51 protein-coding genes are annotated in these 57,671 nt (G+C 26.5%); 8 read left to right on the top strand and 43 right to left on the bottom strand.

The window, feature by feature from the left end:
- Positions 1 to 62: 62 nt before the first annotated feature.
- On the bottom strand, positions 63 to 1,721 hold the full coding sequence (gene hcp / locus RYM86_RS11180; protein WP_315080518.1) for a hydroxylamine reductase: 1,659 nt from the start codon (positions 1,719 to 1,721) through the stop codon (positions 63 to 65).
- Positions 1,722 to 1,901: 180 nt separating this feature from the next.
- Complete coding sequence (locus RYM86_RS11175) at positions 1,902 to 2,636, bottom strand: tetratricopeptide repeat protein (RefSeq protein WP_315080517.1); 735 nt, start codon at positions 2,634 to 2,636, stop codon at positions 1,902 to 1,904.
- Positions 2,637 to 2,773: 137 nt separating this feature from the next.
- On the opposite strand from RYM86_RS11175, the gene RYM86_RS11170 reads away from it, so the two are divergent.
- A complete protein-coding gene (locus RYM86_RS11170; RefSeq protein WP_315080515.1) occupies positions 2,774 to 3,286 on the top strand; it encodes a spore coat protein in 513 nt (170 codons plus the stop codon).
- 61 nt (positions 3,287 to 3,347) lie between these two features.
- Here RYM86_RS11170 and RYM86_RS11165 read toward each other — a convergent pair whose 3' ends face one another.
- The 7 genes from RYM86_RS11165 to RYM86_RS11135 all read right to left on the bottom strand — a co-directional run bounded on the left by RYM86_RS11165 (position 3,348) and on the right by RYM86_RS11135 (position 9,368).
- Complete coding sequence (locus RYM86_RS11165; RefSeq protein ID WP_315080513.1) at positions 3,348 to 3,812, bottom strand: hypothetical protein; 465 nt, start codon at positions 3,810 to 3,812, stop codon at positions 3,348 to 3,350.
- A 99-nt stretch (positions 3,813 to 3,911) separates the two neighbouring features.
- Complete coding sequence (locus RYM86_RS11160; RefSeq protein WP_399547659.1) at positions 3,912 to 5,063, bottom strand: deaminase domain-containing protein; 1,152 nt, start codon at positions 5,061 to 5,063, stop codon at positions 3,912 to 3,914.
- Positions 5,064 to 5,359: 296 nt separating this feature from the next.
- The gene (locus tag RYM86_RS11155; RefSeq protein WP_315080511.1) at positions 5,360 to 5,740 is read right to left on the bottom strand and encodes a hypothetical protein; all 381 of its coding nucleotides are present in this window, start codon (positions 5,738 to 5,740) and stop codon (positions 5,360 to 5,362) included.
- Positions 5,741 to 5,938: 198 nt separating this feature from the next.
- Positions 5,939 to 6,577 (bottom strand): hypothetical protein, encoded by a 639-nt coding sequence (locus tag RYM86_RS11150; RefSeq protein ID WP_315080509.1) that lies wholly within the window; start codon positions 6,575 to 6,577, stop codon positions 5,939 to 5,941.
- A gap of 383 nt (positions 6,578 to 6,960) precedes the next feature.
- A complete protein-coding gene (locus RYM86_RS11145) occupies positions 6,961 to 7,323 on the bottom strand; it encodes a phage holin family protein (protein ID WP_315080508.1) in 363 nt (120 codons plus the stop codon).
- A 363-nt stretch (positions 7,324 to 7,686) separates the two neighbouring features.
- Positions 7,687 to 8,421: a DUF434 domain-containing protein gene (locus RYM86_RS11140; RefSeq protein WP_315080507.1), complete on the bottom strand. Its 735-nt coding sequence runs from the start codon at positions 8,419 to 8,421 to the stop codon at positions 7,687 to 7,689.
- 296 nt (positions 8,422 to 8,717) lie between these two features.
- A complete protein-coding gene (locus tag RYM86_RS11135) occupies positions 8,718 to 9,368 on the bottom strand; it encodes a hypothetical protein (protein WP_315080505.1) in 651 nt (216 codons plus the stop codon).
- Between the two features lie 206 nt (positions 9,369 to 9,574).
- On the opposite strand from RYM86_RS11135, the gene RYM86_RS11130 reads away from it, so the two are divergent.
- Positions 9,575 to 10,447, top strand: coding sequence for a DMT family transporter (locus RYM86_RS11130; protein WP_315080504.1), 873 nt, complete (start codon positions 9,575 to 9,577; stop codon positions 10,445 to 10,447).
- A gap of 50 nt (positions 10,448 to 10,497) precedes the next feature.
- On the opposite strand, the gene RYM86_RS11125 is transcribed toward RYM86_RS11130, so the two are convergent.
- The 31 genes from RYM86_RS11125 to RYM86_RS10975 all read right to left on the bottom strand — a co-directional run bounded on the left by RYM86_RS11125 (position 10,498) and on the right by RYM86_RS10975 (position 48,561).
- Positions 10,498 to 11,274 carry an endonuclease/exonuclease/phosphatase family protein gene (locus tag RYM86_RS11125; RefSeq protein WP_315080503.1) on the bottom strand — a complete coding sequence of 259 codons (777 nt, stop codon included), beginning with the start codon at positions 11,272 to 11,274 and terminating at the stop codon, positions 10,498 to 10,500.
- A 531-nt stretch (positions 11,275 to 11,805) separates the two neighbouring features.
- The gene (locus tag RYM86_RS11120) at positions 11,806 to 13,284 is read right to left on the bottom strand and encodes a reverse transcriptase family protein (protein ID WP_315080502.1); all 1,479 of its coding nucleotides are present in this window, start codon (positions 13,282 to 13,284) and stop codon (positions 11,806 to 11,808) included.
- Complete coding sequence (locus tag RYM86_RS11115; protein WP_315080500.1) at positions 13,281 to 15,089, bottom strand: SWIM zinc finger family protein; 1,809 nt, start codon at positions 15,087 to 15,089, stop codon at positions 13,281 to 13,283. The genes RYM86_RS11120 and RYM86_RS11115 overlap by 4 nt, the downstream gene beginning before the upstream one ends.
- Positions 15,079 to 18,096 carry a hypothetical protein gene (locus RYM86_RS11110; protein WP_315080499.1) on the bottom strand — a complete coding sequence of 1,006 codons (3,018 nt, stop codon included), beginning with the start codon at positions 18,094 to 18,096 and terminating at the stop codon, positions 15,079 to 15,081. Before RYM86_RS11110 ends, RYM86_RS11115 begins: the two co-directional genes overlap by 11 nt.
- Positions 18,097 to 18,340: 244 nt before the next feature.
- Positions 18,341 to 18,568: a hypothetical protein gene (locus RYM86_RS11105; protein WP_315080498.1), complete on the bottom strand. Its 228-nt coding sequence runs from the start codon at positions 18,566 to 18,568 to the stop codon at positions 18,341 to 18,343.
- Between the two features lie 604 nt (positions 18,569 to 19,172).
- A complete protein-coding gene (locus tag RYM86_RS11100; protein WP_315080496.1) occupies positions 19,173 to 20,495 on the bottom strand; it encodes an NCS2 family permease in 1,323 nt (440 codons plus the stop codon).
- A 464-nt stretch (positions 20,496 to 20,959) separates the two neighbouring features.
- On the bottom strand, positions 20,960 to 21,160 hold the full coding sequence (locus tag RYM86_RS11095) for a hypothetical protein (protein WP_315080528.1): 201 nt from the start codon (positions 21,158 to 21,160) through the stop codon (positions 20,960 to 20,962).
- 210 nt (positions 21,161 to 21,370) lie between these two features.
- Positions 21,371 to 21,814: a hypothetical protein gene (locus RYM86_RS11090; protein WP_315080494.1), complete on the bottom strand. Its 444-nt coding sequence runs from the start codon at positions 21,812 to 21,814 to the stop codon at positions 21,371 to 21,373.
- 392 nt (positions 21,815 to 22,206) lie between these two features.
- A complete protein-coding gene (locus RYM86_RS11085) occupies positions 22,207 to 24,438 on the bottom strand; it encodes a M56 family metallopeptidase (RefSeq protein ID WP_315080493.1) in 2,232 nt (743 codons plus the stop codon).
- A 27-nt stretch (positions 24,439 to 24,465) separates the two neighbouring features.
- On the bottom strand, positions 24,466 to 24,861 hold the full coding sequence (locus tag RYM86_RS11080; RefSeq protein ID WP_315080492.1) for a BlaI/MecI/CopY family transcriptional regulator: 396 nt from the start codon (positions 24,859 to 24,861) through the stop codon (positions 24,466 to 24,468).
- Positions 24,862 to 25,457: 596 nt separating this feature from the next.
- On the bottom strand, positions 25,458 to 27,140 hold the full coding sequence (locus tag RYM86_RS11075; RefSeq protein WP_315080490.1) for a methyl-accepting chemotaxis protein: 1,683 nt from the start codon (positions 27,138 to 27,140) through the stop codon (positions 25,458 to 25,460).
- 259 nt (positions 27,141 to 27,399) lie between these two features.
- Entirely contained in the window at positions 27,400 to 28,617 is a 1,218-nt protein-coding gene (gene trpB, locus RYM86_RS11070) for a tryptophan synthase subunit beta (RefSeq protein WP_315080488.1), read from the bottom strand.
- Between the two features lie 80 nt (positions 28,618 to 28,697).
- Entirely contained in the window at positions 28,698 to 30,239 is a 1,542-nt protein-coding gene (locus tag RYM86_RS11065) for a 3'-5' exonuclease (protein WP_315080487.1), read from the bottom strand.
- A 239-nt stretch (positions 30,240 to 30,478) separates the two neighbouring features.
- Positions 30,479 to 30,817: a zinc ribbon domain-containing protein YjdM gene (locus RYM86_RS11060; RefSeq protein WP_315080486.1), complete on the bottom strand. Its 339-nt coding sequence runs from the start codon at positions 30,815 to 30,817 to the stop codon at positions 30,479 to 30,481.
- Positions 30,818 to 31,175: 358 nt separating this feature from the next.
- Positions 31,176 to 31,859 carry a Crp/Fnr family transcriptional regulator gene (locus tag RYM86_RS11055; protein ID WP_315080485.1) on the bottom strand — a complete coding sequence of 228 codons (684 nt, stop codon included), beginning with the start codon at positions 31,857 to 31,859 and terminating at the stop codon, positions 31,176 to 31,178.
- Positions 31,860 to 32,363: 504 nt separating this feature from the next.
- The gene (locus RYM86_RS11050; RefSeq protein WP_315080483.1) at positions 32,364 to 34,064 is read right to left on the bottom strand and encodes an FAD-dependent oxidoreductase; all 1,701 of its coding nucleotides are present in this window, start codon (positions 34,062 to 34,064) and stop codon (positions 32,364 to 32,366) included.
- Positions 34,065 to 34,152: 88 nt separating this feature from the next.
- Positions 34,153 to 34,473 (bottom strand): rhodanese-like domain-containing protein, encoded by a 321-nt coding sequence (locus RYM86_RS11045; protein WP_315080481.1) that lies wholly within the window; start codon positions 34,471 to 34,473, stop codon positions 34,153 to 34,155.
- A 582-nt stretch (positions 34,474 to 35,055) separates the two neighbouring features.
- Positions 35,056 to 36,339, bottom strand: coding sequence for a serine hydrolase (locus RYM86_RS11040; RefSeq protein WP_315080478.1), 1,284 nt, complete (start codon positions 36,337 to 36,339; stop codon positions 35,056 to 35,058).
- 236 nt (positions 36,340 to 36,575) lie between these two features.
- A complete protein-coding gene (locus tag RYM86_RS11035; protein ID WP_315080527.1) occupies positions 36,576 to 36,998 on the bottom strand; it encodes a MarR family transcriptional regulator in 423 nt (140 codons plus the stop codon).
- Between the two features lie 331 nt (positions 36,999 to 37,329).
- A complete protein-coding gene (locus tag RYM86_RS11030) occupies positions 37,330 to 38,469 on the bottom strand; it encodes an acyl-CoA dehydrogenase family protein (protein ID WP_315080476.1) in 1,140 nt (379 codons plus the stop codon).
- 24 nt (positions 38,470 to 38,493) lie between these two features.
- Positions 38,494 to 40,047: an acyl CoA:acetate/3-ketoacid CoA transferase gene (locus RYM86_RS11025; protein ID WP_315080475.1), complete on the bottom strand. Its 1,554-nt coding sequence runs from the start codon at positions 40,045 to 40,047 to the stop codon at positions 38,494 to 38,496.
- A 72-nt stretch (positions 40,048 to 40,119) separates the two neighbouring features.
- Positions 40,120 to 40,896, bottom strand: coding sequence for a short-chain-enoyl-CoA hydratase (locus tag RYM86_RS11020; RefSeq protein ID WP_315080474.1), 777 nt, complete (start codon positions 40,894 to 40,896; stop codon positions 40,120 to 40,122).
- 441 nt (positions 40,897 to 41,337) lie between these two features.
- Positions 41,338 to 42,165 (bottom strand): methyl-accepting chemotaxis protein, encoded by an 828-nt coding sequence (locus tag RYM86_RS11015; protein WP_315080473.1) that lies wholly within the window; start codon positions 42,163 to 42,165, stop codon positions 41,338 to 41,340.
- Between the two features lie 412 nt (positions 42,166 to 42,577).
- Positions 42,578 to 43,237, bottom strand: coding sequence for a 7-cyano-7-deazaguanine synthase QueC (gene queC, locus RYM86_RS11010; RefSeq protein ID WP_315080472.1), 660 nt, complete (start codon positions 43,235 to 43,237; stop codon positions 42,578 to 42,580).
- A 36-nt stretch (positions 43,238 to 43,273) separates the two neighbouring features.
- Complete coding sequence (folE, locus tag RYM86_RS11005; RefSeq protein WP_315080471.1) at positions 43,274 to 43,864, bottom strand: GTP cyclohydrolase I FolE; 591 nt, start codon at positions 43,862 to 43,864, stop codon at positions 43,274 to 43,276.
- A gap of 1 nt (position 43,865) precedes the next feature.
- Entirely contained in the window at positions 43,866 to 44,531 is a 666-nt protein-coding gene (gene queE / locus RYM86_RS11000) for a putative 7-carboxy-7-deazaguanine synthase QueE (RefSeq protein WP_315080526.1), read from the bottom strand.
- Position 44,532: 1 nt separating this feature from the next.
- Positions 44,533 to 44,964: a 6-carboxytetrahydropterin synthase QueD gene (gene queD / locus RYM86_RS10995; protein WP_315080470.1), complete on the bottom strand. Its 432-nt coding sequence runs from the start codon at positions 44,962 to 44,964 to the stop codon at positions 44,533 to 44,535.
- A gap of 262 nt (positions 44,965 to 45,226) precedes the next feature.
- On the bottom strand, positions 45,227 to 45,988 hold the full coding sequence (locus RYM86_RS10990; protein ID WP_315080469.1) for an acyl-CoA dehydratase activase: 762 nt from the start codon (positions 45,986 to 45,988) through the stop codon (positions 45,227 to 45,229).
- Entirely contained in the window at positions 45,985 to 46,986 is a 1,002-nt protein-coding gene (locus RYM86_RS10985) for a 2-hydroxyacyl-CoA dehydratase (RefSeq protein WP_315080468.1), read from the bottom strand. The genes RYM86_RS10990 and RYM86_RS10985 overlap by 4 nt, the downstream gene beginning before the upstream one ends.
- A 308-nt stretch (positions 46,987 to 47,294) precedes the next feature.
- Positions 47,295 to 47,804 (bottom strand): ferritin family protein, encoded by a 510-nt coding sequence (locus RYM86_RS10980; RefSeq protein WP_315080466.1) that lies wholly within the window; start codon positions 47,802 to 47,804, stop codon positions 47,295 to 47,297.
- Positions 47,805 to 48,000: 196 nt separating this feature from the next.
- Positions 48,001 to 48,561 carry a sugar O-acetyltransferase gene (locus RYM86_RS10975; RefSeq protein WP_315080465.1) on the bottom strand — a complete coding sequence of 187 codons (561 nt, stop codon included), beginning with the start codon at positions 48,559 to 48,561 and terminating at the stop codon, positions 48,001 to 48,003.
- 167 nt (positions 48,562 to 48,728) lie between these two features.
- Between RYM86_RS10975 and RYM86_RS10970 the strand changes: the two genes are divergently transcribed.
- Positions 48,729 to 49,610: an AraC family transcriptional regulator gene (locus RYM86_RS10970; protein ID WP_315080463.1), complete on the top strand. Its 882-nt coding sequence runs from the start codon at positions 48,729 to 48,731 to the stop codon at positions 49,608 to 49,610.
- Positions 49,611 to 49,733: 123 nt separating this feature from the next.
- On the opposite strand, the gene RYM86_RS10965 is transcribed toward RYM86_RS10970, so the two are convergent.
- Positions 49,734 to 49,943 carry a zinc ribbon domain-containing protein gene (locus tag RYM86_RS10965; protein ID WP_315080461.1) on the bottom strand — a complete coding sequence of 70 codons (210 nt, stop codon included), beginning with the start codon at positions 49,941 to 49,943 and terminating at the stop codon, positions 49,734 to 49,736.
- Between the two features lie 582 nt (positions 49,944 to 50,525).
- Between RYM86_RS10965 and RYM86_RS10960 the strand changes: the two genes are divergently transcribed.
- Together RYM86_RS10960 and hydG are read left to right on the top strand one after the other, a co-directional pair.
- Positions 50,526 to 50,774, top strand: coding sequence for a TM1266 family iron-only hydrogenase system putative regulator (locus RYM86_RS10960; protein WP_315080460.1), 249 nt, complete (start codon positions 50,526 to 50,528; stop codon positions 50,772 to 50,774).
- Between the two features lie 66 nt (positions 50,775 to 50,840).
- Complete coding sequence (gene hydG / locus RYM86_RS10955; RefSeq protein ID WP_315080459.1) at positions 50,841 to 52,259, top strand: [FeFe] hydrogenase H-cluster radical SAM maturase HydG; 1,419 nt, start codon at positions 50,841 to 50,843, stop codon at positions 52,257 to 52,259.
- Positions 52,260 to 52,393: 134 nt separating this feature from the next.
- On the opposite strand, the gene RYM86_RS10950 is transcribed toward hydG, so the two are convergent.
- Positions 52,394 to 54,334, bottom strand: a complete 1,941-nt coding sequence (locus tag RYM86_RS10950; RefSeq protein ID WP_315080458.1) for a [FeFe] hydrogenase, group A — start codon at positions 54,332 to 54,334, stop codon at positions 52,394 to 52,396.
- A gap of 427 nt (positions 54,335 to 54,761) precedes the next feature.
- Between RYM86_RS10950 and RYM86_RS10945 the strand changes: the two genes are divergently transcribed.
- From RYM86_RS10945 to RYM86_RS10935, 3 genes are all read left to right on the top strand, one after another.
- Positions 54,762 to 55,391: a phosphoribosyltransferase family protein gene (locus RYM86_RS10945; protein ID WP_315080457.1), complete on the top strand. Its 630-nt coding sequence runs from the start codon at positions 54,762 to 54,764 to the stop codon at positions 55,389 to 55,391.
- A 445-nt stretch (positions 55,392 to 55,836) separates the two neighbouring features.
- A complete protein-coding gene (locus tag RYM86_RS10940) occupies positions 55,837 to 56,565 on the top strand; it encodes a DUF421 domain-containing protein (RefSeq protein WP_315080456.1) in 729 nt (242 codons plus the stop codon).
- Positions 56,566 to 56,579: 14 nt separating this feature from the next.
- Positions 56,580 to 56,945: a DUF4363 family protein gene (locus RYM86_RS10935; protein ID WP_315080453.1), complete on the top strand. Its 366-nt coding sequence runs from the start codon at positions 56,580 to 56,582 to the stop codon at positions 56,943 to 56,945.
- Between the two features lie 360 nt (positions 56,946 to 57,305).
- On the opposite strand, the gene RYM86_RS10930 is transcribed toward RYM86_RS10935, so the two are convergent.
- Positions 57,306 to 57,509, bottom strand: coding sequence for a DUF1657 domain-containing protein (locus tag RYM86_RS10930; protein ID WP_252214356.1), 204 nt, complete (start codon positions 57,507 to 57,509; stop codon positions 57,306 to 57,308).
- Positions 57,510 to 57,671 lie beyond the last annotated feature (162 nt).

The following is a 57,671-nucleotide window of genomic DNA, read 5'->3' as shown; positions in this document are numbered from 1 at the left end:
TTTTTCATTATTATACATTCTTAAAAACTCATACTATACTTTCATAATTAAATACCTTGCAATTATATTCCTTGTTGCAAACAAGTCTTTAAATCATCATCTGGTTCACTTATTAATTGTAAATTGAATGTATCAACTAAATATTGAATTACATTAGGACTAAAGAACGCTGGCAATGTTGGACCAACAAATATTCCTTTTATACCTAATGAAAGTAATGCTAAAAGGTCAGCAACTGCTTTTTGTTCATACCAAGATAAAATTATTGAAAGTGGTAATCCATTTACCTCTGTATCAAAAGCATCTGCAAGTGCTGTTGCAATTCTAACTGCTGAATATGCATCGTTACATTGACCAACATCCAATAATCTTGGAAGTCCTGCGACTTCTCCAAAATCCAGCTTATTAAATCTATATTTTCCACATGCAAGAGTAAGAATTATACAATCTTTTGGAACCTTCTCTGCAAATTCCGTATAATAATTTCTTCCTGGTCTTGCCCCATCACATCCTCCAATTAAGAAGAAGTGTCTAACTTTCCCCTCCTTAACTGCATTTACTATTGTTTCTGCATTACTTAAAGCTGCATGATGACCAAAACCTACTAATATTTCATGTGGTTCTTCTGACTCTTTAAATCCTCCAAGTTCTAATGCCTTTTCTATTATCTCTGTAAAATCTTTGTAGCCATCCTTCTCTGCCTTTATATACTTTACTCCATCCCATCCAACTACACTTGTAGTAAATATTCTATCCTTATATGTTTCCCTAGGTCTCATAAGACAATTTGTAGTCATAAGAATACATCCTGGAATGCCATCGAATTCCTTTTGTTGATCTTGCCAAGCTCCACCATAATTACCAACAAGATGTTTATATTTCTTAAGTCCTGGATATCCATGACTAGGTATCATTTCCCCATGAGTATATATATTAATTCCTTTTCCCTCTGTTTGTTTAAGTAGCATCTCCAAATCTCTTAAATCGTGACCAGAAACAATGATAAATGGGCCTTTCTTAATATGTACATTAACCTTATGTGGAGTTGGATTTTTATAAGTTTCAGTATTAGCTTCATCTAATTTCTTCATAACTGCTACACTCATATCACCAGTTCTCATAGTCATTCTAATTAGTTCTTCAACACTTAAATTATCATTTGTTGTACACTCTAGTCCTCTAAAATAAAAATTATCCACTTGATCATCATAATATCCTAAAAATCTAGCTTGATGACCATAAGCACTTATACCTTTTAATCCATAAATAATTGTTTGTCTAAGTGATCTTACATCTGCATCTATAGTTTGATCAAACATAATTCCAGCTTTCTTAGAATCTTTCAGCATTTCTTCTTTAGTATCACTTAAATTATAAGTTGCTTGTTCTGGATATTCTTTGTTATCTTCAGCTTTTTCTCTCAAATTTTCTTTAATTTTTTGAGATTCTCTAAGCATTTCAACATGGACTTCTGCATCAAAGTTAACATTAGTAAGAGTTGTAAACAATGAATTTTCTACAAAACTAACAATACTCTTATCTATGGTTTCACCTTTTTCTATAAGCTCATTAGCATAAATACTTATTCCTTTACATTGATATATAAGTAAGTCTTGAAGATTAGCCACTTCAGGCGTTTTACCACATACACCTAATTTAGTACAACCCCTTCCCCCTGCTGTTTGTTCACATTGATAGCAAAACATTGGATTTTCTTCCATAAATATCACTCCTATTAAAATTAATATATCTTAATTGTTTCACTTAATATGAATTAATATGCACTATTTCTATTTATAAAAAAATCTTCAACAATACTTAAATAAGCATCATTGAAGATTTTATAATCTTTATATCTTAAATTTTCTTTATAAAAATATAGCTCCTAACACTAAAATTACTTAGAACTCTATTACATCAGCTATTATACCTTGTTCTTTCATCTCTTCTATTGCACCTTTATATTCTTGTATTTCTGGTGCAACTTTAGCTGCTTCTTCATAACAATATAAAGCTTTTTTCTCATCATCAAAATGATGATAACAAGCTGCTAATTTATTAAGTAATAGATGATTATTTTTATTTATGCTAAGTGACATCTTATAATACTTAATAGCTAATTTATAGTTTAAGCTAAATTTATCGTTTTCGTTAAACTCTAAAATATTTTCTCTATTCATGTATATGTTTCCTATACATTCATAAACAGTATACATTAATGAACTGTATTTATTCTTTTCATCCTCTGTGAATTCTTGTTCTCCTTTTCTAAAGAACTCTAACGCCTTGTCACTATCATTTAATTCTGCATAACAAAATCCTATATGAATAAGGCTTAATGAATCTTTGCTAAGGTCGTAATACTCTTCAAAAGTTTTAATAGCTTTATTAAAGTTTTTTGAGTATCTATAAATAAGACCTTTTATAAATAAAGCATAGTAATTTTTAGAATCAAATTCTAATGCTTTAGTTACAAAATATAATGATTTTTGAAACTTTCCTTTTTTCAAATCACTCATAGCAATATTATTTAGAACTAATGAAAGCTCCGCTTCTGTTTTTATAGTTCCGCCTGTTATATTTATATTGTTTTCTTTTAAAAAATTATCTATTTTATCCTTTAAGTTTTCTTTCATTTCATCTACACCTACTTTGGTATTTAATTTTTAATTACATTTTAACATAAAAGTGAAATTTTTAGTAAATATATTATAAATAAAAGAAAATGAATAATGTTTTACTTTTTAGTAAAACTATACTTGGAGGTGTTCTTATGGTAAATCTAAGTATGAAAGAACGAATATTATTGCAAGATGAAAAAAGTCATGAAGAATTATGTGTGGAAAAATACAATAAATATTCTGATAAAGCTTGTGATGTAGAATTAAAAAACTTATTTGCAACATTAGCTCAAAATGAGCAACAACATCTAAACTCTATTAATCAAATGTTAAGTGGAAGTGTTCCAAGTGTTGGTCAAGGTCAACAAGCTAATCAAAGTCAAAGCAGCCAACAAAATCAATCTACTAGTCAAAATCAAAATTCTATGCAAAATATGAATAGTGCTACTACTTCTCAATTAACTCAAAATGATCTTAATAGCGATAAAATGTTATGTCAAGATTCATTATCTACTGAAAAATATGTATCTTCTACCTATAATACAACTATATTTGAATTTAAAGATAAAAATATGAGGCAAGTATTAAATCATATTCAAAAAGAAGAACAAGAACATGGTGAACAAATATATAACTATATGAGTCAACATGGAATGTACAATTAATTAAAAGCAAGGCATAAATAAAATCATAAAAAAATGGATTCAAGTAATTTGAATCCATTTTTTAATTTATCTTTTCTACTTCCATTATACTATTTTGTTCATGTTCAATTTCTTTTAAAGCCTCAATACATATAATATAATACTTATGTTCATATTTCTCTTTATTAATCATTATTTTTGTATGTATATTTGAAAAGGACTTTACTACTGAAAAAATAAATGCAAGCAATATGGCTAATGTCATAATCGGTCTGTTAGAGTACTGTGTAGAAATTCCTCCTAAAAAAGCAGCTAAAGCCATTATAAGTGCATTTAAATAATAATTTCCTATGTCACTCCTATAAGATATAAATCTCTCATTTAAATATGCTTTCTCTAAATCTATGTCCAAATTTTCATTTTTTAAATAATCACTCTTTACTCTTTCATACATTCGCCTAATATCTTTATCACTATCTTTATATTTAATATAATCTAAATGTATGTTACCAAATGGTCTATTTCCAATTGCATGTTTTCCTCTCATCTCATCACCTCCTATATATAACACTTTTACTATATTATGTATTATTTTTGCAAAAAAATAAAGAGTAAATTTAAAAATCACCCTTTATTAAGTATAAAACTATTCTCCATATTTTTCACTATATTTAACCTGTACTTTTATGTTAGGATGTTTCTCACAAAACTGATTTATTACATAATAACAACTTGGACACGGTTCAAATTTAGTATATAAAATAAGCTTACCTTCATTCTTCAGAACCTTTGACTCTATTTTTCTATGTATATCTTCTAATATTTTCTTTTCACTATCATTAACTCTGTTATAACCTATACCTAAATTGCCTAACTTATTAACCTTACTGCTTCTAAAAATCGCCTTTTCTACTGGAATTACCTTGCAATAACCATCTATATCATTGCTTCCACTTATTGCTCTAAACTCTTTATTGTCGTATGTTGCTACTGCTATATTTATTGAATCTTGCAAAGCCTCACTTTGATTTATTTTAAAAATTGATTTTTCCTCTTCATCAACTTTTACATATTTATGTACATTATTTATTAGACGTTGAATTCTTGGTATGTTATTATTTAAATAATCATGGTATTCTACAGACCCATTTTTTGCAGAAATATATCCATGATTTATATTTTTAGGAACATCTATAGATATTGTTTTTATTTTAGATTTAACATTATATATTTCTTCAACATTTTGATTTTTAATAACGATCATTTTTTTTAGCAGCTCAATATCCTTGGCATAAAGATACTTCTTACTTATTTCTTTTTCTAAATTTTCTAATTTCTCTTTATCCTCTTCGTTTATTATTCCGCATATATTTTCTTTTAATTCTTCTATTACTTTTACAATATGTTCAACATCATCCTGCACACTAGGATTTCTTTCATATTCAATTCTATGTATATTTATCTTTTTCATTTTACTTATTTTTCTGCATAACTTATTATGTTCATTTTCAAATAACATAGTTTTCTTTATATAATCAATTAAGTCCTTAATATCATATACTTTATATGTAATTTCAGGATCATTAAGATTTTCATATAATTTTTCTATTATAATTTTATTTACTGCAAAAACACTTGCAAATTCGTTTTTAAAGCGTTCCTCATTAAAACCATTTATCTTATATCCTTCTCTTTTTAATGCTTCTTTAAATTCAGTTAAATCATTTATTTTAATACGATTTCTTTTTGTCTTCTTTAATAAAGTATTTTCTTGTATTTCTTCTTCAATACTTCTCATATTACATCTTAAAGAATTAAAAGGTTCTTTTCTCCGCACAATAGTTCCTCCAAATTAACATTTTTAATCCATAATCCTCATCTTATTGCTAAGTTTATAGAGAACATGCTAACTTCTATTATACATTTTATTTTATAGTATGCAATTTTTATAAATTAATAATGTATAATATAAATTTACATATTATATTCTTTTATAAAATTAAAAGATTTAGAAATTCATATCTAAAAATAAAAAAAATAATCAATCTAAGTTGATATTATTTGTTTATCAACTTAGATTGATATTTTATATCCTTAATAAGGATAATATGGATATGGTGGTTGAATAATGTATGGATACTGTAATAAAGATATTGCTGCTAAAGCTGAAAATGGAAATGATCGATGTCTGAAACGTCTAAATCTCATTGGACGTCTATGACCATGAAATTGTCTTTCTTGTGAGCATTTTTCTGTATCTTCCTTTTCTATTACATCTTCTCCAATCAGTACGCTAATTCCATCAACATCCACTTTTACTATAATTCCGTCAAGCATACTTTCGTCTGTCATTGTTATCATGATATGATAGTTTAAGTACTCTTTGCATTTATCCTGTAAGCTTCGAAAGCTTTCAAAATTTCTATAACAATCCTCTTTTTCAAAATCTTTATAATACTCTTTTTCAAAATTCATATTTAACATCTCCCTTCAGATATTATAATATTCATTTAAGAATTATTGGTGCAATAATATCTAATATTAAGATAATTAATTTATAATGTATAATATATTTGTAGATATAAATTTTATTTTTGTAAATTTAAATTTTTATTAATTAATTAGCATCTTTATTCCCTTGTTTATAGCCTGTATATTTTTTTATAAAAATCGTTATTTTCTTATTATAGATTTTATACCATTATTCCCTTCTACGTGCTCAAATTCAGGATTTACTTCATTTACAAAAGCTTTAATCCATAAATCTCTTAAATAGTAAAAATAATTTACATCACCTTTTTCGTTATCCCATATATTCTTATGTACACAAATTCTTCTAGTCCATTCCACGCAATTTTCATTACTATTTATAATTTCATTTACTCTATCGCATGGCATTCCGTCTAAAATATAATCATTAACTTTATTAAATATATCTTCTGCACTATTTAAGATAATTTCCTCTTCTTTCACTTCATGAGCTGCCTTAACTCCTTGATTTATATAAACTTGTTCTAACTTTTCTTTTACTTCATCATTATTATCTATTAATATAGTGGTCCAAGCCGCTATTTTTCCTTCTGATGAATGTATTTTTTCTTGCAACCAAACATGAATATTGCTTGTATCTATGATTTCTTCAAGAGGTTTATTAGGTATTTTAGTTCCATACTTACCTTCAATTTCTTTTTTTAATTGTAAAACATCTAAGCCCTCATCTTTAGCAATTTTAATTATTTCATCCTCTAATCCTTCAAACCATAAAATTTTATTAAATAACCAAAAATGAATTTTCCCTAAAAATAAACTCATATATCTCTTCCTCCAATATTAAATAATTTATTATATTCAGTATAATATCCCATTTAGTACTTTCAATATGTAACTTTACTTTATATAGCATATTGTTTTTTATTTCAACAGATATCATATTTCTTAGATTCAATATATCATTTATAAATAACACTGTACGTAACAATTGTTACTCATATAAAAACAATTTTATAAAATTAATATTTTTTATTATTTATATATAAATTGCTCTGCTTGATTTAAAACCATTTGCTCTATATAGGTTAAACCTAGTTTTCACATTAAAACTTAATTATATATATAAAACATTACTGATATATAAATATAATAAAAAGGACTCTATTTCTAGAGTCCTAATTAATTTTATAAATTAATATTTATTTTTACATTACCCTTCCAGGCAATACTGCATCTAAAATTCCAATAACTACAGATGCTAATAATGCTCCAACCATAGATACTCTCATATTTGGAACTACAAATTGTGCTAAATATATTATTAATGCAGCAATTATAAATCCCTTTACACCTTTTCCAATAGGTGATGCATCAACTCCCATAAACATTTCTACTACATAGTCTGATACAGTTATTACAACTGCAGCTAATAAAAATGACCATAGTCCATTGATAGTAAATCCTGGTGTTAAAAATGATGTTATTGCTAAAATTATTGCAACTAATGCTAATCTTGTTAACCAATTCAAAGCACTATTACTACTTGAAGTTTTTCTTTTATGTTCCATAAATATTCCTCCTTATAATCATAATTTGCTTCACATATATTATGCCCATGTAATAAAAATAATATTAAGATAAAAATATTCCATCTTAACAATATAATGTCTAAAGTATAATCTTAAGATTTCAGTTATACAGAGTATTTATGATATAAAAGAGTATTGAGAATTTATGATAGGTAAAAGTTAATGGCATGCTTAAATTGAGATTAATGAGTTCTGCATTAAAACTTATTGGCAAAAATTAAATGTATTTTTTAATTAAACCATTAATTAATGAATGATTCAAAAGAAACTCAATATAAAATATTATAAGAAAAAAATACTCTATAGATATGTTTTAATATCTATAGGGTAACACTTATAATTTTACATCTCTTTATTACAATCATTCAATAAAGAAAAATCAATATATGTATAGTCATTGATGTTATTATCCATAATTTTTTTATTTAAATTAATCCAACTTTTGCATTTATCAAGAATAATTGCATCACTTGTTATGACATTATCTAAAGTTTCCAATATTGAATCAACATTGTTAATATTTTCAACTTGCAAATCAAAATTAAATTTACTCAATAATTCTAATATCTTCTCCTTTAGTTTTCCGGAGTTAGATACTGGTGCATCTAAATAAAAAATAACTTTTCTCACTTTATTTTTTTCTAACATTTCTCCAATTAGCGTAATTGCTGTTTCAGTTTTATCTATTATACGATATGTGCCTCTCAATCCTGCTAAATCTCTAATTGTTTCATCCATGCATTTCAATAAAGATGAATTAGATAAAGCAACTTCTAATGTGATTATGCTATTAAATCCATCTATATTTACAATTTTACCATCTAAATTATCTTTAATTTCTTTAGCTTTTCTGATTAAAATTCTATTTTTTGAAGAAACAGATCTTACTAATGCTAATCTTTGTCGTTCAGATAATAAATAATGATTTCCTATAAACACAGAGGCGCTTTTTATATTATATCCTTGATTTAAAAGATAATATAAATCCTGTCCAGCCTTATGTAATTTTAAAAGTGATTTTTCATTAAATTCTTTTTCATCAGTATCTACATATCCTCTTTTAACAACTTTACTCATATATTAATATCCCCTTATTCTTATATCTTTTAATTAAATGTTCTATTTCTTAATTAAATATATTATTAGTTTTTAATCTATGTAATTATACTTTTTAATATGACTATCTAAATTTTTTCACCTCATTATATTAATGTTTTTTGTTTGAATATTTCCTTAAAATTATCATTCTTAATAGCTCAATCTACTTATAATGTATTTATCGTAAATATTATACATCTCTTTACATTCATTTTCCAAAACAAGTGAAATAGCAGAAAAAGACTACTCGATTTAATCTAATAGTCTTTTAAAAGCTAATATTTACTATAAAAATACTCCATTCCAATTTTACTTATTTTAAATGACGGCATTTTCCTAAATTCCTCTTTATAATATGATGTATTGTGTATTTTTATATAAGTGTTATATATATTCTTAACTTCTATTTCACCCTCCTGAATTATTTTATTGAAAAATGATTCAATAAATATTATATTTAGCTCTCTCATAAATTTTCTTTCATAATTACAAATAACATTATCTATAATTTTAACTAACAACGGATTTTCTTTACATTCAACAACGCTACGCCTTATATCGTTTTTTGATCTAGTATAAGTATAATCAGCTATAAAGTTATATTTTCTTATTTGTGCTTCTTCAGATGCTTTCTTCATATCGCTCATTGATATTTTTTGCACTGAATTTTCATAATTTTCTTCTGAATCTTTTTCTAATATTATATATGGTTTGTAGTAGTAGTCTATTTTCTTTCCATTTTCTAAAATATATGTCCCAATAAATACTGTATAATTAAGATTTATTTTCTTAATGCTATAATTACTTTTTATAAAATTCTCTATAAAGTCTGTTGGTTTAAAGTTAACATTTATGTCTCCTATATTTACTGTCTCGCAATACTCTTCAAATCTATTTTCATTTTTAAAGACATAAGCATCATTCATAAATTTTCCTCCTCAGATTTTATATTATATAATATGAAGTAAAAACTCCTTTTAGTACTACATAATTCAATATATAAAGTAATAGTGTTAATATTGTTGTTGCTTATAAAAATAAAATTAATTATAATCTATAAAGTATGGTGTTAACATTTACTTTAAAAAGCAATCTTCAATTAATTTTATCAAAATCAAGAGGGGGACTTTTTTTGAATACATATAGAGGACTATTATATGCTATTTTATCATCTGTAGCATTTGGACTTATGCCTATATTTGCTTCAATAGCTTATAAAAATGGATCTAATCCAACAACAGTCATAATATTTAGATTTTTATTATCATCAATAATTCTATTTATATATTTTTTATATAAAAAAGTTAAAATTAAAATTAAAAGAAAACCTATGTTAATCTTATTAGCAATTGGGATTATTGCATACACTATTACAACACAAACTTTATTTATGTCTTATAATTATTTAGGTGCTGGACTAGCTACTACTCTTCATTTTATATATCCAGCGATTGTATGTATTATTGGCTTTGTCTTTCTTAAAGAGAAGATTAGTAAAAGAAAAATAATATCATTATTGCTTTCAGGAATAGGCGTTTATTCTCTTGTTGCTTTTGAAAGTAAATCATTAAGTACACTAGGAATATTTTTAGCATTATTTTCTGGAGTAGCTTATGCAATTAATTTAATTATATTAGGACTTGACTGTATAAAATCAGTAGATAATAAAATATCGACTTTATATATGTGTATAGGAGCTACTCTAGGCATGGTTACGTATGGTCTATTTACAAAATCAATAGTATTGAGTTTTAATACTAAAATAGTAGGATCATACATAGGAATATCATTAATTTCCACCATAGTATCTATAATTTTATTACTTAAAGCTATTGAATTAATTGGAACTTCATCAACATCTATTTTAGGAACTTTTGAACCAATAGTTAGCATAATTTTTGGTGTATTGCTTTTGGGTGAAAATTTATCTTTTGAATTAGTAATTGGAGCTGCATTAATATTAACTGCAACTATTGTACTAGTTAAAGATACAAAAAGTGAATAAAAATAACAGTAGGTAAATTTGTATTTTTACAAAACTATCTACTGTTATTTTTATTTAATATTTATCTCAGCCATTAATGGATAATGATCTGATGGATATTTACCATTAACATTGTACTTTACTATTTCTACATCAATTATTTCAAATTCTTCTGATACAAATATATAATCAATGTGTGCTCCTTTTTCTTTATTTTTAAAGTGACCCATAGTAGCTTTAGTATATAATTCCTTATTCATATCTTGAACCGCTACAAGTCTTTTATTAAAGATATCTCCATTTGTAAAATCCTTAATTAATTTACTATTAGGATTAGAGTTAAAATCTCCCATAATTATTAATGGAAGTTCTTCTTTTTCTTGTTCTTTCTTTATAAACTCTGCAAGTTTTTTAAGTTCATATGCTCTTGCTTGTGATAAAAGAAAGTCTAGGTGAGAATTACAAACTCTAATTTTTTTCCCACTATCTAATTCAATTACAGCTGTTGTACAAATTCTAGGAAACATAGAATACCACTTTGATCTGCCTATCTTATCATAATTATCACGTAACCAAAATGTCTTGTAATTATCTATTTTATGCTTTTTAGAAACTAAAATGTCATTTCTCTCTGAAAATAATTTTTTACTTCTCGGATTTCCTATAATATTAAAAGCATTAGTGTTATTTGATATATCATTAAACATCTTCTCTGTTGCTTCTTGAGTCCCAACAACATCACAATCATATTTGTTTACTATATCAAAGACTAAATTTTTTCTTTCATCCCATCTATTATTAAAGTCTAAGAAAAAATCACATCTTAAATTAAAAGTCATTACTTTCATAGCAACATCCTCTTTTCAACTTGTTAAAAAATTTATTTTATAATTCTTCAATATATAGTATCTTCACTTTAAAACAAAAAAGACCATCTTTATTGTAACAACAAAAGATAGCCTCTTTACAACTACATAGATTTCTTGCTAACAATTCTTATATTCGGTTGTGACACTTCAGCGTAGCACCAATACTGTCACATAACCGAAGGATCGATTTTTAATGTGCACAGTATTGGTAGCGTAGCGAATTGCGCGCAACCTAATGATGTGTGTATGACAAATCTCCACCATGGCGCAACACCACAGTATAAAGGCCAAGAAATCTATGTGTTTCATTCAATTTTTATATTAATAGAATTGTATCATATATCTAACTAAAATTCAATATTTTATATTTATTACTATATATTTTAAATGTTACTTCTATTAACCTAATTCACTCTAAACAAGTTATTCATATTACCTTTATATGAATCTATAATTAATCCAATACATTATAAGCTAATTATATATACCCTTTTTAACACAACTATCTAACTACCTATTAATTAACTCCATTGCAGAATCAATAATAGATTTGTATCTTTTTTCATTAACACTCTTTATCCAAGATGTCATTCCTGATATTTGATTTATAACTTTATTTGATAATACTTCTCCACTGTTTTTAGCTTTATTAGCATTATAAATAGCAGCTCTTAATCTTTTAATCCATTTTTTAGGAACTCCAATTTCTTCGTTGTTTATTACAATACCAGTTATACATTGACAATTATTTTTTCTTAAGAATTTTGTTTTATCCTTATTTATGTTAAAACCCTCTTCTTTAACAATCTTTGAAACTAATCCTATAAATCTTCCAATATTTAATTCATCACCATCTTCATTAAAGCTAAAGCTCATATCATCTGCATATCTTGTGTAAGTAAAATTATAATTAGAAGAAAGACCCTTTAATCTTTTGTCTAATTTCATACAAATTATATTTGTAATCATTGGACTTGCTGGTGAACCTTGTGGAAGAATTCTATTTGATGTCTTTATATATTTTTCTTCTCCTCTAACCTCTATTTTCATACGTTCGCAATATGTACAAATCATTGCTAACATAGATGCAATATATCCAGAATATCCAAAAGATTTAAACATTCCTCTTACTCTTTCAAATGTAATTGTTGGAAAGAAGTCTTCAAGATCTATATTAATAAGCAATTCAGGCTGTTTAAAATGACTTTGTGCTGATGAAACTACAGATTTTCCCTTTAAAAATCCATGAGCTTCATCACTAGTAGGAATTTTCATTAGAATTTCATCTAAAATTTTTCTTTGTGAATTTTTTAATACGGATTTTGGAGCTGCAATATTACGAACTCCTCCTCTTTTTTTAGGAATAGTGTATCTATAATAATGATCAACAGATACAACATCTCTATGATAAACTAAAAACCTCAACTTCTTATATTCTATTCCTAGAAAACTAGCTAGTTCTTTGTCATCATTTATAATAGGTAAATCTTGTACTAATAGCTTTTCTTTATCAATTTCTCTATCTTTAAGTAAACTAGAATATCCTTTTCCTATAAATACAATTTTATTTTCTTTTTCTTTCTTCCATTCCTCTGAGCGTTGTCTTTTTTCAAGTTCTCTTTGTTTTTTTCTCTCAGCACGTCTTGCAATAGATTCCTCCATAATAGTCTTAGATACATCTAATCTTATTTTCTCATAATCCCATGTTTCATCATATTTTTTTTGAAATTCTATTAGCTTTGAATTTATCTTATCTTTTTCTTCATACAAATTAGCAATTTCATCAATTACTTTTTCATATTTTTCTAATAGGTTTTTTCTATTTTCATACTGTTCACTTGTTTCATTTTCTTGTCTTTCATAAGGGGTAGGTAGATTCTGTGGCCAAAATCCATATTCCTGCATCTTTATAAGAGTAAATTCTTTTTTACCAATTGCATTTACAGCTTCTCTATAATCTTTTCTATTATTTTCTTGGTTCTCCATCATAGTACCGTCTCCATAATATCATTAATTTTATATTCTTTATTTTGTTCTAATTTCAGCTTCAAAAATTTTGTAGAAATTAAATATAAGGCTAAAATATGTGAACACGGAGCTGAAATATTTCTAGGTCCTTTGTTAAAATCTCTACAGTCACATTTGACTTTTGAAATTTGGCCTTCTTCATCTATTTTTATTAAAGTTTCTGTAAAATCAAATTCTCTATTAAAATCATCTGTCCTATAATATTTCCACTTTTTATATTTAGGATTTGGTGTTTTTAGTGAATGTGTAAAAATAAACTCATTATCTTCTGTTACTGTTACTCTAAAATTATCCATGCCTTCATCTATATGTTCTTGGACCTTTAGTTCCATAGGTGTTGTTTCATATAATTCTTTTGGAATTTCTTCATTGCATAATCTTCTAAATCTTACAGAGTCTTTTATTGCATCATAATAACCCTCTCCACGCCTTAAAACCATACCTATTCCTGCTTTATTTTCACTCTTTGAGCTTTCAGTTAAATCTTCATAAATTTTATCTATTGACACAAAACGTTTTTCTTTTAATAATTCATAAACTTTATGGTAATTTCCTTCTCCAATAAATCCACCTAATATATTAAATGCTGTTCCTTTTACCCAATCGTTAGAAGACCATGATGAAAAACCTATAGTCATCTTCATCGCTCCCATGTCTCCTATAATAAATTGTGGCATTCCAAATCCAAGAAGTCTTACTTTAAAAGACTTAACTAAAGGAATTATCTTTTCTAACACAAGCCAACGTCTTCTTCCCCATATTTTTTCTTCTCTTTTCTTTTCTCCATTATAAATTGAATTAAGAGTAAGAGTCTTCCCAAAAGGTTCAAAAGTAATTTTAATTGGCTTACCAGGTTCTAATATCCATTTCATATATCTTGGACTTTCCTTCGCCTTATGTCTTCTTAAAAATGAACATATATCATACATATCTATTGGTGATAACTCAACATCTACTCCATCTAAACTAGCTGCTGAAGAGACTTGATTAAAACCCTTTATCCATGTTTCTGGAAGATCTATTTTCTTTTCCATATGTTCAGGCATTACTCCACTCTCTACTCCAAAACCTTCTGGATTAACGGATAGATTCACCTCACTATAAGTCCTAAATCTCTCAATTTCTTTAGCTAGCTTAGCTGAAAAATCTATATTAGTTGTCCCTAAAGATGGTTTTTGTAGCAATTCAAACTCTTCCATATCAATTGATAGGCACCCATAAGTAGACTCATCTACAGAAAATGCTTCAAAAGATACTTGATCAGGATGAACTGTTATTACAGGATCTAAAACAAACCAAAGATCAAGATCTCTATCTTTTATAAATTTCCAAAAATCTTTTTCAATTTTATAATAATCTCTCCATATATCTTGTTTATCAATTTCTTTTTTTAGATTGTTCTTAATATCAATTAAATTAAATATTTCTTTATTTTTATCCTCAATGGAATTTAATAATGTGTTCATATCCTTGTTAAGACTATTTCTTATTTCTGGCAAATATTCATCATGTTTTAATATTCTTCTCTCAATTTCTTTGTCAAGCCACTCAAAGAATTCAACTCTTTCTTTCTTTTTTTGACTCATATCAGAAATAACAATTTCACGAAGCATAAGCATTGCATCTCTAAAAATAAGTGGGTGCTTTAATTTACCTAAAAAAGATACTTTCTCATCTCTAGAAATATCTGGACTAAGCCCTAGAACTGTTTCATTTCCTTTATTTAAACACATAGATGGGCTTGCATATTCATAATTAACCTTCAAGAGACATGGCCTCCTTTCTTATTTTAGCTAATGCCATAAGTGCACGTTCTGAATCTACTATAATATTTGAACCTCCAATATCTAGTAACATATCTTTAATTTCATTTAATTTATTTTTATATTTAGTTGCAAATTTAGGTATAGAATCATATATGCTATCTTTGCTCTTAGAAATTCTATTAGGAAGAAATATCAGTGTTTTTACATAATACATAAAAAGTTCCTCATCTCCATCACCTAAGTTTGCAAGTATCTCATTTGTTTTATTAGAAATATATGATTTTACTTCACTTGAAGTATGCTCTAACATTTGAATTATAAATTCTTTAGGAATCAAATCTCCATATATCGCTTTTAATTTTTTAATTCCAAATAGATAAACTTTATTTACTGGAGAATCAATTATTATTCCATGTAATTTCTTTTGTTCTTCATTAATCATATTATCAAAAATTTCTTCTGCTTTTTTATTAAGTATAGTTATATCAGATTCAAACATAATTAATAAGGTAGAAAATCTTTTACTTAATGCTTCACTATTCCTTTCAATAATTTCAAGCAACATCTTAATCATTTGAGCTGTAGCAGATTCTAGTATACTTACTAGTTGATAATCCTTAGGTATCTCATTATTTTTTATTGATTCTAATAGAGAAATAATTTGTCTATTTCTTTCTGAAATTGCTTTTTGTTCACCTTTTATGTTAATTCCATTAAGTAGGCTCTCTAACTCTTCATATGAAAGTGAAAAAATTGCTTCTTCTATAAATATCTCAATCCACTCTGGCATACTAGATTTTTCAAAAATTGATGAAATAACATATGATATTAAATTCATCTTTTCATCATTAGATATGTCTTTAAGTTTATTGACTGAAAGTGACAGCAAGTCTCTAATGTCTTTGGATAAAGTAACATTAGCTTCTTTAAAGCTATCAGAATTATCTATAACTTCTTTTACAAAGTTTAAATACTCTCTTTCATCTAGTGATAAAATACTTTCCTTAAATATCTTTATCCAATTATCAAGATCATTTAAAAACATAAAATTCACTATATCACTAGATTTAAATTTCCCATTAGTTCTTTCAAGAAAACTAATAGCAAGTTCATTAACAGCTTCATTTTTACTGTTAATTAAATCTATCATTAATTTTGAATCAAATTTATCTAGTTTATTTAACTTTTCTGTAAGAATACTCATAAACATATTTGCAAGTGGTTCATAAGAAACTAAGGTTAAATCACTTAACTCTTCATATGACATATTATTTATAAGTTCATTAGTTCTTTCTGAATCTTTTAAAATATAATAACATGCTTTAAATATTGGATTAATATTTGAATTTATAGCTATGTATAATACATCATCCAAATGGTTGTCCCATATTTCTTTCATAAATTCATATCGCCCTTGAAGCTTCATTAATTGATCATTTTGCATCCATTCACTTCTAGCTTGCCAATTATCCCAGCCTACTGGAGGCTTCTCTGTAAAATCATTATATAAATAATATTTTATAAAATCATTAAACTGAAAGTTTCCCTTGAATTTACATACATAATCATGTTTTGTATAACTTGTTAGAAGAGATTTCATAGCTGTTATAAATTTTTCTTCATCATTTTTTGAGTAAGAATCAATAATCTTTCTTACATATCTCTTAAAGTATTTTAGTTCTTTTCCTTTGCCAGTACCTTTAAAGTAATACGTTAACCTTGGTGCATCTAAGTAATACGCTATTTTTCCAATAACATCTGCTAATCCATAAGCTTCCACTTCTTGAATTGTATTTTTAAATTCAATTGTATTTAACATTACTCCATCAGTGTAAATACTCTCTTTATAACGATTAGGACTTCTATATTGTATCCATTCACGTTTTTCATAATCATATCTTCCGTAGTATTCTTTTAAAAGCTCTTGAGCTGCATACTTTCTATAATGTGCTCCTTCAAGTACTTTATTAGAAGGAATATCTTTGCCATCGATATGAATAAGATGTAAATCCATTTCTGATAAATGTGTACGCATAAAGCTTTCTCTCTTTTCTCTTAATTCTTCAATCATTGTATTTACATAGATTGCTAAACATCGCTTTACGCCTTTTGTATAATTTTCGCCACCCCAATTTATATCTGATTTTAAAATATTTTTTGCTTCTTCTATTAATAATGAATTATTACTTTTAGCAAACTCCAAGAATAAACCTGATATCATCTCAGTACTTCCAATTTTTAAAAGTAAATCATAAATTTCTTTTTCTGGATTACTATCTATTAATTGAGTTAATCTCTTTTTCCTCATATAAATATTTTTATTGCTAAACATATCATAAATAACTGAATAATATTTATAAAATTCTTTATCCAAATTTAAAACTTCATTAGGATGATTTACTAATTTAAAATCATGAAATTTTATATTTTGGGTTTGTACATTTTTCACACATTCTTCATATGATATTTCTTCAAAATATGGTAATACTATTTCATTTTTCTCTTCTAAATTTTGAAACTCTTTAACTAAGTAGTTTTCATCCCTTTTCCAATACCAACTATAATCGATTCTAGTTTTATAATACATTTTAGGAAATTCTTCATCTTTATTTCTATTATAATATCCATCTTCTTCTATAATTTTTACTGATTCAAAAGATGGTAGATGTCCATTCATCCCCCTGAATATAGCATAACTAGTATATTTAACTTCATCTTCAAGAATACTAGTCACAGATTCTTCATCACTTTGAGTATTTTTAAACTCATGTTTTCCATAAAGTATAAGAAAACTTGGGTTCTTGTTGTTATCCCATCCCCACAAAACTATACTTCTTAAAGGATTATAATCCTTTTTCCATACTCTTTTTAATGTTTTAGTGTTTTTTATAGGATAATTTATGCCATCTACAATATCATTTGATTCTGTTTGATCAACTTTATCTTCTTTTGACTTTAAGAAAGAAAAAACTGTCTTTAAAAAGTTATTTTCTTTAGACTTTGACATAACAGTAAACCACCTTAATCTTTTTATATTAAAAAATTTTATACGAAACGCTCATTCCATATAATTCTTTTCAAACTATTTTATCACAGTTATGTTTAATATTAAATATTAATAATTTCAAATAAAAAATAACCCAACACATTTAAATTTTTATAAATGCATTAAGTTATTTTACTTGAGAATATATTTTAAGTTATTTGTTAGCCTGATTTTTTAAATATATCTTAAATCGTTTACAAAAGACCTACATTTTAATATTCATATATTTTTCATTATCCACCCTAATATTTTCCAATTCATTAGTTATCGCTTTATCCATTGATTCTATATATTTTTCTATCTTCTTAGCCTTTTCTATATCTTTTATATTATTTATGCAAAAACTTAATATCCTTTTATATGCGTCTCTTTGCACTTTAATTAATTTTCTATATTGCTTGTTATTTAAATCAACTACATCTATTTCATTCATAATACCTCACCCTCCTAAAAATATAATTCTACAAAAATTCTTATTATCCTTTTTTTGTAAAGAAATATTATAGGTATAATAAATAATATAAAAAAACATAATAAACAAAAACACAACTTGAAAATATATAAAACCTTTAAATATTTTCCTGTGTTTTCTCTATTATGTCTCAACAGGTAAAAATCTTACTATATAATTTTTACTAATATGTCACTATTATACAACATAAGTCATATAATTCGATATGCTAAATTTCTTTAGCATTATGTGTTGTTTAATCTTCTTTTATTTTACTATATGTTTCACGATATTTCAACATATTTTTGAAATATTTTTCTTTTTTACAAAATAAATAAGTATTTTCTTGATTAAAGCCACCAAGAAAATACTTATTATGCTTTATATTTTGGTTATTTCAGCAAATTACGACCATCTGTAATTTATTGAATTCTAAATTTAGAAATTTCTTCTCTTAATTTATCAATATGTTTTTTGTTTTTGAAACTTCTTCAACAATATTTTACACATTATGATATAATTTCATAAGAAAAAACTTCCTCTAAGCAAATTAATGCTAAAGGAAGTTTTAATTAATTATTTATTTTTATATTAAGAATTTTAATATAAATATTCCACCTATTACCAATGTAGCTAAACTTATATCCTTTATTTTCCCTGTAAATAATTTCAATAATATGTATGAAATAACTCCAAATACGATACCATCTGATATACTATAAGATAATGGCATAATAATTATAGTTAAAAACGCTGGTATAGCTTCTGTAAAATCCGAAATATTTATTTCTTTTATTGGCTCAATCATAAATAATCCAACTAATACTAATGCTGAACAAGTAACTGCTGGAGTAATTGATGCAAATACAGGTGCAAAGAATAATGCTAATCCGAACATTATTGCTGTAGACACTGCTGTTAATCCTGTTCTTCCACCTTCCGCAACTCCTGATGCACTTTCTACGAATGTACTTACTGTACTTGTACCAACACATGCTCCAAACGTAGTTCCTATTGCATCTGCAAAAAGAGCTTTCTTCATGTTTGGAACTTTTCCATTTTCATCTAACATCTTTGCTTTAGTTGTTACTCCAACTAAAGTTCCTATTGTATCAAACATATCCATAAATAATAATGTAAACAAAGCAACTACCATATCTAAAGAAAATATATTATTCCACTCAAATTTAAAGAAAACTGAACTAATTGATGGTGGTGCACTCATTATACTAGTAGGTGTTGGAGTAATTCCAAAAGGAATTCCTATTACAGCTGTAGCAATCATTCCAATAAATAATGCACCTTTAATATTCCTTGCTAAAAGAATACCTGTAATTGCAATACCTATTATTGCAAGTAGTGCTGTTCCACTTGTTATATTTCCAAGTGCAAGAATTGTTGAATTATCTTCAGGGTGAACTATAATTCCTGCCCCTTCAAAACCTATTAATGTAATAAATAAACCAATACCAACTGAAATTGCCTTTTTAATGTTTTCTGGTATTGAATCAACAATAGCTTCACGTACATTGAATAAGGTTAATAAAATAAATATAATACCTTCTAAAAGCACTGCTGTTAACGCAAATTGATATGAATATCCCATACTAAGAACTATTGTAAATGCAAAAAATGCATTTAAACCCATGCCCGGTGCTTGAGCAAATGGCAATTTAGCATATAGTCCCATTACTAACGTTGCAACTACAGCCGATAGTGCTGTTGCTGTAAACACTGCTCCACTATCCATTCCAGCAGCAGATAATATAGATGGATTTACTATCAATATGTACGCCATTGTCATAAATGTAGTAATACCTGCTACGATTTCCGTTTTAACATTTGTGTTGTTTTTCGTAAGTCCGAAATAATTATCTAACATTCCGTTCTTTTCAAATATATTTTTCATAAAATCACTCTTTCGTAAATCTTTTTTCCACCTGAACTATAATAAGATATTTTTCGATATATTGCAACACTTTTATGAATATTTTGCATTCTTTTAGTATTTATTTTCGGTTTTTTATAATTTATACGAATTTTAAAATATAACATTCATCTATATAATTCGTGTTTTAAGATTTTTATACCTATTTTAAATTTACATATGCAAATCCCCTTCATCTTTTAATTATTTAGTTTCTTTATCAAACACCTAATATATTTTTACCTTTATCATAGAAAATATTACTTATACCTGAATTATTCACCGAATTAATTTCAATAGAATTTTACAAGTATTTTCCTTTCGAAATAGATTTGGTGTTATTTTTTACTTTAAAACTATATTTTTAGATATAATTAATCCAAGAACTTTATAATAGACTTTTAAAAGCTTACTAATATTTTAATTTTATTCAATTTTGCTAACGCTTACGGCGAAATAGCAATATCATTAATTCTAGTTAGTGTATCCCAAAACTCATTTTTATATGGACAACTACTAAATAGTTTAAATGTTAGATATCTTGAACTATTAATAATTTTACCTGCATCTGAAGTTAAATTTCCACCTTCAAAATTAATTTTAACTTTTCTATTGAAATTTAGTCCTTTTTCTAATAAAATACCCATATGAGATTCTCCTTTGTTAAGTGTTTTTCGCAAATTAACCATAACAAATTTGAGTCTCTTTTTCTATATTTTTTTCATTTTTTAGATGAAATTCTTAATTTACATAAAACTATCTATCCGCCCATGCTATGCATGATTTTTCTTTTTATGTAAATAATTCATGTTATAATAATATTTTCCATAAATTGTTACATATTTAATTACGAACTACTATACACCCAATATAGGTTGCTGCACAGTTCTTCTATAAATACCTTCTAGACCTCTCATTATATAAAAATACGAAATAAGCGCTAATGTATTTCCTATATTTATATCCATATTAGGTTTAAGGGAATACTTAAATTCCCCATTAATATATTGTGTATATAGTATATTATATTTAGAATACGCTATTTTTGTAATCATTGCTTGTGATAAAAATCCAAGAGATACTGCTTTAATAGCAGTAGCATCTGGATTAGGTATGTTAACCTCATCTATATCTTTTCTATATCTACTATAAATTAATTCAATACCTTCCAAAGTAGATTTATATAAAAGTAGGCTTGAATATATAGATATTGCTATTGCAACTTTTTGTATATCTAGCAAACGTAATTGCGCCTTATCAGCTTCTGTCATGTTCATTGTATTATTTGTATTTTGAGTCAACTCCCTCAACTCCTTTACATTATTATGCTTAACTTATAATATAAAATTTAATTTCTATTAGTGAAAATTTTTTATTATTTGGAAAATGTAAATATTATAATATATGACTATTTATATATTTATGCTATATACCGTAGTACATTTAAATATAAATACTATAATAGTTATATGATTATTTTGTAATTTTAATGACACCTAATATAATATTGTAAATATACAAAATTTAGAATTGCAATAATTTAGTCATAATTAAAATAAGTATAATATCTTCTAAATGTATTACTATTAAAGTAACTTAACCTGAAAATACTATACTTATTATTACCTATATATATTTATACAAATTTAAATTTACAAAGTATTACTATATAGTTGTTTTAATTATATAATAATTAATTTATAGGTTTTGAATTAACAAATCCTTCAGCTATTTTATCTGGATCATCTATTTTATTAAATAAAGCAATCGAATAACAAACATCATTTTCTTTCCAAATATATACTAAAGAATAATTATACTCGTTGCTTTCTTCATATTTAAATACCTCATTATTATTAATATTTAATTTTTGTACATTAATCTTTTTAGGTACATTATCCTCTGTATTTTCATTAATAAAATATCCATTTTTCTTTATATCATTATAAAACTTTAAATCTTTTTTAGCTGTAAAAGTCATTCTCAAATTCTTACTAGAATAAAAATTATTCATTTCGTAATTTATAATATTGTTTTCTATGTCAGAATTTCCTGTTATCCCAACTCCTGACCCAGTTATTTTTATATCTTCATCTACTTTTAATGGAAATTTAGGATTAAATCCAAGAAATTTTTTAGCTTTCTCTAAATCTTCTTTATCATATATACTCATTACTCCTATTTCTGTCGAAACTTCTCTTGTTGGAAAGTAATTTACGTTTTTTATATCCTCTGAATGCTTCAAAGATTTTGCTATTTTAAATATATTCTCTTTGTCAATACTTGTCCATTGATTAATTTCATCTTGATCTTTACGTTGCCTATTATAATTTAAGATATAACATATACCTGAATCTTTCCACACAAAATATTTATTTATTTCCTTCATTTCTTTGAGCACAATATCAATATCTTCTATTCTTCTTTCTGGAGAAGTAATTGTAACAGTAACCTCTTCTCCATGAATTCCATTAAAGTCTACTAAATTTCTTTCACTTTCTACTTTAAAATCTTCTTCTAATGCATGATGTACACTTGCTGATTTTTTTATTATCTCTATTGGATCTGATACTCCTGTGATTAATGAAAATTCATTGTTTCTTTCATTGTTATTATAAAAAAACATTTGTACTGCATTTTCTTTATCTGACACTTTTATGACTTGAAATCCAGCTCCAACTTCATTTCCATCTAAAATATAATCTGGTACTTTGAATTTAAATCCTGCTATTTCTTGTGCTTTTTTAATATCATCATAAACTTTTGAAGGTGCATCAATTAAAAATTTGGAATTTCTTTCTATATTTTCTTCTTTATTAGCTGTTATTTCTGAAATATTATCTTTATCAAGCCCTTTTACTTGAATACTGTTTGTAAATATTGCTATTGTAGCTACTAAACAACTTAGTATAGCAACTGTTGATATTTTATATGAACCTTTTTTAAAGTCTTTTATCATTTTAATTCTCCTTTTTATTTGGTTATTATTTTCAAAACAAATTAGCAATCTAGATTGCTCTTTTTTATTAAAAAACATTCTTGAAAAATCTATAAGCGTCATACCATAATCTATTCTTTCTTTTTCTTCAAGGCTCTCTAAAACACATGCATCACAGGCATATTCTCTATACAACTTCATTTTATTTATAGCAATCCATACCAAAGGATTAAACCAATGTATACAAAGAGCTACTATACTAAGAAAGTTATAATATAAGTCTTTTCTTTTATAGTGCATAAGCTCATGTAATAAACTATAGGATAGTTTATTATAATCTTCTATTTTCAAAACATATAATGGTATATAAATTTTAGGCTTTAAAATCCCAAATATTCCAGGACTTTTTATTCCATCATATATAAAAATTTGAATTTTTGAATTTATATTTAATTTATCTTTTAAATTGTTCATCATGGATTTAATTTTAAAATCTTCATATCTTTTTAAAGGTCTAATTTTCATTTTAAATCTCATCAAAGATAATATGAATGTTAAGCTTAACGCGATTGTCCCTATAATCCAAATAAAAGAAGCTATCTTTATAAAATTAGAAATCCATATTTGTTTATTTATATATTCTTCTTTATTTTTTTCATAATCATCAATATTTTCTATCTTATCTGTATAATTATCGTAATTATTATATCCTATGGAAATTTCTCTATTTTTACCTGAGGTATCTAATATCGTTTCTTGTAAACTATTTGTATATTTATCACTAAAAATATCAAATAAATTTATATTTACCTCTGGAATTACAGGCACAAGAAGTCTTAACATTACTAAAATCCACAATCCATGTTTAATCCGCACACTAATATGATTATTAAACATTTTTAAAATCAGAATTATTATTAAAATAATGATAGCTGCTGTTAAAGATGTTTGAAAAAACCATAAAAAAACCTTTTCTAAACTCCCCATAAAAATATACCCCTTCTCGTTATCTAGTTAAAAATCTTTTATATTGATTTTTTCTTTTTTTTCTTTAAGAATTTTCTCTAATTCTTCAATTTCATCAATAGATAGATTCTCCTCTTCTAAGAAGCTACTAAAAAGAATATTTAAAGCTCCATCATATACTTTTTTAATAAAGGATTTATTTTCAAACTTCATACAATCTCCCTCAGAAATTAAAGGATAGTAATTATATACTCTACCATCTTTTTTAAAACCTATAACCCCTTTTTTTATAAGTCTTGTTATAAAAGTTTTTATAGTTTGTTTTGACCAACTCATTTTCAAACTCAATGCATCTATTATTTCTTCAGAGGTTAACGGATTTGTCTTCCATAAAGTTTTCATAACTTCCCATTCCGATTCTGATATTTTAGGAATATCACTCATAAAATTCAGCTCCTTTCTTTTAAATCTACAAGTGTAAATCTTAAAGTTAAGTTTACACTTGTAGATTTACTCTGTCAAGAATATTTTTACATCTATTCCAACTTAATTACAGCAATTCTTCACTTTATAATTTTTAAATATTATTATAAATATAATATCCTCATTTTCTATTTATAATATTAACTATTTATCATTTACATAAAATTCACTTAAAATAAAACTTTATTATTTATATTTATAAAATATATGAACAAGCACATATATAATAACTATACTTCCTATTAACTTTAATATTGATAATACGAAATTCTCCAGATTGAATTTTTTCATTACTTCTTTCTCCTCTCAAACTTCTTACAAATGTTTAATCTATATCTCTACCTTAAGTATATATATTGTTTATTATATACTTAAGGTAGATTAAGCTTATTTAAAGCTACAACCCTAATTTACACTTTACCTATCTTTTTAATGATAGTCTATACAGTAAAAATTTATTGTACAAATTAAAAACCACTTAAATACCGTTTTAAATATTTAAGTGGCTTTCATAATGACTATTTTTTTAAATTGATATGATCATAAAATAAAAGAATCTAAAAATTATTTAAATTAAATTCATTCATCATTCTATTTAAAGTTTCTGCTTGTGCAGTTAATTCTTCACTAGCTGCTGCACTTTCTTCCGCTATTGCTGATGTAGATTGTACAACATCTGCTATTTCTTCAATACCTGCATTTATTTGTTCTATTGATAGTGCTTCTTCTTCTGCTGAATTTACTATATTAGTAACAAGTTGTGAAGCATTTTTAATATCTTCTACAACTTCAATCAATGATATTGCTGTGCTTTCTGCTATATCTTTTCCTTTATTTACAGATTTTATTGAATTTTCAATTAAAGTAGAAGTCTTTTTAACAGCTTCCGAAGAATTTTCTGCAAGTTTTCTAACTTCTTCAGCAACTACTGCAAAGCCTTTTCCAGCATCCCCTGCTCTTGCTGCTTCTATTGCTGCATTTAATGCTAAAAGGTTAGTTTGATCTGCTATTGAGGCTATTGTAGTTATTATATTATTTATATCATTTGATGCTTTTTCTATATCTCCCATAGCATAAAGCATTTCTTTCATTTTACAATTGCTACTTTCTACATCATTAACTAGATTATCTGTTATATTCTTAGTTCTTTCTGCACCTTTTGCTGACTCTTGTACTTTTATATTTATTTCAGATATATTGGCTGTTAATTCTTCTATAGAACTTGCTTCATTTGTTGCCCCTTCTGATAATGTTTGAGCTGCAGTTGCAACTTGCATAGAACCGCCATTTACCTCTTCTGTGGCACATTGTATTTGTTTAAATGTACTATTTAAAGTTTCAATAATATATGCTAATGAGTCTTTAATTTGTACAAAATCTCCTATGTACTCAATATCTAATTTAATATTTAAATCTTTATTAGAAATCCTCTCTAAATTACTAGATATATCATTTATATATGTTTGTAGTGTTTTTATCATATCGTTAAAAATATTGGCAAATTCTCCAAATTCATCTTTAGAATTTAAATATTCAGAACTTATATCTACATTTAAATTTCCTTCTCTTAATTGATTTGCAACACCTTTTAAATATGATAATGGATTTGTTATTGATTTAGTAACTGTTATTGATATTCTTGATGCTAATATTACATTAACTATAAGTAGCACTAATAGAACAATTATTGAACTGTTAACTTTAATATTCGCATTCTCTGCAAATTTATCTGCACTTTCTTGTGCTTCTTTTTGAATTATTTTTGCTCTATTATATATTTCTTCAAAAGCTGGAAAATACTCATCTTTTAATACTACTTTAGCAGTATTAAAATCTCCACTTTCTATACTATCTACTATTTTTTTTCTTATAATTACAGCTTCATTATAAGCTTCTTCATAATTGATTATTAGCTGTTTGTTATTTATTAAAGGCTTAATTTCATCTAATTTAGTCTTTAAAATATTAGTGGAATTATTAAGTGATTCCTTAAACTGATTATAATCTTCATATAATACAACTCCTCTAAGCTGTCTTCCTACATTACTAAGATTATCACATATTTCAGCTGCATCAACCGTTACTTTGTTGCTTTCTTCTTTCATTTTTTTCAAAGAATTTCCTACTGAAATTAAGCTAGTAATTCCAATAAGCATTATAACTATTGTAAAAATAATCATTGTGCTAAATCCTTTTTTAAGCTTCTTTTCAACTGATAAACTAACAGATTTTTTTTTCATAGTAAAAATATCTCCTTATTCCATTTATTCATTAGTTTTTCTTTAATATAAAACCTTCCTTTGTCCACTTCTCTTTAATCGTGGTATATTTTAAAAACTTTAGTTCTTTATATACTATTTATAAATTTCATACAATTAAATAAAAATATTTAGTTGAAGTAATAATAAACTAGTAAACATATTACTAATTTTAAAATTTTTATGCACAAAAAAAGGCATTCTTGTCTTAAACAAGAAACACCTTTTTATATTTTAAATATTATTTAAAATATTGATCTCCATATCCATAATGTTCAACAACATAATCAATATCTTTATCACCACGTCCACTTAAGCAAACTAAAATAGATCCTTGTTTCATTTCTTCAGCTTTTTTCATTGCATATGCAACAGCATGTGAACTTTCAATTGCAGGTATAATCCCTTCATATCTCGATAATTTAAAGAAAGCTTCCATAGCCTCTTCATCATTTATAACTTTATAGTCTACGCGTCCTAATTCTCTTAAAAATGCATGTTCAGGACCAACTGATGGATAATCAAGTCCACTAGCTATAGAATATACTGGTGCTGGATCACCATTTTTATCTTTTAACATTATACTTTCAAAGCCATGCATAACACCTTTTTCTCCATACTTCATAGAGGCAGCATGATCTCCTAATTCTTCACCTCTACCTAATGGTTCTATTCCAATTATATCAACTGGTTCCTCTAAAAAAGGGATAAACATTCCTGCTGCATTGCTTCCCCCGCCTACACAAGCTGTAACTACATCTGGTAAAAAACCTGTCATTTCATTAAATTGATCTTTAGCTTCATAACCAACAACAGCTTGGAAATCTCTTACCATAAGTGGAAATGGATGCGGACCTAATGCTGATCCTATACAGTAAATTGAATCCTTATAATTTTTAGCATATGAATCAAAAGCAGAATCTACAGCTTCTTTTAAAGTTTTTAAACCATGTGTTACTGGAACGACTTTAGCTCCTAATATTTTCATCCTAGTTACATTTGGCGCTTGCTTTACAATATCAACTTCTCCCATATGAATTTCACATTCTAATCCAAAAAATGCAGCAGCTGTTGCAAGCGCCACTCCATGTTGTCCTGCTCCTGTTTCTGCAATCAAACGCTTTTTTCCCATAAATTTAGCAAGTAGTCCTTCACCCATACAGTGATTTAATTTGTGTGCCCCTGTATGATTTAAATCTTCTCTTTTTAAATAAATTTGACAATTCCCTATTGCTCTAGATAGTCTTTCGCAATGATAAACTGGTGTAGGTCTACCTTGAAATTCTTTACGTATTCTTCTAAGTTCATTAATAAACTGTGAAGAATGACAAATTGTTTGATATGCATCAGCAATTTCTTCAAAGGCTGGAATTAGTTCATCTGTTAAGTATGCCCCACCGTATTGACCAAAACGACCATTTTTATCTGGATACTTCTTTAAATATGTTCGAAAATCCATTTACAATCCCCCTTATATGCTTTAAGCTTAAAATTTATTTATCTAAACATTTACATATAAAATTATACTATATATACTTTTTATTTACAATTTTCTCTCATATTACTATCCATATTCATTCTTAAATATTTATCATCTATATCTCTAATAAATTTAGAAGGCATACCATTTGATGTTAAAAATAATTTTTCAGTAGCTCTTGTCATTCCAACATAAAGTAACTTTCTTTCTCTAAATTCTAGCATGTCCATATCTTCTTCTTCATTTTTTACTGGACACAATGGCATTACTTTAGCATTTAAACCTGCAATTATAACAACTTTAAATTCAAGTCCTTTTACAGAGTGCATAGTTACAAGCTTTACCTCATCTTCTGAAAAATTTATTTCATCATTATCATTAAAAATTAAACATGGTATATCATAAGCTTGTAAGCATTTCTTAAATTCTTTTAACTGCTTTTTTAATCTAGCAATTATTACTATATCTTTTAATTTATATCCTTCTTTAAGATTTTCATTTATTAAATTTACTATATATAAACATTCTTCAAACTTATTTTCAAAATTTTTATAGGTCGGATAATATCCTTGCTTGTCTATTAAATTAGGTTTAACTAAGTTATCATTTTGTAGTAAATCTTTATGAATATCAATTAAACTGAATGCTGCTTCAGCTATTTGAGCTGTTGTTCTATAATTCTTACTTAATAAATTAGATTTACCAGTCATATCATATCCTAAACTGGCAAATGAACGATTTTTTATTAACCAAGCTTGATGATATATACTTTGAGCTGCGTCTGAAATAAACGTTATACTAGAATATGGTTTTTTATCATACAAAGCCTTTAAAAATTCTAATTCAACCCTAGTTAAATCTTGACTTTCATCTATTAAAATATGAGTATACTTTTCCATAGGATATTGTTTTGCTTGATTTAATGCTAGTAGTGCCATATCTTGAAAATCAACTTTATTTATATTCTGTAAATTACTATTATATTTTAGCAAGACCTCAAATATTGCTCTTCTCTTTTCTGAATTTTTTCTAAGTTTTTGAGGACCATCATTATTTATATTACTTATTCTTCCTATTCTATCAACTAATTGATATTCATCAAGATCTATATAATTACATGCTTTTATCCACATAATCTCTTCTTTAATAAACTGAAGATATTTAGAATCTATGATTTTTACATCTTTATATATATTACCAACAAAATTTATAGCATTAATTAGTTCACATTTACATTCTTTACGTGAAGCAAGGTCTATATTTATATTGTTTTGTTTTTTATATGCATTAAAATAATTAAAAAGTATATCATCAATTCTTTCAACGCATAACTTCAAGCTATTATCCTCATCAAATAGATTTACCTGAACATTAACTTTATCTTTAACTTTATCATATATATTTGACACATATTGTTTAAGTGATTTATTATAAGTTACCATAAGTACTTTGTCATCTTTAAGTGGACAATAATGTCTTAATAATAGTGGAATTTTATTTACTGCAACAGTAGTTTTCCCAGAACCTGCTACCCCTTTTATTAATGAATGACCATTTGGTTTATTTGCAATTATTCTTTTTTGTTCTATATTAAGTTGCATTTCTACCCCTCTTCATCTAATTATTTCTATTTTCTGGAAATTGTATATACTAATTGTACTATAATATGTAACGATATGTAAAGTTTTGATTCATTGTGAATTGAAAGAAAAAGTTATTTATATCTAAATATATTTTTCTGCATAAAAATAACCCTGTTAAATAGATTTTATAGCAGCATTTTTACTTCATCTACTTAACAGGATTCATTCCATCATTATTAAATAATTTTTTATTAAACTTATATTTTTTTGACAAACTCAGATTTTAATTGCATAGCTCCAAAACCATCAATCTTACAATCAATATTATGATCTCCATCAACTAAACGTATATTTTTAACCTTTGTTCCTATTTTTATAGATGATGAACTTCCCTTTACCTTAAGATCTTTGATTACTGTTACAGAATCACCATCATTTAATATGTTTCCATTAGCATCTTTAACTAAATTAGCTTCTGTAGCTTCCTTTTCTGATTCTAAAGTCCACTCATAAGAACATTCTGGACAAATAAAAAGGTTTCCATCTTCATAAGTATATTCTGAATTACATTTTGGGCAATTTGGTAAATTGTTCATAAAATTCATTTCCTCCGTTGTTATTATATTTTAATATGTAAAAACTATTTTCACTTTTTTTTAACTCATGAAAATAGTAATTTGCAATATAACGTGAAAATTGAAAAATTTCTCACAGATTTATATAATATCATAGTATTATTATATTGACAAACCCTTTTCTTATCTTACTTTAAAGTCATTTCTTATATTTTAAATTTGCTTAAAAATATTAATAATACTAATTTACATTCAGCATAAGTTACTTTACAAATTTAATTAGCTTAATTATCAGATAGAATATTGTTTGTCATATAATGCCTACAATAAATAATACTCCAACAACTACTAATCCAAAAAATATATTAAATACTGATAGTTATTTCAAAAAATCATTTAAATTCTTTAAAATAATTATTTTTCCACGTTCCAATTTTATATATTCATTTTTCTCAATGGTTTTTAATTTTCTACTTACAACTTCTCTCGTAGAATCAATCTCAAATGCAAGCTCTTTATGAGTACTATAAATTATTCTGCTATTCTTATTAATAAGCAATTTAATAAGCCTAGTTTCCAATGAATCATGAATCTTTTCTTCTTTCTTTTCTATAACAGTATTAAATTTAAAGTATATGTCCTTATACATATACTTTAAAAAATCGCTATCTTTAAATAAGTATTCTTTTACTATTTCAACTGGAACTATGCATATCTTTGATTCTTGGAGTGCTCGCCCTATAATGTTTAAAGATTTAAAATTCAAAAGACAACTTAATGCTTCATGGCACAATTCACCTTTTTTAATGTCATAAAGATTAGTTTCTTCACCTTCTTCATTAATTCTTTGTATTTTTATTATTCCATTCATTACAAATATGATACCTTCACAAGTACACTTTACAGATGATATATACTCATCTGCATTTAATGTTTTAAACTTTACCTGTTTACTTATTATTTCATTATTTTTTTCATTAATAGCTTTTAAAACTGGGTAAATATCATAAAATACACTTAAGTTATTTTCCCTAATATTTATTGGATTTTTCTCATTTTTCATAAATTCCTCCACTTAAAAATATAAAAATCTATTAAGATTAAAATCTAGATTTCCATTTATTAATTTTATTTTACTTCTTATATATTACCTTAAACTATATAATATTTTATTACAAATCTATGTAACTTAGTCACAATACTTTTAAAGTACTTATTATTTATATAAATTAAATGTAAACAATATATTTATTTTTAATAATTTTACTATTTACAATACTATATATTACAGTCAATATATATTACTATACTATGTTTATAATAATACTATTTATTAAATAGGAGGACACTCTATAAATTTAAACATTAGAGAAGAAAAGAGTGGAGATTATAATATAATCTATTCTGTAATTGAAGAAGCTTTCAAAAGTGATGAATATTCTGATGAAGATGAATTCTTTGTCAAAACTATAGTCATATCAAGCTTCTTATTTTATTTTTTAATTACTATCTATATTTCTAGCACCTAAGAAACAATTCCTTAGGTGCTAATTTATTATTTTTTAAATTATTTAAAATTATATTCTGTAACAATACTCTTTCTATCCATAGTCTTATCATTAAAGTATTCATAAAAAGATAATCCTAAAAAGCTTCCTGTTATGTTGTAAACATTAGTAAATTCCAAGTTTTTAAGAGCTAAAGTTGCATTATAACTTCTTTGACCTGTTCTACAATGAAGATATACTGGTATATCTCTAGGAATTTCATTTATTCTTTCTCTAAGTTCACTTAATGGTATATTTTTCGCATTTTTTATATGACCATTTTCATATTCTCTTCTTTCCCTAACATCTATTATGTATGCATCATTTTCTACAAGTTCTCTAACTTTATCTATGTTAACTTGTTTAAAATCATTGCTTAATAAATTTGATCCAACATATCCTGCATAATTAACTACATCTTTCGCTGTTGAGAATGGTGGTGCATAACATAATTCTAAATCTTTTAAATCCTCGACTGTTCCACCAAATTTTATAGCAGTAGCAATTACATCAATTCTTTTAGTAACATCACCTTTTCCTATAGCTTGAGCTCCTAATATCTTCCCTGTTGGTACTTCATAAAGCATTTTAAAATGTATTGGTGAAGATTTTGGCATTATTCCAACTTTATCATTAAGTATTATATTTACTATATTATAATTTATATTCATATTAAGAGCGTTTATTAATGATTCATTTAATCCTGTTGATGCTCCATTATAATTAAATACCTTTATAGCTGATGATCCTATATATCCTTTGTTTAAGGTACTTTTATTATTTATGTTATCTGCTACACTTCTTGCTGCCTTTTGAGCTGGTCCTGCTAAAGATAGTTTAGTCATAGAATGAGTAAGTGAATTATAAACTTCAATAGCATCACCTACAGCATAAATATTATCATCATTTGTTTTATAATTCTTATCTACCTTTATTGCACCTGTTGCTCCAAGCTCTATTCCAGCTTCTTTAGCTAACATTACTTCTGGTGCAACACCTATTGCCATAACAACAGCACTTGCTTTTATTTTTTTACCTGATGATAAAACTACTGTGTTTTCTTCAAAGCTTTCAACCTTATCTCCTACTATTAAATTTATGCCATTATCATAAAGTTCTTTGTGAAGTATTTGCACCATATCATAATCAAAAGGTTTTAAAATTTGTTTAGTAGCTTCTATAAGTGATACATTAAAATTTGCTTTTCTTAGATTTTCAGCAGCTTCCACACCTACGTAACCACCACCAATTATGGCTACATCCTGACTATCTATTTCTTTTAAATATCTGTTTAATTTATCTATATCAACTACATTTCTTATTGTAAAAACATTAACTTTTTCAATTCCAGGTATATTAGGTACAATAGGATATGCCCCTGGAGATAAAATAAGTTTATCATAATATTCCTTATAAACTTCTCCACTTACTAAATCTTTCACATCTACAGTTTTGTTTTTTCTATCAATTGAAATAACTTCATTATTTACTTTTGCCTTAATATTGTATTGCGATATAAATTTTTCCGGACTCATTAAAACTAATCTATTTGGAGAATCTATTACTCCACTTAAATGATAAGGTAGTGCACAATTTGAAAAAGATACATGAGGTCCCTTTTCAAACATTATTATTTCATCTTCCTCACTGTTTCTTCTAAGTCTTGCAGCTGCTGATGCACCACCTGCAACTCCACCTACTATTAATATTTTTTTCTTCATAATCTCATCCTCCTAATTACTATATGTTATAACTTGATTTTTTAACTTTACTCTACAATATCAGCACTGTCTTAAAACATTAACTTATCTACCTCTTTTTTGAACCAACATAAGAGCCTATGCCTCCAGAAACGTTGATAACATCATATCCCTGTTTTCTAAGACTACTACATGTTCTTGTACTTCTTCCCCCTGATTGACACATTATGTAATATTCTTTATCTTTATTTAAATATTTATTAGGTTCATTTAAAAGCATACCCATTGGAATATTTTTAGCAGATTTTATGCTCCCATTTTTATATTCATAATCTTCTCTAATATCAATAAGTTCAACTTTTCCTATTAAAGCATCAATATCATTAACATTAATTACTTTTCCATTCTCTCTTTTTAAAAATCCAAACATATTCTTCCTCCTGTGTTTTGTATTAATCTTTTATAAAAAATTTAAATATCTATTTCTTATACAAACTCATCTCTAACTTGTTAATTTCATTATAATTAACAGATATATTTTCTACTGTGACTTTATCACTTAGCAATAATTAGAAAATAAGAAAAGTCTAGCAGGCGACTATATTCTCTTTTTATTTTTCAGGGTAAATTTCTTCATCTTTAGCCAAAATTATAATTTAAGTTATCTACAGATTTGAGATTTTTTATAATTTCTTAAATAATAAAAAACTCCTTTAGATATTTTGTGTATCTAAAGAAGTTTTTATTTAATATTTTAATATTAATCTTTTTTATGTGTCTTTTTACTATGTTTAATTCCAGAATTATTAGCTTTCTTCTCTTTTTCTTGTTGGCTTGCACAAGAACAATCATGTTTTTCGCTCATAATATTTATCGCTCCTAAAATAAATTTTTATTATAATTTTATACTACTATTTTGTTCAAGTTCTAAATATTTATTCTTTATTTTTAATTGTATTATTAAAAAAATCCTTTAGATATTTTATGTATCTAAAGGATTTTTTATTTAATATTATTTTAACTCATCATATATTATTTTAGAAAGTTTAGATATGTATTCATCACTAAAAGATGGTGTCATAATTACTATTACATATGGGTCATTTGCATATACAATTGCCACATCATTATTTGCTTCACTATGAATTCCTATTTTGTGTGCAACAGTAACTGGAAGATACTTTGGAATCTTAACATCATCCCAACTAGTATTCTTTAAACTCTCTAGAGCTAGTCCACCTTCTGAGTAAATTTCTTTCATTAATAATGCTAAGTCCTTAGATGAAAGATTATGTGTAAAGTTTATAATTTCTCTACCAAGTATTGATTTTATATAACTTCTGAAATTTTCATCACTTTGGTTAGAAACATAATATGCTAATAAATTAGCTCCTAAATTATCAGAATATGAGCAAGTGGTTTTAAGTAATGTTTCTATAGTGACATCTTCTCCTTCTCTAAGCTGATCTTGAAGTACTCCACTTCCACCTCTTTGATAGGCACCATTCATATTATTTACTGAATCATAATATTTAAAGCTAGTATTAAGATTTATACTTCCTTGATTCAATCTTTTTTGAGTATATAGTATAGCTGATAATTTAGCAGTACTAGCCGCAGGATATATGTTGTCACCATTTATTTCAAATATTTCTCCATTTTCTAGTCCTATACAATATACTCCAACGTTGCTTGTCCCTATATAATCTTTAGCCGCTTTTTCTGCCCTTATAAACTTTCCATTATGCCAAACTCCATTACTAGCAAAAACATCATTTCCAATAGTCGTATTATGCGCCATTTCTCCATTTTCATGAAGATAATACCACTTATCTTTATCCTTTATCCAGCCTATCGCCATTTCTCCGTTATCTTTAAGATAATACCATTTATCTTTATATGAAATCCAACCAGTTTGCATAATTCCATCATTATTATTAAAATAGTACCATTTGTCCGATAACTTTTTCCATTTTGTTGCTAGTTTTCCATCATCATTTAGATAATACAATTTGTTATTATAACTTAACCATCCTATTCTCATGTCTCCATTGGCATTAAAAAAATACTTATCTCCTAAATATTCCAACCAACCGATAGCCATTTTTCCATTGTCTTTAAAAAAATATTTATTATCATTTAAATCAACAAATCCTTCTTTATGTTTCTCTTTATTATAATTTGTTATACTAAAATTGTTTTCTTTTGTTTTTATTTCATCTGCATAAGCCACTGTTGAAAATCCACTTATTAAAGTAAAACATAAACATATGGAAATTATAGATTTTCTTTTCATCTTATTGTTCTCCTAAAATATATTTTATATTTGTTTTCTTGTAGTTTTTTAAGTATTATAGCATAATATTAAATAAAAATCACTTACAGTACAATCCAATCACTATCAGTCCCTTTGAATTAAAATCTTTGTTCTGCTTAATACACTTAAAATAAGGCATTGTAAAATAATATCACAATACCTTATTATCTTTATTTAATTGTTACTATATTTTCGCTATCTTTATAATGCTAGTATCACTTTTTAATATTTGCAATTGTTCTTAATGATTCTTTTAACTTTTTCTTTTCTTCATCAGAGAACTTTTCCAAGAAATCTCTATTTAATTCTTCTATAACTTGTTCTATTTCTTTTCTATGTTTTAATCCATCTTCAGTTACTATAACATTAAAAGTTCTACGATCATTCTTATTATGAACTCTTTCTATTAGTCCCTTATTTTCCATTCTATCTAATAGACCTGTTATAGTTGAACTGTCCAAACTCAATGCTTCTGCAATTTGCTTTGGTAATAAGTACTCTTCATCCCAAAGACATTTAAGTATTCCATACTGTACAGGTGTAACATCAAACTTAGCAAGTCTTGTTTTTAAACTTTGAAATACTACTTGTTGTGATCTTGTAAGTAAAAAATTTATACATTCATTCAACTCCATAATTATCCACGTCCCCACATTATTATCTTTTATTATTTTATTCTAAACAAAAGTTCACTGTCAATTAATACAATATTATAGATTATATGTATATAAATTGTTATATCATATCAATATAACAATTTAATATTTATAAAATTTATAGCCATAAAAAGCATTAAAGTAATTCTGAGTTTATATTTTTTTATCGTGGTACCTTTTTATATACATATCAAAAAATAAAATATACAATTGACAACTTTGGTTAAAACATTTGTAAATTTTATTTTAATTTCTATTTTAAAACAAAACTATAATTTTTCCTTAATTGTCAATTGTTTTATCTAGTATAATATTATCTAAATATGCTTCCACTTATAATTAGCTTTTGTATTTCATTTGTTCCTTCATATATTTGAGTTATCTTAGCATCTCTCATCATTCTTTCAACATTATACTCTTTCATATATCCATTTCCACCTAGCATTTGAACTGCTTCAACAGTTACTTTCATGGCAACATCAGTACAAGCTAGTTTAGCTTTAGCTGCTGAAACTGAATATGACCTTCCTTCTTCTTTGTCCATAGCTGCTTTATATAAAATGTATTTAGCTTTTTCAATTTCAAGTTCTAATTCTGCCATTTTAAAAGCTAAATATTGATTTTTCCATAAAGGCTTTCCAAATTGTTGTCTATCTTTTAGGTATTGTTTAGCTATATCAAATGCACCTTCTGCTATTCCAAGTCCTTGAGCTGCAACACCTATTCTGCCTCCATCAAGAGCCTTCATAGCAATTCCAAAACCTTTTCCTTCAGCACCAACTAAATTTTCTGATGGCACTTTACAATTTTCAAATATAAGCTCTGAAACCTGAGCTGATTTTATACCACATTTATCTTCTACTTTACCTATTGAAAATCCTTCAAATCCTTTTTCAACTATAAATGCTGATAATCCTTTTGGTCCTTTGCTTTTATCAGTTAATGCAAATACTAAAAATGTTTCTGATAATGGTCCATTAGTTATAAAACATTTGCTTCCATTTAATATATAATAATTTCCCTTTTTCTCTGCTATAGTTATACATCCACCAGCATCAGATCCTGCATTTGGTTCAGTTAATCCAAAAGATCCGAATTTCTTTCCTGAAAGTACATCAGGAAGATATTTTTTCTTTTGCTCTTCAGATGCAGCATTGATAATTCCGCCTGAGCAAAGTGAAGTAGTTACAGAATATGATATTCCAAATGAAGCATCAACTTTTGAAATTTCTTCTACTGCTAAAACATAAGATAAATAATCGCCACCAGCTCCACCATATTCTTTTGGATATGGAAGTCCTATAAGTCCTAAACTCCCCATCTTCTTATATGCTTCAATTGGGAACTCACTATTTTCATCATTTGCAAGTACTATTGGTTTAAGTTCATTTTCTGCAAACTGTCTTGCCATTTCTTTAATCATTTCTTGTTGTTTTGTTAAAGTAAAGTCCATTTTAACTCCTCCAATATATTTAATTTATTTTTTTAATCCCATTGGTTTATCATAAAATATTCTTTCATCCATAATTTTAGGTTTTCCGTTTATTTTAGGTTGGAAATCCATTAAATCTAATATATCTTTTTGTAAATCAATACCTGGTGCTATTTCTGTAAGATATAATCCATCATCTTTTAACTTAAATATAGCTCTTTCAGTTATATAAGTAACATCTTGATGAATTTTTCTTGCATACTCTCCACTAAAAGTTATTTGTTCAACTTTATTAATAAACTTCTTAGCTCGTCCTTCTTGTTTGATTGTTAGCTTTCCATTACCTACATCTACTTTTAATCCACCTGCTGTAAATGTTCCACAGAATAATACTTTCTTTGCATTTTGAGTTATATTGATAAAACCTCCGCATCCTGCTATACGAGTTCCAAACTTGCTTACATTTAAATTTCCTTCTTTATCAACTTGTGCAAGTCCTAAGAAAGCTATATCAACTCCACCTCCATCATAAAAATCAAATTGATAAGGTTGATCTATAATTGCTTGTGAATTTATACTTGCTCCAAAGGCTGTTCCCCCTTGAGGAATACCTCCTATTGGACCTGCCTCAACTGTTAATGTCATATATTCATTAATACCTTCTTCATTTGCAACTAATGATATTACTTCTGGAATACCTATTCCTAAGTTAACAATAGTATCCGATTTTAATTCCATTGCAGCTCTTCTTGCTATTACTTTTCTTTCATTAAGTTGTGCTTTCTCCACACTATTTAATGGCACTCTTATCTCACCAGTTACTGCTGCATTAAATTTGCATCCAAATGACTGTTCATGTTCTTCAGGTTTTGAAACAACTACCGCATCTACATATATTCCTGGAATTTTTACAAGACGAGGATCAATAGTTCCACTCTGAACTATCTTTTCAACTTGAACTATAACTATACCGCCACTATTTTTACAAGCTTGAGCTATTGATGTATCTTCTAGTGTTGCTATCTCTCTTTCTAAAGAAATATTGCCATCTGAATCTGCAAAAGATCCTCTTAAAAAACATACATTTATAGGAAAAGATTTATATAATAATTTTTCTTCACCTTCTATATTTATTATTTTTACAATATCTTCTTTTGTCCTTTCATTTAATTTTCCTCCACTAACTCTTGGATCTACAAATGTATTTAATCCAACATGAGTTATTGTTCCAACTCTTTTACCAGCAATATCTCTAAATAATTGAGAAATTGTTCCTTGTGGTAAGTTATACGCTTCTATTTCATTTTCAACTGCTAATTTTCCAAGTTTAGGTGCAAGATTCCAATGACCAGCAATTACTCTTTTAAGCATTCCTTCATGTGCATAGTGATCTGATCCTTTTCCTTTTCCATCACCTTGACCTGCTGCATGTACCAACGTTATATTTTTAGGATGCCCTGTTTCAAGAAATCTTTTTTCTAGTGATTTATTAAGTGTCTCAGGAGCACAACTTCCTACGAAACCACCTGTAGCTAAAACATCTTCATCATTAATTAGTTTTACTGCTTCATCTCCAGTCAAAACCTTTACTTTACTCATTTATATCAACCCCTAAAATTAATTAATATCCTAATATCCTTTAATTAATCTGTCAGTATAAGTACCTTTTTATTAACATCCTTTAAATGAAGATTTTCTTTTTTCTACAAAGGCTGTCATTCCTTCTGTTTGATCTTCTGTTGAAAAACATAATCCAAATAAATTTGCTTCAAAAGCATAAGCTGATTCAGTATCCATATTTAATCCATTATTTATAGATGATTTTGCTAAACTTACAGCATACATTCCTTTTTGCATTATCTTATTTGCTAATTCTCTTGCTTTATCCATTAGTTCTTCCTTTTCATATACTTTATTAACAAGACCTATTCTATAAGCTTCTTTTGCATCTATCATGTCAGTTGTAAAAATAAGTTCTTTAGCAATACCTTTACCAACTAATCTTGGAAGCCTTTGCGTTCCTGCAAATCCAGGTATTATCCCTAAACTTACTTCTGGTTGTCCAAATTTCGCATTTGAAGATGCTAGCCTTATATCACAAGCCATTGATAATTCGCATCCGCCACCCAAAGCGTAACCATTTACTGCTGCTATAACAACTTGTGGCATATTTTCAATATTAGAGAATACTTTTTGAGCAAGCATTGCCATTTCTCTTCCTTCAATAGCGGTCTTATTTTTCATTTCAGTTATATCTGCTCCAGCAACAAAAGATTTTTCTCCAGCTCCTGTTACAATTACAGTATAAATATCTTTTCTCCCTGCTATCTCATTTATTACTTGTCCTAATTCTTGTAATGTTGTTGTATTTAATGCATTAAGTGCCTTTGGTCTATTTATTATTACCTCTGCCATACCATTTTTCTCATTAAAAATAACATTTTTCATTCTCGTTTCCTCCCTAAATTTTAATTCTATAATTTACTAAACATTTGCCTCAATATTTTTAAATTAATTTTACATCCATCTTATCTGTATTTATTTTCCATATTTAAATAATAATTCTAATTATTTAGTTTGTCAACAAGTAATTTGTATATAAACTATTTCTAGTTTGTTTTGCTATTGGGTTACCATAATTTTTCTGAAGTAAATAAACATAAAAATTAGTTATAAAAATCAAGTTACTCAATAGATTTCTAATGAACTATCTTTAATGATGATTTAGTTATTACACTGCACACTTTTACTAAAGATAACATATGAATACTTGCCTATATTCAAGTAATTAATAAAATGTACATAAAAATAAGATGAACATCAACATGTCCATCTTATTTATCTATCTTTTTAATTTTAAATATTAACTGAACATTATATAAAAAAACTTTATAGTTTATCAGCTAAATCTCCAAGCAAAACAGCTGTATTATTTAATTTATCAATTAATGATGTAATTTCTATTATTTCTTCTGATTGCTTATTTGATACACCATCTACATTTCCAACTTTATTATTGATTTTCTCTATTGCACCTGAAATATTTTTTATAACAGACTCTATCTTATCTATTGATTCCTTAGATGAATGTGATAATTTTCTAATTTCTTGTGCAACAACATTAAAGCCTTTACCATGTTCCCCTGCTCTTGCAGCTTCAATTGAAGCATTTAGTCCTAAAAGGTTAGTTTGTGATGAAACACCTTTTATAAAATCCACTATTTCATCAGTATTATAAGCCATTTTATTAGCATTATTAGTTTCTTTCAATATTTCATTATTCATATTAGTTAAATTTTCAATATTAGAAGAAATATTATTTATACCTTCTGATAACTTAGACACAGTTGCTATTAACTCACTTGTAATATCCATTACAGCATTCTTTTTAGAAAGACTTTTTCCAATAGCTATTGATCCAACAACAGTATTATTATCTTTTATTGGAATTATATATGATTTAAAAGCTACTCCCATAAAATCTTCTGGAATAACTTTTACTTCTATTTTACCTCTATTCATCGCTTCTTTTACAAATTTTCCAGCTTCTGAACCTTCTCGTATTTTACAATCTATTTCTTTGCTTCCTTGATAGTATAATACCTTTTCTCTGTCAGTTACCATTATTTCTATATCACTATCAAAAAAAGTATCGATATAAGGAATAACATTACAAACACTATTTAATGCATCATTTCCAAAGTCATTTTTCAACATATAATTCTCCTCTGCTCAATATGTAAATTTATCTATCATAATATTTTAACATATAAAACCTAAAAAGTTCCTTTACTACTTAGTTAAAATTAATTATACTTAATAATCGTTATAAATTATTTAAACTAAAGTTATAAATATTAACTTATTTTCTATACTATATTTAAAAGGTATTTTTATTATTTTTTCCAAGGTAGGTATTACAAATAAGCTCTTCATACTGATATTTATTAGCTATTATATCATGCATATAAGTTTTTTTTATAATAGATTATTATTGACTACATTAATTTTTTATATAACGTCAAAGCGACTTGAATTTCCAAGTCTCTTCAATAATCTATATATTATTTAGTTATATAAAATTATTATATTAGTCCTTCCATGGATGTATCTTTAAGCAACTTTTTAATTATTTTAAATATTCCTTTTTGAATTCTAAATATCCATTTTTTCTCAACTTACAAGATGGACATTCTCCACAACCATTACCTATTATTCCATTATAACAAGTTAAAGTTTCTTCTTTAACAATATTAAGTACACCTAAATCATTAGCCATTTTCCAAGTTTCTACTTTATTAATCCACATTAATGGTGTAAGAATTTCAAACTGATAATCCATAGCCAAGTTCAATGTAACATTTAAAGATTTTATAAATACATCTCTGCAATCTGGGTATCCACTAAAATCACTTTGAGATACTCCTGTTATAATAGTGTTTATTCCTCTTTGCTTTGCAAATACTGCAACAAAGGTTAAAAATAACATATTTCTTCCATCTACAAATGAATTAGGAACACCATCCTTAGGTGCATCTTTATCAACATTTATATCTTGTCTAGTTAATGAATTCGGTGCTAATTGATTTAATAAGTTTAAATCTAAAATATGGTGCTCTACATCGTATTTTTTGCATATATCTCTTGCACACTCTAATTCTAACTTATGTTTTTGGTTATAATCAAAAGAAACTGCTGTAACTTCTTTAAATCTCTTTTTTGCCCAAAATAAACAAGTTGTGCTATCTTGACCACCACTAAATACTACTATTGCTTTTTCTTTATTCATTTATAGTACACCATCCTTTAATATGTATATATATCCTTATTGCCTATAAAGCATCATTAATTTATTATTTAATACTGGATCAGTATTAAATCTTCCTCTTAAAGTAGTTGATATTGTTTTAGTACCTGGTTTTTGTATTCCTCTAGTAGTCATACAGCCATGTTCTCCTTTTATAATAACTGCTACATGTTCTGATTCAGTTACTTTTTGTAATATTTCAACTATATCTATTCCTATTCTTTCTTGAAGTTGCAATCTACGTCCTACCATATCAGCTATTCTAGCTATTTTGCTTAACCCAATAACTTTTTTATTAGGTATATATGCTATTGCAACTTTCATGTTATACATAAGTGCTAAATGATGTTCACAATAACTGAATATTTCTATGTCTTTCATAAAAACTATGTCATTATTATTTTCTTTTATCAATAAATCGTCCTCAAAAGTTGTATTAAACATACTTGCAATTTGATCATTACTGTAACACATTCCTTGAAAGATTTCTTCATACATTTTCGCTACACGTTTAGGCGTATCCTTTAATCCTTCTCTATCTGGATTATCTCCTAAAGCTATTAAAATTCCTCTTGTATGTTCTTCAATTGCTTTTATATCAATTTCCATTTTATACACCTCTCTTGCTTGGTTCCCATATAACCTTATGAAGTTGCATTTGTAAATTAATTTTATTCATGTTGTTTTCTTTCATAAATTCTACTATATCATTCATATTAATTTTTCCGAATACAGGGCTAATATATACATTGGTTTTATCTACAAGGTTATAAGTATCTATTATATATTTAGCTTTTTGTAAATCTTCAATACTACCTGACACAAATTTCACTGTATCCTTGTCAGTTAAATATTTAAAATTCTCCAATTCCATTTTATCTTCCATATCACTTAAAGGAAGTTTATAATCCATCGTAAAACTTGGTGGATTTTCCATAGTTGAAAACTGGTTTATAAATACACTACCGTTAGTTTCTATTTCAATATGAAGTTCATTATCTTTCGATAATAATTCTAATAATTCTATTATTCCTTCTTGAAGAAGAGGTTCACCTCCAGTTAAAGTTATATTTCTAACTTTTGTTGATTTAATATATTCATATATATCATCAGAAGACATTAAGTTATAAGAAACATTTTTTTCATTTGCCCAAGTTGTATCACAATAGCTACAATTTAAATTACACCCTGCAAATCTTATAAATACTGCTAATTGTCCACAAAGTCGACCTTCTCCATTAATGCTAACAAACTTTTCAACTACTTTAAAATTCACTTTAACATCCCTCACTTTCTCCATATACAGCACTATTAGTAGGAGTTTCGTACACCGTAGCTCTCTTTACGTTATATCCTTTATCTTTCATTATTTTAAAGAAAAATGCTGCAAAATTTTCAGCTGTTGGTCTAAAATTAACTTCTATTACTTTAAAATTATCTTGTTTTATACACTTTAAAGTTTCTTCTCTCATAGTTTTTTCTTCTATAATAAGCGCATGATCATAATAATCTACCATTTCTTTAACATCTTTTTTTAAATCTCCAAAATCTATAACCATGCCATCAAGTTGACCACCTTTTATTAAGGTTTCTGATTGTATTTCAATTTCCACCTTCCATCTATGTCCATGAATGTTCCCACATTTCCCTTCATATTTAGCAAGAAAATGGGCACTATCAAAACTATGTTCTGCTTTTAAAATATACATAATTATTTCCTCCAAAAGTCTTTTTTTAACCTATTGAATATTTTTTTCAACGCTATGCTTTAAGTTAATGTTGATATTGTAGTATAAGGGCGAACTGGCATTGAAATTTGCTTTTTAGAACTCTCAATGAAGATTAGTCCAATTAATTACTTGTCACAATCTGTGATTGGGAGCATGCATTAATTGGACGAAGCTTTATTCTAGAGTTCTTAAAGTAAATTTCTCTGTCCATAAGCTTTATACTTCAATATCAACACATTTTTCAACATAGCACCTTAGTCCCATAATAGCAACATCCAATTGCCCCATTAAACTGTGGTTCTTTTACTTCTACTATTTCTTCATAATCATTTTTTAAATACTTCTTTATTGAAGTATTGGTTGCAACACCACCAGTTATAATTAGTTTTTTTCCTCTAAATTTACTTAAAAGAGGACGTAACCTTTTATAAAGAGAATAATTAACTCCTGCACATAATCTTTCTATGCTTACTCCTTCAGCTATCTTCCCAATTAACTCTGATTCAGAAAATACTGCACAAGTTGAATTTAAATCAACAGGGTTTTCTGAGTATTTACTCATTTCATCAATAGATATTTCAAGTACATTAGCCATATTTTCTAAGTATCTTCCACAAGAAGCAGCACATTTTTCATTAAGTTCTAAATCCCCAATAATGCCTTTCTCTACTTTAATTACTTTAACATCCTGACCACCTATATCTAAAAGTATAAAATCTTTTAATTCTGTTTGATAAATTGCTCCATAAATATGAGCTTTTAACTCATTTATAGGAGTGAAAAGTTTTAAATCCGTATTATTTTTTCCATAGCCTGTTGAAACAGCTTTATCAATTTGCCCTATATTAAGTTTTTCTAAATCCACTATTACCTTACCATCAAAACTGCAATAATCTCTATAAAAGCTCATTGTACTTACTTTTTTATTTTTTATTATCTTATTATCCTCCATTAAGACAATTTTAACTTCTCTACTTCCAAGATCTATTCCTAATACTCTCATTTTTTAATCTCCTTTAAATCCAATAGCATATCAAGAAAAGCTTCTAATCTAAGTTTTGTTCTTGCATCTAATGTATTTAATTTATCTCCTTCAATATTCAATATTGGAATATCTAATTGCTTTTTTAATACTATATCCTCAACTGCTCTATGACAAAAAGCTTGAGTGTAATGAATTATTCCATCTAATTTTCTATCCTTGATTTGCTTTTTTAATTCCTTAATTCTAAATTTAATATTATAAGGATAAGTGTAATCATAATATTGCTCAAATATACTTAATGCTTTGTCCGCTCTAGGAAAAGCAAATTCTCTTTGCACTTCATTATATACAAAATGAGCATTTAACTTTTCAGCAAATTCATATATATCACCAGTCATAGGAGGGACACCTATATAGCCTAATCTTAGTTTTTTATTTAGAGGTTCTCTTTTCTTTATATCTTCAACAACATTTTTTAAATCTCTTTCAAAAATATTTAAGTCTCCGTTAAAATCACTTAAACTTACTTGATATAAATGGTTTTCAAATCCACTAGCTTTATTATGTACATGTGTTAATTCATCAATCTCTTTTGATAATCTTCTAATTTCATTTAGCCTTTTTCTAACCTTTTCAACTTCTTCAAGAGTCACGTTAAAGATAGTCATAAACTTTCTTATTTCATTTTCTATATCTTCTTTTTTATGACTATGTGGAAATGAAAATGGATAAACTTTAATTCCTTTCAATTGAAGCACATCAATAAGAACTTTAGTATTAGAACAATCTCCTTCCATAGCTCCAACTATCTCTTTAATGTCATTTTCTATACATGCACCATAAATTCCCTTTATCCAGGCACATAAACTTTTAGGGAATCCATCTCTTTCAGCTATATCTATGTATTTTGAATAATCAGTAGAAGTTATAAAAAGGTTATTTAAGTCTACAGGTGTGTATCCTGCTGCAATAAGTACCTCTACTGGAACTGTTGTTGTTAAGCCTATTTTTTTCATAATCAAGACCTCCTTACATATTGGTAAAGGGCAGAAACTATATATTAATAACTAATTTTTTGCAAATAAAAAAGGGCAAAAACCGCCCTTAAACAAAAAAACTACCTATACGGGTAGTTACGCCCTAGTTTTGTTTATAGACAGGATGGTCACACGAACTGTCTCTATTAATATTTAATACGTATAAAGTTTACTATATGCTCTTTAGTAAGTCAAATTTATTTTATTTTAGACATCTATATTGGCACTTATCGGTGGAATGTTTTCAACAATTGGAATTGTAGGTATTTGTAGTTCGAGTGCATAATCTAAAGATTATTATATTTATCTTTATCTAAAATAACCAATGCTTTTGTTAATTCTTCAATATGCTCTTTTTCCTCTTTTATTATTTCTTTTATAAGCTCTATTGCTTTTTCATTTTCTAAATTTTCAATAAAGTATTCATATAATATGATAGCCTCTAGTTCACCTTTTATAGCATCTCTTATATAAGAAAGTAAATTATGTTTACTTCCTTTACCAATATATTCTTTATATTTTTCCTTTGATGATATATCTAACTGTTCATCAACTTTAGCCTTTAATTCAGCTTGTTCTTTATCTACACTTCTTAATGCTTGTAGAAATAATCCATAATGCTTTTTTTCTTCTTCCATTATATGATGGAATATATCATTTACTTCCTTGTTATCAGTTAAACTTATAAAGGAACTATAATCATTTATTGCAACTAGTTCAGCTATCATTCCTTCTCTAAAAAAGGTTTCAATATTCTTTAAAATCCCTTGTGGTTGTCTATTTGTAGTATAACTCATAAATTTCTCCTTTATTTAATTCCTTATAATCATTTTATTAAAGCAAATATTTATTGTTACAATTATTAGTGACAATTTAAAATTAGGCTATGTTTTAACAGAGCATTGATATATGCATAAGCAAAGTTACATATATTAACACATATTTAAAACATAGCCTTAAATTAATATTTTTTTATTTCTTTCTTAATTAAGATTACTCTTCATCTATAGCTCTTATAACTCTACACGGATTTCCTACAGCTACAGCATTATCTGGAATATCTTTTGTAACAACACTTCCTGAACCAATCACTGCATTCTTTCCTATTTTAACACCTGGATTTATAGTTGTTCCTCCACCAATCCAAGCGCCATCTCCTATTTCAACTGTATGAGCATATTCAAATCCTGCAATCCTTTGTGAAGGTGACAAAGGATGTCCAGCAGTAAAAATATTTACATTAGGACCTATAAGTACATTTTTTCCTATTGTTACTTTAGCACAATCTAATATTGTACAATTATAATTTACATAAGAATTTTCACCCCAATGAATATTGTATCCATAATCACATCTAAAAGGCGGTTCTATATAAAAATTTTCACCTGCATAGCCAAATAGCTTTGTAATTAGTTCATTTCTTTTTTCTACTTCGCTTGGATGTAATGAGTTAAATTCAAAAATTACCTCTTTAGCATATTGTCTTTCAGAAAATAGCTCTTCTCCAAAAGATAAATATAAGTCTCCATTCAACATCTTTTCTTTTTCAGTCATAATTACGTCTCCTTTAAATATATACTATAATTTAATCAGCAAATTTGCTTTATCTACTTTAATATTTTGAAAAATATCTTTATAATGATATTATATTTAATGTAAATAATATATACTTGCAATAAATTGATAATAAATAACACAAAACTGACATTAATGGTGATAAAATGATAAAAGATAATTGTAGAGAAAAAAGAGAACATGGTAGTTTTTTACTACCGCTAGGCATATATAATGTTTCCTTAGGTAATATTGAAAAATCAATAACAGCACATTGGCATAATGAACTAGAATTAATTTTAGTTTTATCTGGGCAATTTAATTTAAAAATCAATGCAGATTCTTATACTTGTAAAGAAGGCGATATAATTCTAATAAATAGCGGATTTCTTCATTATTTTAGCACTGAAGAAAATCATTCTAGCAAATGGAATTCTATTGTTTTCAATATGGAGCAATTAAATAGCAATATTATTGATAATTGTTCCGTTAACTTTATAACTCCTATAATAAATAATGAATTTGAACTTCCAGTAATTATTAATAAAGATTCTCTTATTAATACAGAATTAAAAGATATAATATTAAATATTATTGATACTTATAATTCAAAATATTATGGTTTTGAACTAGAAATCAAATCATTGATTTTTAGATATTTTTCTCTTCTATTTAAATTTAATTTGATAGGAAAGAAAACAAATAATACATGTTTAAATAAAGAAAAAATTGAAAAAATTAAAATTGTACTCAAATACATACAAGAAAATTATAATAAAGAAATAGATATTAATACACTTTCTTCTATATGCCATTACAATCAGTATCACTTTATGAGATTTTTCAAAAAGTACACTGGTAAAACCTGTATTCAATTTATAAAAAATTATAGATTAGAAAAAGCTGCAAATTTAATTTCAAATACTGACTTATCTATAACTGAAATATCATTAGAAGTTGGTTTTAGTAATATCTCTTATTTTATAAGAAGTTTTAAAGAAAAGTATAATGCAACCCCTAAAGAATTCAAAATAGGCTTTAAACAATAAAAAAATAGTAGCTAATTTATAAATTAGCTACTATTACATATATTTTTATATTTGTCTACCATAAGGGGATTTATACTATTATATAGACTCTTTTTTACCTGAATTCATATTTAATAAATAAATTTAACTCATTAGAAAATCTAATATATTCCATCCACTCTTTGTATTAGCCCTGTACAATTCTGTATAGCCACATTGAGAACAAGAAATTGTAATAAACTTCTTATTTTGAATATCAAATATTTTAGCAAAATTCCCACCAGTTGCTTGAAATTGATCACTTTCGTATCTATTACATCCACATTTTGAACAAACATATTGACGTTTTTCCATAAAATCCTCCTTCACTTCATGTGTGAATTATTATGCTATTACATTAACACAAACACATTATATAGTTCCTTAAGTCATCCTTAATTTTATCTTATAAATTCAAGCACTTCATTTAAGTATTTTATAATTTAATAATTCTTTTTATTAAAATCAATTGCCAAATATAATAAATATTTACATTGTAAAAGTCTATTCAATATAGTAATAGTAACATATCATAAAAATTTTACCAAGTAATTTCATATAAGAAAATCTCTAAATATGCTAAAAGCACTTGGAATTATACTCTTTGATAAAAACATTAATATATGATAAAATTAATTTAAACCTTACTTTAAGGATATTCCTGAGAGGAAAGGTAAAAATTTAAAAATGTTCTGAAATAACATGAGGGTTCTACCCAAATGAGAAGGCAAATATATAATTAAGTATGTATCTCTATGCCTTTTTGCATAGAGTTTTTTTATTTTTCTGCCAAATTTATTTTATATACATTTAAAATGGTAGATTAATACAAATTCAAAGTTCAATAATATTATGAATTTTGTTATTTACTTAATATTTAAGAAGGGATGAATGTTTATGGATACAAGAATTGCTTTAATAGGCATAATGGTTCACGATACAACTGTAACTGAAAAAGTAAATACTATCTTGCATGATTATAGTAAATATATAATTGGAAGAATGGGACTTCCTTATAAGGAAAAAAATCTTGCCATTATAAGTATTGTAGTTGATGCTAGTAATGATATTATAAGTTCATTGTCAGGTAAATTAGGTATGCTTAAAGGCATAAATGTAAAGACTATGTATTCAAAAACAAATTAATCCCTATTAACTTTAATGTTGTCAGAACAGCTTTACTAAAATTAATATGGAAAGAAGATGTTTGACATGTATAATGTAAAATCAAATGTAGCAACTGAGTTTATTAATAACGAAGAGATTTTAGAAACTCTTAAGTTTGCAGAAGAAAATAAGAGAAATAAAATTTTAATTAATGAAATTTTAGAAAAGGCAAAGGAATGTAAAGGCCTTTCTCATAGAGAAGCTGCCGTACTACTTGAATGTGATCTAGATGAAAAAATAGAAAAAATACATGATTTAGCTAAAGAAATAAAACAAAAATTTTATGGAAATAGAATTGTTATGTTTGCACCTCTTTATTTATCAAATTATTGTGTAAATGGATGTACTTATTGTCCATACCATCATCAAAATAAGCATATAAGTAGAAAGAAATTAACTCAAGAAGAAATTAAGAGAGAAGTAATTGCTCTTCAAGATATGGGACATAAAAGACTTGCTTTAGAAACTGGAGAAGATCCTATTAATAATCCAATAGAATATGTTCTTGAAAGTATAAAAACTATTTACAGTATAAAACATAAAAATGGAGCTATAAGAAGAGCAAATGTTAATATAGCAGCTACAACAGTTGAAAACTATAGAAAACTTAAAGAAGCTGGAATCGGAACATATATTTTATTCCAAGAAACTTATAACAAAGAAGCTTATGAAAAACTTCACCCAACTGGTCCAAAGCATGATTATGCTTATCATACAGAAGCTATGGATAGAGCTATGGATGGTGGAATTGATGATGTTGGATGTGGTGTTTTATTTGGATTAAATCTTTATAGATATGACTTTGTTGGTTTATTAATGCACGCTGAACATTTAGAAGCTGCTAAAGGAGTTGGCCCTCATACTATAAGTGTTCCTAGAATAAGACCAGCTGATGATATAAATCCTGAAGATTTTACAAATGCAATTTCAGATGAATTATTAGAAAAAATAGTGGCTATTTTACGAATTACAGTACCATATACAGGAATTATTATTTCTACAAGAGAATCTCAAGAAGCAAGAGAAAAACTTTTAAAAGTTGGTGTTTCACAATTAAGTGGTGGTTCTTGTACAAGTGTTGGTGGATACGTTGAAAAAGAAAAAGAAGAAGATAATTCTGCTCAATTCGATGTAAATGACAATAGAACATTAGATGAAATAGTTAACTGGTTATTAGAAATGGGACACATTCCAAGTTTCTGTACTGCTTGTTATAGAGAAGGAAGAACTGGAGATAGATTTATGAGTCTTGTTAAATCTGGTCAAATAGCAAACTGTTGTGGGCCAAATGCTTTAATGACATTAAAAGAATATTTAGAAGACTATGCATCTGAAAAAACTAAAATCAATGGTGAAAAAGTAATAGCAAAAGAAATTACTAGAATTCCAAGTGATAAAGTTAAAAATGTGGTAATTAAACATTTAGAAGAATTGAATGAAGGTAAACGTGACTTTAGATTCTAATATAACTAAAATATGTCCTTATAAAACTAAAAAAATCACCCCATATTTAACTACGGGGTGATTTTTTATCATTGCTAATTAAAAATATACTTATATCTTATTCTAAAATTTATTTTCTTCATATAACTTGATAATTATCTTTTCTTAACTTTTGGGAAGTATTTTGTATGAAGTAATTCATGGGCCTTATGACTTAGTGGATGATCTAAATATTTTTCATAAAGAGCAAGTACTTCAGGATTTTCATTTGATCTTCTAAGTACTTTAGCTCTGTCTATATCATTTAATCCTTCTGCCCTTTTTTCTAAAACTTGTTGTTTATTTTTTCTTATTTTAGGTTGACCACCGCCACCTACACATCCACCTACACAAGCCATAATTTCAATTGCATGAAAGAATTCTTCACCTGATCTTATTTTATCTAACATCTTTGCAGCTTCTTTAAGTCCATGTGCAACTCCTATTCTAAGCTTAAGATCACCAACTTCAAGTTCACAAATTCTAAATCCATCCCATCCTCTAAGACCTTCAAATTCTATATTATCAATTCTTTTTCCTGTCATATTTTCAATTGCTGTTCTAGTAGCAGCTTCTATAACTCCACCAGTTCTACCAAAAATAATTCCGGCACCAGTATATTCTCCCATAACAGCATCTATCTCTTCATCTTCAATCTCTTTTAAATCTATTCCTGATTCTTTAAATATTTTTATAAGTTCCTTTGTAGTAATTACATAGTCAACATCATAATTCATGTCTACTGAAAATTCTACTCTTGATGCTTCATATATTTTAGCAACACATGGCATAATTGCAACTGAAGTTACTTCTTCTCTTGAAAGTCCTTTTTCCTTTGCCCATATCTCTTTTGCTATTGTGGCAAACATTTGCATTGGTGATTTTGCTGAAGAAGGAACTTCTAGCATATCTGCGTAGTTATTTTCTATAAACTTAATCCATGAAGGACAGCATGAAGTAAGAATTGGAAGCTTAACATTTTCATCTCCTGCTAAATATTTTTCAAGTCTTTCTTGAAGTTCTGCTGCTTCTTCCATTATAGTTAAATCAGCTCCCCAAGTAGTATCAAAAACATAATCTACTCCTAGCTTTCTAAGTCCTGCTGCTAGCTTCTTTTCTACATTTTCTCCTGGCTCAAATCCAAAGGCTTCCCCTATCGCAACTCTTATAGCTGGTGCCATTTGAGTAATTACCACTTTATTAGGTGTAGCTAAATCTCTAAGAAACTTAATTATATTATTTCCTGCTGTTATAGCATCCACAGGACATGCTGATATACATGCTCCACAATGAGTACATCTATTATAATCTATATTGTGCTGACTTTTAAATTCTCCATCAATACAATCAACAGGACACGCTCTTTTGCAATTTCCACATCCAATACATTTTTTCGTAATTGTTAATTTTATAAGATGATTACATTGCGCTGTGTAACATTTCTTTTCTTCTATATGTTCTTCTATTTCTTCATAAAAATTTTCAACTATTTCTTCCATTAAATTATGCTTTTGATGCATCTTATCTTTCACATCGGCTGCAAGACTTCTTAAAATATAGATATCTCGCATATCAGATACACCTTTACTTATTCTATCTAAAACCTTAAGCATTTTAGTTATTTCTTTTTTGACTATTTCATAATTTTTATAAGTACCATCTTTAATTTTGGTTAATAAATACTCTATATAGAATTTTCCGTATTGTATTATACAATCTTCTTCTGACAAGATAATAATAGCTCTACTAATATTTTCATAAAATAGTCCAAAATCAAATTCTTTATCTAAACTGCCTTCATTTAGAAAACCACCAAAAGGAATTCCTATTTGAGCAGCTTTAAAACTACTATTATTTACAACACCTCCGCAAAGTTCTAGTATTTCTCTAAGTGTTGCCCCTTCTGGAACTTCTATTATTCCCGGATTATTTATTTTTCCACAAATTGCTATACTTCTTTTTTCATTTCCTGTTATTTCTTTTAATTCATCTTCACTAAAAGTTGAAAATATTGAACCCAATAAACTTTGTATATATGTAGTATTTTTGCATGACATAATATCCACCCCTTAAGTCTAAAATCATATTAAGTAACTTTAAATATTTTATTAAAATGTATTTTATGTAAAAATAATTAATCTTTAGTTATATTATACCTCAACTATTCTACATTCACTAGATTTTATTCAGTAAAAACTTCCTTCTTTTACAAATGGATTATTAAACATTGGCTTTTAAGCTTATTATAAAATGAATCGTCACATATTGGTAGTAATGTTAAAAATTTCTGGTATGATGACCTCAAATTCTACGGAACTATTTATTATGTTTCTAATTCAAATCTTTGATATTTTATATATTTATCTGGTGTATAAATTTAAGGCATTAAATTAAAATTTATAGAAAAAAAATTCTTGAATAATTCTATAATTTCAACTTAAACTAATCTATATAAGTTAGGCACATGAAAGGAACGTTGATAATATGTTTGTAGATAGAAAAGATGCCGGAAAAAAGCTTTCTATAAAACTTAAGAAATTTAAAGATGAAAATCCTATTGTTCTTGCTATCCCAAGAGGTGGAATAGTCACAGCTTATGAAACTATTAAAGAATTTGGATTCGAGTGGGATTTAATTATTCCAAGAAAAATCGGTTCACCACATAATAAAGAAATTGCCATTGGTGCTATATCTTTAGATAAAACTTATATTTTTAATGAAAAATATATAGATATGTTAAATATATCTCAAGAGTATATAAAAAAAGAAGTATTTAAACAAACAGAGGAAATTAAAAGAAGATTAACTAAATATAAAGGGAATGAGAATTTTCCTAATGTAAAAAATAAAACAGTAATAATTATTGATGATGGAATTGCAACTGGTTTTACGATACAAGCTGCTATAAAATCAATAAAAAAACATGATGCAAAAAAAATTATCTTAGCCGTACCAGTAGCACCACAGTATACGATTTCTCTATTAGAGAAAATTGTAGATGAGGTTATATGTCCATTTATACCTAATCAATTTTATTCTGTCGGTTCATATTATAAAAATTTTGAACAAACTACTGATGAGGAAATCTTTAATATAGTACGTGAATTAAGGTAAAAAGGTTACTTAGACAAAATTTAAATTATCTAAGTTAATCTTTTTATCTTATATATCAAAATGCATAATATCTGAAAATAAATTCCAATAAAAATAGAAGTGAGCTGTTACTCACCATATTTTCTACTATATTTGACCTGTACTCTATAATACTACTGTCTCCAAATCCAAGAATTCAAATAAGTTAATCATTCTTCTAATCTTTTGTAAGCTTCCCTATTTGAAACATGTGACATATGTTTACATCTTTCCTTTACATTTTTAAGCTACAAAATTTACCCGTTAGTCTCCACTTCTATGAAGAATCATTTCTATACTTTTATTCTATCCTAATCTAATAGTATCTTAAACATTCATAACTAAATGTAAATAAATTTAATAGTATAAAATTTACTTTAAGTCAAATAATAACTATATATTATTAAGATTGGGAGGTATAAAAAAATTGAATGAAGGATTAGTAGTTTTTGTGCGCTCTATTATTGGATTTTTTTCCCTACTTATTTTTGCTAAAATATTAGGTAAACAACAAATAAGTCAATTAAGTTTTTTTGATTATGTACTTGGAATAACAATTGGATCCATTGCTGCAAGTCTTACAACAGACTTATCTAGTAGAGCTTGGCCTCATTTTATAGGTCTTTTTGTTTGGGCTCTGCTAGGATATGTAATGCAATATATTACATTAAAATGGAGGTATGCTTCAAAATATATAGATGGAGAACCTACAATTATAATCATGAATGGTAAAATAATGGATAGTGCATTGCGCAAAATGAAGTACAAAGTCTCTGATATCATGGGACTATTAAGAATTAAAGATGTCTTTGATTTGTCACAAGTAGATTTTGCAATTATTGAACCAAATGGCCAATTATCCGTACTTAAAAAACCACAATATGAACCTCTAACGCCTAAAGATATGAATATTACTAAAGCACCAACAGGCATAAGTACAGAACTTATTTATGATGGAATCCTTATAGATCAAAATTTAAAACAACTTAATAAAACTGAAAAATGGCTTATGGATCAATTAAAAATGTACCAAGTCAAGGATGTTTCGGAGGTATTTCTTGCAACGCTGACTCCTTCTGGTTCCTTGTATATAGATAAATATGATGATCACACTGTAAAAATAACTGATGTTGGTGATTATAAAGGACCATATTAAGGAGGAAAGCTATTATGAGAAAATTTTTAGTCATAACTATACCTATAGCATCATTAATTCTTTTTGTAGTAATTATGCTTAGTGGTAATATTTTAAAGAAACCATTAGGAAAAAATGATAATATTCCTGAGTCAATACAATTGATTATTCAAGATGTAGAATCAGATAATTGGGAAGGAGCTAGTGATAAAACAGAAAACTTATCAAAAACTTGGAAAAAAATAGTTAAAAGAATTCAATTTAGTTCAGAAAGAGATGAAATAAATTCTTTTGAAGCAAGTATAGCACGCCTTGATGGTGCTATAATGGCAAAAGATAAATCTGCTTCACTTATGCAATTGAAAGAAGCTTATGAGCATTGGGATGGATTAGGTAAATAAACATTAGATTTAAATTCTTCATTATTAGTTTTTATTATGTCCTTATACCATATATAAACTATCCAACTTATAACTTTTTCTTTATAACCACCTATATTTTTACAAGTGATTCACATAAGTCAGAATCACTTGCAAAAATGTAGGTGGTTTTATATTATATATTGTTCTGCATTATCTAAATGTGTTATAAAAATCATAGTTATAATATGCTTTTTAACTACGATTTTTATATTTAAAGTTTATTTATGTAATTAATTCATAGTTTATAATTTCAGAAGAACTAAAATTTATATTAATATACTCCCATATCTATAAAATATAAATTTAACTAGATATGAGAGTATATCAATTATTAATTAACTATTTATTATATTGAGGTTCTTCTTGTTTTACAAAATCAAGTCTTGATTGAATGGTTTGTTCTACATTTTCCATTGTATTTGCAAGTTGATTAAACATTTGTTTTGCTTCTTGATTATCTGTATCTAAAGAAAATGTCTTCATATCAGCACCTAATCCTTTAGCACTAGCTAATGCTGTTTCAAGTTTTGTTCCTGTTGGCATAAAAATTCCTCCTTTATATTTTTTATTGCAATTATATTTTGTTCATAATCAATTTAAATATTCAATTTATTCATAATGAAATATATTCCTTTTAAATCTAGTTTATATTTGATGAATTGTCAAGTTAAGTGCGACACCTCGTGTAAGAATGCTTGAATTGGT

The sequence above is a fragment of the uncultured Clostridium sp. genome, assembly GCF_963527835.1.
Taxonomy (GTDB): Bacteria; Bacillota; Clostridia; order Clostridiales; family Clostridiaceae; genus Clostridium.
The sequence above is the reverse complement of the archived record's forward strand: the minus strand, read 5'-3'. Positions and strand labels throughout refer to the sequence as shown.

Bases quoted from the DNA above. Each gene is read 5' to 3' on its own strand.
- RYM86_RS10960 (WP_315080460.1), top strand. From the start codon at position 50,526: ATGGATACAAGAATTGCTTTAATAGGCATAATGGTTCACGATACAACT.
- RYM86_RS11050 (WP_315080483.1), bottom strand. From the start codon at position 34,064: ATGAAGAAAAAAATATTAATAGTAGGTGGAGTTGCAGGTGGTGCATCA.
- RYM86_RS11165 (WP_315080513.1), bottom strand. From the start codon at position 3,812: ATGAGAGGAAAACATGCAATTGGAAATAGACCATTTGGTAACATACAT.
- RYM86_RS11155 (WP_315080511.1), bottom strand. From the start codon at position 5,740: ATGAATTTTGAAAAAGAGTATTATAAAGATTTTGAAAAAGAGGATTGT.
- RYM86_RS11140 (WP_315080507.1), bottom strand. From the start codon at position 8,421: ATGAGTAAAGTTGTTAAAAGAGGATATGTAGATACTGATGAAAAAGAA.
- RYM86_RS11170 (WP_315080515.1), top strand. From the start codon at position 2,774: ATGGTAAATCTAAGTATGAAAGAACGAATATTATTGCAAGATGAAAAA.
- RYM86_RS11080 (WP_315080492.1), bottom strand. From the start codon at position 24,861: ATGAGTGATATTCCTAAAATATCAGAATCGGAATGGGAAGTTATGAAA.
- RYM86_RS11040 (WP_315080478.1), bottom strand. From the start codon at position 36,339: ATGAAAAGAAAATCTATAATTTCCATATGTTTATGTTTTACTTTAATA.
- RYM86_RS10970 (WP_315080463.1), top strand. From the start codon at position 48,729: ATGATAAAAGATAATTGTAGAGAAAAAAGAGAACATGGTAGTTTTTTA.
- RYM86_RS11150 (WP_315080509.1), bottom strand. From the start codon at position 6,577: ATGAGTTTATTTTTAGGGAAAATTCATTTTTGGTTATTTAATAAAATT.
- RYM86_RS11120 (WP_315080502.1), bottom strand. From the start codon at position 13,284: ATGATGGAGAACCAAGAAAATAATAGAAAAGATTATAGAGAAGCTGTA.
- RYM86_RS10990 (WP_315080469.1), bottom strand. From the start codon at position 45,988: ATGAGAGTATTAGGAATAGATCTTGGAAGTAGAGAAGTTAAAATTGTC.
- RYM86_RS11100 (WP_315080496.1), bottom strand. From the start codon at position 20,495: ATGAAAAATATATTTGAAAAGAACGGAATGTTAGATAATTATTTCGGA.
- RYM86_RS11135 (WP_315080505.1), bottom strand. From the start codon at position 9,368: ATGAATGATGCTTATGTCTTTAAAAATGAAAATAGATTTGAAGAGTAT.
- folE (WP_315080471.1), bottom strand. From the start codon at position 43,864: ATGGAAATTGATATAAAAGCAATTGAAGAACATACAAGAGGAATTTTA.
- RYM86_RS11045 (WP_315080481.1), bottom strand. From the start codon at position 34,473: ATGTTTGGATTTTTAAAAAGAGAGAATGGAAAAGTAATTAATGTTAAT.
- RYM86_RS10980 (WP_315080466.1), bottom strand. From the start codon at position 47,804: ATGAGTTATACTACAAATAGACAACCACAAGGGATTTTAAAGAATATT.
- RYM86_RS10975 (WP_315080465.1), bottom strand. From the start codon at position 48,561: ATGACTGAAAAAGAAAAGATGTTGAATGGAGACTTATATTTATCTTTT.
- RYM86_RS11145 (WP_315080508.1), bottom strand. From the start codon at position 7,323: ATGGAACATAAAAGAAAAACTTCAAGTAGTAATAGTGCTTTGAATTGG.
- RYM86_RS11105 (WP_315080498.1), bottom strand. From the start codon at position 18,568: ATGAATGAAATAGATGTAGTTGATTTAAATAACAAGCAATATAGAAAA.
- RYM86_RS11055 (WP_315080485.1), bottom strand. From the start codon at position 31,859: ATGAAAAATGAGAAAAATCCAATAAATATTAGGGAAAATAACTTAAGT.
- RYM86_RS11095 (WP_315080528.1), bottom strand. From the start codon at position 21,160: ATGGGTATTTTATTAGAAAAAGGACTAAATTTCAATAGAAAAGTTAAA.
- RYM86_RS11075 (WP_315080490.1), bottom strand. From the start codon at position 27,140: ATGAAAAAAAAATCTGTTAGTTTATCAGTTGAAAAGAAGCTTAAAAAA.
- RYM86_RS11025 (WP_315080475.1), bottom strand. From the start codon at position 40,047: ATGAGTAAAGTAAAGGTTTTGACTGGAGATGAAGCAGTAAAACTAATT.
- hydG (WP_315080459.1), top strand. From the start codon at position 50,841: ATGTATAATGTAAAATCAAATGTAGCAACTGAGTTTATTAATAACGAA.
- trpB (WP_315080488.1), bottom strand. From the start codon at position 28,617: ATGGATTTTCGAACATATTTAAAGAAGTATCCAGATAAAAATGGTCGT.
- RYM86_RS10950 (WP_315080458.1), bottom strand. From the start codon at position 54,334: ATGTCATGCAAAAATACTACATATATACAAAGTTTATTGGGTTCAATA.
- RYM86_RS11085 (WP_315080493.1), bottom strand. From the start codon at position 24,438: ATGGGGAGTTTAGAAAAGGTTTTTTTATGGTTTTTTCAAACATCTTTA.
- RYM86_RS10985 (WP_315080468.1), bottom strand. From the start codon at position 46,986: ATGAAAAAAATAGGCTTAACAACAACAGTTCCAGTAGAGGTACTTATT.
- hcp (WP_315080518.1), bottom strand. From the start codon at position 1,721: ATGGAAGAAAATCCAATGTTTTGCTATCAATGTGAACAAACAGCAGGG.
- RYM86_RS11015 (WP_315080473.1), bottom strand. From the start codon at position 42,165: ATGTTGAAAAATGACTTTGGAAATGATGCATTAAATAGTGTTTGTAAT.
- RYM86_RS10930 (WP_252214356.1), bottom strand. From the start codon at position 57,509: ATGCCAACAGGAACAAAACTTGAAACAGCATTAGCTAGTGCTAAAGGA.
- RYM86_RS11065 (WP_315080487.1), bottom strand. From the start codon at position 30,239: ATGCAACTTAATATAGAACAAAAAAGAATAATTGCAAATAAACCAAAT.
- RYM86_RS11030 (WP_315080476.1), bottom strand. From the start codon at position 38,469: ATGGACTTTACTTTAACAAAACAACAAGAAATGATTAAAGAAATGGCA.
- queD (WP_315080470.1), bottom strand. From the start codon at position 44,964: ATGTATATTTTAAAAGCAGAACATAGTTTTGATAGTGCCCATTTTCTT.
- RYM86_RS11125 (WP_315080503.1), bottom strand. From the start codon at position 11,274: ATGAAAGTAATGACTTTTAATTTAAGATGTGATTTTTTCTTAGACTTT.
- RYM86_RS11060 (WP_315080486.1), bottom strand. From the start codon at position 30,817: ATGAACAATTTACCAAATTGCCCAAAATGTAATTCAGAATATACTTAT.
- RYM86_RS11175 (WP_315080517.1), bottom strand. From the start codon at position 2,636: ATGAAAGAAAACTTAAAGGATAAAATAGATAATTTTTTAAAAGAAAAC.
- RYM86_RS10935 (WP_315080453.1), top strand. From the start codon at position 56,580: ATGAGAAAATTTTTAGTCATAACTATACCTATAGCATCATTAATTCTT.
- RYM86_RS11160 (WP_399547659.1), bottom strand. From the start codon at position 5,063: ATGAGAAGTATTGAAGAAGAAATACAAGAAAATACTTTATTAAAGAAG.
- RYM86_RS11110 (WP_315080499.1), bottom strand. From the start codon at position 18,096: ATGTCAAAGTCTAAAGAAAATAACTTTTTAAAGACAGTTTTTTCTTTC.
- RYM86_RS10965 (WP_315080461.1), bottom strand. From the start codon at position 49,943: ATGGAAAAACGTCAATATGTTTGTTCAAAATGTGGATGTAATAGATAC.
- RYM86_RS11020 (WP_315080474.1), bottom strand. From the start codon at position 40,896: ATGAAAAATGTTATTTTTAATGAGAAAAATGGTATGGCAGAGGTAATA.
- RYM86_RS10945 (WP_315080457.1), top strand. From the start codon at position 54,762: ATGTTTGTAGATAGAAAAGATGCCGGAAAAAAGCTTTCTATAAAACTT.
- queC (WP_315080472.1), bottom strand. From the start codon at position 43,237: ATGAATAAAGAAAAAGCAATAGTAGTATTTAGTGGTGGTCAAGATAGC.